The organism is Leptospira ryugenii, from assembly GCF_003114855.1.
In the GTDB taxonomy this organism is placed as follows: Bacteria; Spirochaetota; Leptospiria; order Leptospirales; family Leptospiraceae; genus Leptospira_A; species Leptospira_A ryugenii.
This window is the reverse complement of the sequence record NZ_BFBB01000005.1, coordinates 149,409-207,079: the sequence shown is the minus strand read 5'-3', so window position 1 is coordinate 207,079 and position 57,671 is coordinate 149,409. Positions and strand designations below refer to the sequence as shown.

General features: G+C 40.7%; 59 protein-coding genes and 1 pseudogene (1 of these 60 only partly in view). 42 read left to right on the top strand and 18 right to left on the bottom strand.

Annotated elements, in window-relative coordinates; genetic code table 11:
• The 3 genes from DI060_RS10850 to DI060_RS19180 all read left to right on the top strand — a co-directional run.
• Positions 1 to 131 carry the 3' end of a xylulokinase gene (locus DI060_RS10850; protein WP_108976574.1) on the top strand. Its footprint begins 1,477 nt before the window's first position, so only the last 131 of its 1,608 coding nucleotides appear in the window; the start codon falls outside the window, past its left edge; its stop codon occupies positions 129 to 131.
• A 91-nt stretch (positions 132 to 222) separates the two neighbouring features.
• Positions 223 to 1,119: an MBL fold metallo-hydrolase gene (locus DI060_RS10845; RefSeq protein WP_244594365.1), complete on the top strand. Its 897-nt coding sequence runs from the start codon at positions 223 to 225 to the stop codon at positions 1,117 to 1,119.
• A 10-nt stretch (positions 1,120 to 1,129) separates the two neighbouring features.
• Positions 1,130 to 1,579 (top strand): hypothetical protein, encoded by a 450-nt coding sequence (locus DI060_RS19180; protein ID WP_244594364.1) that lies wholly within the window; start codon positions 1,130 to 1,132, stop codon positions 1,577 to 1,579.
• On the opposite strand, the gene DI060_RS10835 is transcribed toward DI060_RS19180, so the two are convergent.
• The 5 genes from DI060_RS10835 to flgB form a co-directional block, all read right to left on the bottom strand.
• Positions 1,576 to 2,328, bottom strand: coding sequence for a hypothetical protein (locus DI060_RS10835; protein WP_167836983.1), 753 nt, complete (start codon positions 2,326 to 2,328; stop codon positions 1,576 to 1,578). The genes DI060_RS19180 and DI060_RS10835 overlap by 4 nt on opposite strands.
• Before the next feature lie 64 nt (positions 2,329 to 2,392).
• On the bottom strand, positions 2,393 to 2,737 hold the full coding sequence (fliE, locus tag DI060_RS10830) for a flagellar hook-basal body complex protein FliE (protein ID WP_108976517.1): 345 nt from the start codon (positions 2,735 to 2,737) through the stop codon (positions 2,393 to 2,395).
• A gap of 68 nt (positions 2,738 to 2,805) precedes the next feature.
• The gene (locus DI060_RS10825) at positions 2,806 to 4,395 is read right to left on the bottom strand and encodes a hypothetical protein (RefSeq protein ID WP_108976516.1); all 1,590 of its coding nucleotides are present in this window, start codon (positions 4,393 to 4,395) and stop codon (positions 2,806 to 2,808) included.
• A 66-nt stretch (positions 4,396 to 4,461) separates the two neighbouring features.
• Entirely contained in the window at positions 4,462 to 4,923 is a 462-nt protein-coding gene (gene flgC, locus DI060_RS10820; protein WP_108976515.1) for a flagellar basal body rod protein FlgC, read from the bottom strand.
• Between the two features lie 11 nt (positions 4,924 to 4,934).
• Entirely contained in the window at positions 4,935 to 5,366 is a 432-nt protein-coding gene (gene flgB, locus DI060_RS10815) for a flagellar basal body rod protein FlgB (RefSeq protein ID WP_108976572.1), read from the bottom strand.
• Positions 5,367 to 5,470: 104 nt separating this feature from the next.
• Here flgB and DI060_RS10810 point away from each other — a divergent pair, with 104 nt between their 5' ends.
• Positions 5,471 to 6,256, top strand: coding sequence for a hypothetical protein (locus tag DI060_RS10810; protein WP_108976514.1), 786 nt, complete (start codon positions 5,471 to 5,473; stop codon positions 6,254 to 6,256).
• Here the strand turns inward: DI060_RS10810 and DI060_RS10805 are convergent.
• The gene (locus tag DI060_RS10805) at positions 6,250 to 7,098 is read right to left on the bottom strand and encodes a sterol desaturase family protein (protein ID WP_108976513.1); all 849 of its coding nucleotides are present in this window, start codon (positions 7,096 to 7,098) and stop codon (positions 6,250 to 6,252) included. The genes DI060_RS10810 and DI060_RS10805 overlap by 7 nt on opposite strands.
• A gap of 102 nt (positions 7,099 to 7,200) precedes the next feature.
• The gene (locus tag DI060_RS10800) at positions 7,201 to 8,286 is read right to left on the bottom strand and encodes a helix-turn-helix domain-containing protein (protein WP_108976512.1); all 1,086 of its coding nucleotides are present in this window, start codon (positions 8,284 to 8,286) and stop codon (positions 7,201 to 7,203) included.
• Between the two features lie 86 nt (positions 8,287 to 8,372).
• On the opposite strand from DI060_RS10800, the gene DI060_RS10795 reads away from it, so the two are divergent.
• From DI060_RS10795 to DI060_RS10765, 7 genes are read left to right on the top strand one after another with little or no spacing between them, the layout of a single operon-like run.
• Entirely contained in the window at positions 8,373 to 9,494 is a 1,122-nt protein-coding gene (locus DI060_RS10795; RefSeq protein ID WP_108976511.1) for an MlaE family ABC transporter permease, read from the top strand.
• A gap of 1 nt (position 9,495) precedes the next feature.
• Positions 9,496 to 10,257, top strand: a complete 762-nt coding sequence (locus DI060_RS10790; protein WP_108976510.1) for an ABC transporter ATP-binding protein — start codon at positions 9,496 to 9,498, stop codon at positions 10,255 to 10,257.
• The gene (locus DI060_RS10785; protein ID WP_108976509.1) at positions 10,254 to 11,201 is read left to right on the top strand and encodes an MlaD family protein; all 948 of its coding nucleotides are present in this window, start codon (positions 10,254 to 10,256) and stop codon (positions 11,199 to 11,201) included. The genes DI060_RS10790 and DI060_RS10785 overlap by 4 nt, the downstream gene beginning before the upstream one ends.
• Before the next feature lie 4 nt (positions 11,202 to 11,205).
• Complete coding sequence (locus DI060_RS10780; protein ID WP_108976508.1) at positions 11,206 to 11,814, top strand: ABC-type transport auxiliary lipoprotein, LBF_0736 family; 609 nt, start codon at positions 11,206 to 11,208, stop codon at positions 11,812 to 11,814.
• Between the two features lie 26 nt (positions 11,815 to 11,840).
• Complete coding sequence (locus DI060_RS10775; RefSeq protein WP_209452029.1) at positions 11,841 to 13,376, top strand: cryptochrome/photolyase family protein; 1,536 nt, start codon at positions 11,841 to 11,843, stop codon at positions 13,374 to 13,376.
• A complete protein-coding gene (locus DI060_RS10770) occupies positions 13,373 to 13,795 on the top strand; it encodes a VOC family protein (protein ID WP_108976506.1) in 423 nt (140 codons plus the stop codon). The genes DI060_RS10775 and DI060_RS10770 overlap by 4 nt, the downstream gene beginning before the upstream one ends.
• Positions 13,795 to 15,030 (top strand): BaiN/RdsA family NAD(P)/FAD-dependent oxidoreductase, encoded by a 1,236-nt coding sequence (locus DI060_RS10765; RefSeq protein WP_108976505.1) that lies wholly within the window; start codon positions 13,795 to 13,797, stop codon positions 15,028 to 15,030. The genes DI060_RS10770 and DI060_RS10765 overlap by 1 nt, the downstream gene beginning before the upstream one ends.
• Here DI060_RS10765 and pyk read toward each other — a convergent pair.
• Positions 15,023 to 16,459 (bottom strand): pyruvate kinase, encoded by a 1,437-nt coding sequence (gene pyk / locus DI060_RS10760; RefSeq protein WP_108976504.1) that lies wholly within the window; start codon positions 16,457 to 16,459, stop codon positions 15,023 to 15,025. The genes DI060_RS10765 and pyk overlap by 8 nt on opposite strands.
• An 88-nt stretch (positions 16,460 to 16,547) precedes the next feature.
• Between pyk and DI060_RS10755 the strand changes: the two genes are divergently transcribed.
• The 3 genes from DI060_RS10755 to DI060_RS10745 are packed head-to-tail and all read left to right on the top strand — an operon-like array spanning position 16,548 to position 19,386.
• The gene (locus DI060_RS10755; protein WP_108976503.1) at positions 16,548 to 17,447 is read left to right on the top strand and encodes a histone deacetylase family protein; all 900 of its coding nucleotides are present in this window, start codon (positions 16,548 to 16,550) and stop codon (positions 17,445 to 17,447) included.
• The gene (locus DI060_RS10750; RefSeq protein ID WP_108976502.1) at positions 17,447 to 18,259 is read left to right on the top strand and encodes a hypothetical protein; all 813 of its coding nucleotides are present in this window, start codon (positions 17,447 to 17,449) and stop codon (positions 18,257 to 18,259) included. The genes DI060_RS10755 and DI060_RS10750 overlap by 1 nt, the downstream gene beginning before the upstream one ends.
• Before the next feature lie 14 nt (positions 18,260 to 18,273).
• On the top strand, positions 18,274 to 19,386 hold the full coding sequence (locus DI060_RS10745) for a response regulator (RefSeq protein WP_108976501.1): 1,113 nt from the start codon (positions 18,274 to 18,276) through the stop codon (positions 19,384 to 19,386).
• On the opposite strand, the gene DI060_RS10740 is transcribed toward DI060_RS10745, so the two are convergent.
• The 4 genes from DI060_RS10740 to DI060_RS10725 all read right to left on the bottom strand — a co-directional run bounded on the left by DI060_RS10740 (position 19,343) and on the right by DI060_RS10725 (position 25,238).
• On the bottom strand, positions 19,343 to 20,977 hold the full coding sequence (locus DI060_RS10740) for a dolichyl-phosphate-mannose--protein mannosyltransferase (protein ID WP_108976500.1): 1,635 nt from the start codon (positions 20,975 to 20,977) through the stop codon (positions 19,343 to 19,345). The genes DI060_RS10745 and DI060_RS10740 overlap by 44 nt on opposite strands.
• On the bottom strand, positions 20,974 to 22,707 hold the full coding sequence (locus DI060_RS10735; protein WP_108976499.1) for a hypothetical protein: 1,734 nt from the start codon (positions 22,705 to 22,707) through the stop codon (positions 20,974 to 20,976). The genes DI060_RS10740 and DI060_RS10735 overlap by 4 nt, the downstream gene beginning before the upstream one ends.
• Before the next feature lie 89 nt (positions 22,708 to 22,796).
• On the bottom strand, positions 22,797 to 23,276 hold the full coding sequence (locus DI060_RS10730; protein ID WP_108976498.1) for a putative lipoprotein: 480 nt from the start codon (positions 23,274 to 23,276) through the stop codon (positions 22,797 to 22,799).
• Between the two features lie 66 nt (positions 23,277 to 23,342).
• Positions 23,343 to 25,238, bottom strand: a complete 1,896-nt coding sequence (locus DI060_RS10725; protein ID WP_108976497.1) for a glycoside hydrolase family 36 protein — start codon at positions 25,236 to 25,238, stop codon at positions 23,343 to 23,345.
• A gap of 52 nt (positions 25,239 to 25,290) precedes the next feature.
• Between DI060_RS10725 and DI060_RS10720 the strand changes: the two genes are divergently transcribed.
• From DI060_RS10720 to DI060_RS10695, 6 genes are all read left to right on the top strand, one after another.
• On the top strand, positions 25,291 to 25,929 hold the full coding sequence (locus DI060_RS10720; RefSeq protein ID WP_108976496.1) for a ribonuclease D: 639 nt from the start codon (positions 25,291 to 25,293) through the stop codon (positions 25,927 to 25,929).
• Positions 25,930 to 25,937: 8 nt separating this feature from the next.
• Positions 25,938 to 27,317 (top strand): DNA repair protein RadA, encoded by a 1,380-nt coding sequence (radA, locus tag DI060_RS10715; RefSeq protein ID WP_108976495.1) that lies wholly within the window; start codon positions 25,938 to 25,940, stop codon positions 27,315 to 27,317.
• Positions 27,318 to 27,468: 151 nt separating this feature from the next.
• Positions 27,469 to 28,581 carry a lipase family alpha/beta hydrolase gene (locus DI060_RS10710; protein ID WP_108976494.1) on the top strand — a complete coding sequence of 371 codons (1,113 nt, stop codon included), beginning with the start codon at positions 27,469 to 27,471 and terminating at the stop codon, positions 28,579 to 28,581.
• Between the two features lie 56 nt (positions 28,582 to 28,637).
• Positions 28,638 to 29,675 carry a hypothetical protein gene (locus DI060_RS10705; RefSeq protein ID WP_108976493.1) on the top strand — a complete coding sequence of 346 codons (1,038 nt, stop codon included), beginning with the start codon at positions 28,638 to 28,640 and terminating at the stop codon, positions 29,673 to 29,675.
• A gap of 110 nt (positions 29,676 to 29,785) precedes the next feature.
• Complete coding sequence (locus tag DI060_RS10700; RefSeq protein ID WP_108976492.1) at positions 29,786 to 30,697, top strand: lipase family alpha/beta hydrolase; 912 nt, start codon at positions 29,786 to 29,788, stop codon at positions 30,695 to 30,697.
• A 71-nt stretch (positions 30,698 to 30,768) separates the two neighbouring features.
• Entirely contained in the window at positions 30,769 to 31,800 is a 1,032-nt protein-coding gene (locus tag DI060_RS10695; RefSeq protein WP_244594363.1) for a lipase chaperone, read from the top strand.
• Positions 31,801 to 31,804: 4 nt separating this feature from the next.
• On the opposite strand, the gene DI060_RS10690 is transcribed toward DI060_RS10695, so the two are convergent.
• Positions 31,805 to 32,872, bottom strand: coding sequence for a putative glycoside hydrolase (locus DI060_RS10690; RefSeq protein WP_244594362.1), 1,068 nt, complete (start codon positions 32,870 to 32,872; stop codon positions 31,805 to 31,807).
• Here DI060_RS10690 and DI060_RS10685 point away from each other — a divergent pair.
• From DI060_RS10685 to DI060_RS10675, 3 genes are read left to right on the top strand one after another with little or no spacing between them, the layout of a single operon-like run.
• Entirely contained in the window at positions 32,871 to 33,434 is a 564-nt protein-coding gene (locus DI060_RS10685; RefSeq protein ID WP_108976491.1) for a hypothetical protein, read from the top strand. The genes DI060_RS10690 and DI060_RS10685 overlap by 2 nt on opposite strands.
• A 1-nt stretch (position 33,435) precedes the next feature.
• Positions 33,436 to 34,377 carry a histone deacetylase family protein gene (locus DI060_RS10680; RefSeq protein ID WP_108976490.1) on the top strand — a complete coding sequence of 314 codons (942 nt, stop codon included), beginning with the start codon at positions 33,436 to 33,438 and terminating at the stop codon, positions 34,375 to 34,377.
• Positions 34,349 to 36,085, top strand: coding sequence for a DUF7840 domain-containing protein (locus DI060_RS10675; protein WP_108976489.1), 1,737 nt, complete (start codon positions 34,349 to 34,351; stop codon positions 36,083 to 36,085). The genes DI060_RS10680 and DI060_RS10675 overlap by 29 nt, the downstream gene beginning before the upstream one ends.
• Here DI060_RS10675 and DI060_RS10670 read toward each other — a convergent pair.
• From DI060_RS10670 to DI060_RS10660, 3 genes are all read right to left on the bottom strand, one after another.
• The gene (locus DI060_RS10670; RefSeq protein WP_108976488.1) at positions 36,066 to 37,346 is read right to left on the bottom strand and encodes an esterase/lipase family protein; all 1,281 of its coding nucleotides are present in this window, start codon (positions 37,344 to 37,346) and stop codon (positions 36,066 to 36,068) included. The two genes, DI060_RS10675 and DI060_RS10670, sit on opposite strands and share 20 nt — an antisense overlap.
• Positions 37,347 to 37,414: 68 nt before the next feature.
• A complete protein-coding gene (locus DI060_RS10665) occupies positions 37,415 to 38,632 on the bottom strand; it encodes a hypothetical protein (RefSeq protein ID WP_135355043.1) in 1,218 nt (405 codons plus the stop codon).
• A 102-nt stretch (positions 38,633 to 38,734) separates the two neighbouring features.
• Positions 38,735 to 40,339, bottom strand: coding sequence for an NADP-dependent glyceraldehyde-3-phosphate dehydrogenase (locus DI060_RS10660; protein WP_108976486.1), 1,605 nt, complete (start codon positions 40,337 to 40,339; stop codon positions 38,735 to 38,737).
• Positions 40,340 to 40,405: 66 nt separating this feature from the next.
• Here DI060_RS10660 and DI060_RS10655 point away from each other — a divergent pair, with 66 nt between their 5' ends.
• From DI060_RS10655 to DI060_RS10645, 3 genes are all read left to right on the top strand, one after another.
• Entirely contained in the window at positions 40,406 to 40,591 is a 186-nt protein-coding gene (locus tag DI060_RS10655) for a hypothetical protein (protein WP_108976569.1), read from the top strand.
• 150 nt (positions 40,592 to 40,741) lie between these two features.
• Entirely contained in the window at positions 40,742 to 41,920 is a 1,179-nt protein-coding gene (locus DI060_RS10650) for a MaoC family dehydratase (protein ID WP_108976485.1), read from the top strand.
• Positions 41,921 to 41,955: 35 nt separating this feature from the next.
• Entirely contained in the window at positions 41,956 to 42,978 is a 1,023-nt protein-coding gene (locus DI060_RS10645) for an MBL fold metallo-hydrolase (RefSeq protein ID WP_108976484.1), read from the top strand.
• On the opposite strand, the gene DI060_RS10640 is transcribed toward DI060_RS10645, so the two are convergent.
• On the bottom strand, positions 42,967 to 44,613 hold the full coding sequence (locus DI060_RS10640; RefSeq protein ID WP_108976483.1) for a DUF2079 domain-containing protein: 1,647 nt from the start codon (positions 44,611 to 44,613) through the stop codon (positions 42,967 to 42,969). The two genes, DI060_RS10645 and DI060_RS10640, sit on opposite strands and share 12 nt — an antisense overlap.
• Complete coding sequence (locus DI060_RS10635) at positions 44,614 to 45,405, bottom strand: aldolase (RefSeq protein WP_108976482.1); 792 nt, start codon at positions 45,403 to 45,405, stop codon at positions 44,614 to 44,616.
• Between the two features lie 107 nt (positions 45,406 to 45,512).
• Here DI060_RS10635 and lepB point away from each other — a divergent pair, with 107 nt between their 5' ends.
• The 16 genes and pseudogenes from lepB to DI060_RS18970 form a co-directional block, all read left to right on the top strand.
• A complete protein-coding gene (lepB, locus tag DI060_RS10630) occupies positions 45,513 to 46,535 on the top strand; it encodes a signal peptidase I (RefSeq protein WP_108976481.1) in 1,023 nt (340 codons plus the stop codon).
• A complete protein-coding gene (locus DI060_RS10625) occupies positions 46,536 to 46,745 on the top strand; it encodes an AtpZ/AtpI family protein (RefSeq protein ID WP_108976480.1) in 210 nt (69 codons plus the stop codon). It begins immediately after the preceding gene.
• Between the two features lie 90 nt (positions 46,746 to 46,835).
• Positions 46,836 to 47,321 carry a glutathione peroxidase gene (locus tag DI060_RS10620; RefSeq protein WP_108976479.1) on the top strand — a complete coding sequence of 162 codons (486 nt, stop codon included), beginning with the start codon at positions 46,836 to 46,838 and terminating at the stop codon, positions 47,319 to 47,321.
• A complete protein-coding gene (locus DI060_RS10615; protein WP_244594361.1) occupies positions 47,311 to 47,748 on the top strand; it encodes a MarR family winged helix-turn-helix transcriptional regulator in 438 nt (145 codons plus the stop codon). The genes DI060_RS10620 and DI060_RS10615 overlap by 11 nt, the downstream gene beginning before the upstream one ends.
• Positions 47,749 to 47,788: 40 nt before the next feature.
• On the top strand, positions 47,789 to 48,175 hold the full coding sequence (locus tag DI060_RS10610) for a hypothetical protein (protein WP_108976478.1): 387 nt from the start codon (positions 47,789 to 47,791) through the stop codon (positions 48,173 to 48,175).
• Positions 48,159 to 49,214 (top strand): F0F1 ATP synthase subunit A, encoded by a 1,056-nt coding sequence (gene atpB / locus DI060_RS10605; RefSeq protein WP_108976477.1) that lies wholly within the window; start codon positions 48,159 to 48,161, stop codon positions 49,212 to 49,214. The genes DI060_RS10610 and atpB overlap by 17 nt, the downstream gene beginning before the upstream one ends.
• A 51-nt stretch (positions 49,215 to 49,265) precedes the next feature.
• Entirely contained in the window at positions 49,266 to 49,556 is a 291-nt protein-coding gene (locus DI060_RS10600; RefSeq protein WP_108976476.1) for an ATP synthase F0 subunit C, read from the top strand.
• Between the two features lies 1 nt (position 49,557).
• A complete protein-coding gene (locus DI060_RS10595) occupies positions 49,558 to 50,082 on the top strand; it encodes a F0F1 ATP synthase subunit B (protein WP_108976475.1) in 525 nt (174 codons plus the stop codon).
• Positions 50,079 to 50,648, top strand: coding sequence for an ATP synthase F1 subunit delta (gene atpH, locus DI060_RS10590; RefSeq protein ID WP_108976474.1), 570 nt, complete (start codon positions 50,079 to 50,081; stop codon positions 50,646 to 50,648). Before DI060_RS10595 ends, atpH begins: the two co-directional genes overlap by 4 nt.
• Positions 50,638 to 52,152 carry a F0F1 ATP synthase subunit alpha gene (atpA, locus tag DI060_RS10585; protein ID WP_108976473.1) on the top strand — a complete coding sequence of 505 codons (1,515 nt, stop codon included), beginning with the start codon at positions 50,638 to 50,640 and terminating at the stop codon, positions 52,150 to 52,152. Before atpH ends, atpA begins: the two co-directional genes overlap by 11 nt.
• An 11-nt stretch (positions 52,153 to 52,163) precedes the next feature.
• Positions 52,164 to 53,033, top strand: a complete 870-nt coding sequence (gene atpG / locus DI060_RS10580; protein WP_108976472.1) for an ATP synthase F1 subunit gamma — start codon at positions 52,164 to 52,166, stop codon at positions 53,031 to 53,033.
• Between the two features lie 18 nt (positions 53,034 to 53,051).
• The gene (atpD, locus tag DI060_RS10575; RefSeq protein WP_108976471.1) at positions 53,052 to 54,458 is read left to right on the top strand and encodes a F0F1 ATP synthase subunit beta; all 1,407 of its coding nucleotides are present in this window, start codon (positions 53,052 to 53,054) and stop codon (positions 54,456 to 54,458) included.
• 14 nt (positions 54,459 to 54,472) lie between these two features.
• Positions 54,473 to 54,853 (top strand): ATP synthase F1 subunit epsilon, encoded by a 381-nt coding sequence (atpC, locus tag DI060_RS10570; protein WP_108976470.1) that lies wholly within the window; start codon positions 54,473 to 54,475, stop codon positions 54,851 to 54,853.
• A 46-nt stretch (positions 54,854 to 54,899) separates the two neighbouring features.
• A complete protein-coding gene (locus DI060_RS10565; protein ID WP_244594360.1) occupies positions 54,900 to 55,196 on the top strand; it encodes an SLBB domain-containing protein in 297 nt (98 codons plus the stop codon).
• Between the two features lie 9 nt (positions 55,197 to 55,205).
• Positions 55,206 to 57,365 carry a hypothetical protein gene (locus tag DI060_RS10560; protein WP_108976469.1) on the top strand — a complete coding sequence of 720 codons (2,160 nt, stop codon included), beginning with the start codon at positions 55,206 to 55,208 and terminating at the stop codon, positions 57,363 to 57,365.
• Position 57,366: 1 nt separating this feature from the next.
• A pseudogene (locus DI060_RS18970) lies at positions 57,367 to 57,671 on the top strand (GAF domain-containing protein); the annotation flags it as partial.

The following is a 57,671-nucleotide window of genomic DNA, read 5'->3' as shown; positions in this document are numbered from 1 at the left end:
TAGCCTTGAAAGATATTTTTTATCCTAACCTTTCTGCAAAGAAGATCTATGATAAAAATTTTCAGATTTTTAAATCAATCTATTGGAAAAATAAGGGACTCTTCGCACTTTCCAATGAAACAATCGAATGATTGATTTTGAATTTGCGCTAGACCGAGATTTTCAATCGTATAGCCTCGTCTTGTGAACGATCTGATTACGATTGATACAGAATACGCGGGAATGAAATCCATCGCAGCCTCCTTTTTATTAAAAGAAAAGGAACATGGAATTGTGATCGAAACCAATACTACGCATGCCATTCCCAGGATACTGGAAGCTATGGAGAGCCAAAACATACAACGCGAACATTTAGATTACGTCATTGTGACTCATGTCCACCTAGACCATGCAGGCGGAGCTTGGTCCCTTTTGAAAGCATGTCCAAATGCGATCCTTCTTTGTCATCCGAAAACAGCGAAACACTTAATCAACCCGAGCCACCTAATCAAAAGCGCAAAATCTGTGTATGGCGAAGAAACATTTTTTGGTCTCTACGGTGAAATTGAGCCCATACCCGAAGCTCGTGTTAGAGTGATGTCTGACGGCGAACAATTCCGATGGAAATCGCGAAACTTTCGCTTTCTCTATACAAAGGGACATGCCAACCACCATTTTTGCATTCTGGATGAAAGTGATAAGCGGATCTACACAGGAGATTCCTTTGGAATATCTTATCCTCACCTTTCGAATGGTGGTCGATTTATTTTCCCTACCACAACACCCACAGACTTTGATGGGGAAGAAGCACTCATCTCGCTTGCAAAGATAGTCGACTCGGGTGCAGAAGCCGCATGTTTGACTCACTTTGGAGAGATTCAAAATTTGAGGAAACATGCAGACGATTTAGAAATCGGTATCAAACATTGCCAAACCTCTTTAACTCTTTTAGATGACCTAGCGCCCGAGGAACGGTTTCCCTTTTTAGAAAAACGCATGAAGGAGATGATCCAAAATTTAGCCCAGAGAAGAAATGTTCTACTGTCAGAGAAAGATTGGGAAGTTTTAGATCTGGATGTAAACTTAAATGCACAAGGTCTATCCTATGTCTTTGCAAAATCAAAGAATACAAAAGACTGACAGACCATTTGTGAAATTCCAAACACTTCTACACTTAGTAAAAGTCATAGCCTATACAAAGGTCTTATTCGTATTTCTTTTTTGTACGGCCAGTCCTAGCCAAAGAAGGGTTGAAAGTGCCTCGGATATCCAAATTCAATTTCAATCCTCCGAATATGAAGAAACAAAACGCATCTCAGTACCACCCTGGGAATCTCGAGATTTACTGCTTTTGTTAGCCGAACTTTCTAAAAAAGAAGACCCCTCTTTGCGTTTTATTTCAACGAACCGAACAGAAGAGATTATGGAAGTCAATGGCCTCAGAAACTCTTGGAAAGAAGGATGGACGATTTACCTAAATGATCAAAAAATAATGGGCACCGACCTAAAAAAAGGAATTCGAGTTTCTCCCAAAGATAAAATCCTTATCCGCTACGAATCCGTCCAGAGAGTATTTGGAAAACCAATCGAAGAGGATTAATGGGGCTGCCGATCAAGAGGCAATTCTTCCACTGATTTTGTATTAAAATCATAACTGATAACTCTGTCTATCGCATAACAATAGATATGCCTGTCCTTGATCTCAATAGAGTGAAAATTTCTCGATGGATGTGAGTAAGATATGATCTCATCTTGGTAAAAATCGATAAACAATATTCGTTTACTCGTCAAAATAAGACCCAATTGTTTTCGACTGCTCATTGCTTTAACGGATTCTGATTCTATGCCGATCTGCTTCCATTGGTTTAGTATTCCATTATAAACGTAGATATTTCTTTCTGTTAATACATAACCTGCATCAGTTCCCAATTTTACTTTAAAGTTTGCTTCATTGAAGATTGGACTTTTTGAAAATTGAGTATCATAGTTGCTGATTGCCAAAAGATTTCGATCTGTAAGGATGATACAAATATTTCCATTGCATCGGGAATGACGTACGGACTCTCCTCTCGTTGAATAAACCAGTTTATTGCCATCAAATGTAAACCCTGTGAAGTAGAATGGGCTTAGATTGAGTGAGATCGTCGTTTCGATGAAAGGCAAAGAGGAGACATCTCGTACGTTCTGCTGGTAGAGAAAGTCTTCTTCCGGATTTCTTTGGAGAAGGATTCTCTGTGTCTCAGGATTCAAATTGGAAAAACGCTCTTGGGCCTCTAAAGACCCAAGAGCAAAAGAAACTACAAGCCAGGTAGAAAGGAAAAACCACCTGGTTGGAGAATTGGAACTCATGGAAAGAGTTTAGCGAAAAAAAAAGAAAGGGTCTATATAGGGTTTCCGCAATTGCGGCAATCACCTATCTAAGAGTTGTCAATTCGCGGTATGCTCTCACAAATCCATCTGTCATTGTTTTTGCGAAGGTTAAAGAGATCCTTGCTTTTTCAGCAGCAATCATCACTTCATGGAGTTCGACAGAATTGGGATCAAAGACTATTTTTTGTGTCATTTCATCAGCAGTCACTTGTTGGTCATTGATTTGTTCAAATGCCTTTTTCATTGCATCCGCAAAAGTACCGGCCACTTCGTCGGGAGACTTTGCTTCGTTCGTTTTTCCGTAGTGACGGTTGTCTGTTCTCTGGACAGAAACTCTATCCCCATTTGGTAAAAGAGAAAATGCTTTTTGTGAAGAAATGGAATCCATGGGTAGGCCTCGGTCTTCCTATCGGAGAAAAGTCTCAAGTGCTTGAGTGATTTTTTTATGTCACTTGTCTAAGGACCTGCCTGTGTCCCCCAAGGAACCGTGTAGTCATGGTGGACGGGGATGGGAGGGGGAAGCTTTCGAATGCGGTATTTGGCAAAGGAAGAATTGCTAAAATCCAAGTTGTCTCCTTCAAAATAACCTACCACGACCCCACCATCGCAGGTCTCAGCCATGGAAAGGGGAACCAAAAAGGTCGTATCATTGGAGACTTGGTATCCATGTTCAAGTAGCTGTCCCGACTCGTCCAATCGCAAAAGTGCCGTCCGAATATTGCCAGGAGGGAAAACGACATTCGGAGCTAATTTGGGATCTGTTAAATAGGCCACATAGGCGTAGTAAGCTCCCTTTCGTTTGTCTTGGAAGATACGGTAGACTGGACCGATCTCTTGGTTGGCCGATCCTAAATAAGCTAAGAAACTAGCCTGTAGGTTGGAGTTGAATCGTACTAAAAATTGATCCGCTGAACCTTGGTGGGATCTTCCTGGGACACCATCAAAGCCAATGAAACGATTGTTAGACAGCCCACCAAACAGCATTTCATTGCCTGAACCGTTCGCCTCTAATGGCATAGGAAGGATGGGGCTAGATTGGTTGACAGTCGAAGGCATAAATGTATGCCTTTGGTAGTTTCCATTTTCATCAAATTGGGTGATGACAAAATGTTTAAAGCCATCGCTAGGGTGGTTGACTCCCACACGGTTGGCAAGAGCATCAAACGGGACTGAGTCGTAGCCTTGGACCCAAATGTGGTTGGTGGAAGAGATGGTCACTCGTTCAGCGGATCTCGTGACAGTTCCTGCACCTCCAAAGTAGTGCACCCATTGGCCAAGGCCCTCTGAGCTCACTCGCAGTATGAAGGAGACGTTTGCGGGAACTGTCGTGTATGATTTTTTCAATGTCCCGGGAAAGTTAATAAATCCAGCCGTGAGCGAGTCCCCCCCTAAGACTAAGTCTCCATTCGGAAACGTTGCAACCGTATACACACGGTTATCTGTTCCGGTATTACCATAGTATGTATTCCACAGTAATTGACCTTCTGGTGAAAGAGAAAACACTCCCACATTTGCGTTGCTTCCGACAAAACTTTGGAGAGGGTTGCCAATCGATTCCGTAGCTGTGGAGACCACATAGACTCCTTTTGGAGAGAGAGAAATCCCAACTCCGTTCCCAGCTACACTGGCACGGCCTAAGGTGCGAGACCAAAGGATATCACCTTTGGGAGAAAATTTAATGACTGCCGCGTTAAAATTATTGCCTGTGCCTTCTTGGCCACTAAAGCTTGTTAGGTTTTTTTCTGGGTTGAAATTTGTGTAACCAAAAACATATAGGGATTGGTCTTGGGCCTGAACGATTTGGATGGGATTCAAGACAGGTTTCCCCTGTCCGACCGTATAGTTTGCCCGTACGTTTGGTGCGTATTCGAATGTACTCGTATCGCAGACAGAGATCGGTCTTGCAGCATTTCTCCATAGGGCTGCCAGTAGTCCAGCTTGCGACCGTGTATCGCCTGGATTATTGAGGTCGAGTGCCTGGCATTGGAAAGAAAGAAGGCAGATGAAAATATAGAGTGTTCGGAAAGAAATTGAGTGGAGATTCATTTCGCTAGGGACCTATCTGAATTAACAGAATCCCAAGCGAATTTTTGCAAGGAAAGGAAAAATTTCCTACGCTCGGCCGATCTCCAAAGCCTTGTTGAACATTGCCTTTGTTCCATTGATCATTTGCACATTGGCTTCATAAGAACGTGACGCCGAGATCATATCTGTCATCTCTGTGACAATATTGATATTTGGGAATTCAACATAGCCTTTTTTGGGACCAGTTTGGATAGCATCGGGATGCGTTGGGTCATAGGTCAATCGAAGAGGGCTCATATCCTTTTCAATTCTCATTACCTTGACACCTTTACCTTCTCCAGGCGCTACACCAAAAGGATAAACTGGGCTTTTCCACTTTGTCCGAAGATTAATCGGTGTTAGAATGACTCGGTCCCGACGGAACGGACCGTCTCCATTTGTATTTCGAGTAGTCGTAGAGTTGGCGATGTTATTAGAAATAACATCCATACGTAATCTTTGTGCAGATAGTCCAGTTGCTGAAATATTAATAGAATCAAACATGCCCATGGTTTAAATCCTTATGTCGTTCTCATGACAATGTTTAAGAGTCGGTTGTTCTGATTGAGTCTTTCAATCATCAAATTATAGGTCATCTGGTTTTGGTTGGCTTCTACGATTTCTTTTTCAATGTCTACATTGTTTCCATCGGGGCGCATTGTTGTCAGATAGTCTATATTCACTTTAGGTTTTACTTCTCTATAATCGAGAGGTTTGAAAAACTCAATGTGACGTTCATTTGTAATGCGAGTTGGTACTGCCTTTTCTTTTTCGATTTTTTCCGATTCAAAGGCACGTTTCAAAGCCGCTTCAAATACGACTTCGGATCGTTTGAAATGGGGAACATCCGCATTTGCAATATTATCCGTTAGAACCTTACGTTTCACTGTCCCGGCAGTCAAACCACGTTCCAAAAGATCTTGTGTTTTCATAAAATGGGTTTCTGCAAACATACCAATCTCCCTTTCTCTAAAATCGTCGGTGGAATAGGCTTCTCGGATAAGCATTTTATGTCCCCAATCTCGTTTTTTCAGATTTTTTTAGAAAAAAGGACTCGATGGAAAGAATTTTCTCTGTAGCCTCACTTCCTATGCTCCCCGTTTTCTATAGTCTGGCAGCTGCCGTCTTTTATGCTCTCGTCTGGCGTATTCCTATCAATGTGAGTGCTAAACCTTCTTATGTGCGTACACCTTTGGCAATCTTAAGTTTTGTTTTGATTTCCTTGTTTTTGACCTATCTCTTACCCATGCATTTCTTTTATTTAATGGAGATCAAATCACTTCCCGACAAACTCATATTTGTTGAAGAGAGTCCCTATGGGCTCTATTGTTTGGGTTTTTTCCTTTCCACCTTTTGTTTGTTTCCGATGGCAGGCTGGTTGGATACCGAAACGCGCTCCAATCCAGCCTTCCAAGACAAATCAAATTTGCTACTAGGGCTATTTTCCTTTCTCTTTGTTTTTCTTCCTTACCTAGTTTTGTTTTCCTACCGAGTTGAATTTTACGAAGACAGACTTTACGAGAGATCCCTATTGTTTTCGGAAGAAGAGACCATCCTTTCCTACAAAAGCTTTCGTTTGGAGTCGGAGTTTCGGGATACCAGGATGGGAAAAGCGGGAACTATTGTTGAAAAACTTTCTTTGGTTTTATTAAGAGAATCGGGGGAACGAAAGGTCGCCTTTACCTATCTCATCCATCCCAATTGGCACAAACAGCATCTAGCAAACATTCGCTGCCATTTAATACAAAAGGGGCTTACCGATGAAACCCCTTTTGTCATTTTACACTTTGAGCAGTGGAACCAGGATATCCTCACAATGATGAAACCAATTTGTCCTCAGTGAACTTCTGTCAAAATAGACTTGATCTCTTTTTGTTTTGCTTTGTCTCTTTCCTCAGTTACTTGGTCATAGTATGCTTCGTAATTTGGAAAGTTTGTTCCCATGATGCGATCCCAAACGTTGAAGTATAAACTATAATTTCCCTGAAACTTTTGGTGGTGTTGGTTATGATGCGTTGACGTATTGATCCATTTGAAAATAGGATGGCTTGCAAATCCTCTCGGAAAAAATTCATAGCCCAAATGCCACCATATATTCATGATCATCGCATAAAAGGTATGAAATAGTATCACATAGAAATGGATCGGAACCACTCTTATGAATAAAACCAGATAAATTGCTTCCAAAAATGCCTCTGTCGCTTGGAATCTATACGCGGCCAAGGGAGTAGGATTGACGGACATGTGGTGTTCCAAGTGGACATAGGGATAGACTCGTTTTAGATGTGCGAATCGGTGCATCCAGTAAAACCATGTTTCGTGCCAGGCAGTGAGAAGGAGAAAGCTAAGCAAGATGTAAGCATAGCCAAACAATCCATCCACTTTTCCAAAATAAACTTGGCTAGGAATTAACTTTGCTTTGGCGGCTAAAATATTTCCAACCGCAACCAAACTAAAAACGAAGAGTGTCACAGCCGATTGCCTAAATTCTTTCCAGACTTTATCCATCTGAGGATAAACTTTCTGGATACGAAATCGAGCAAAACTATCCTTCTTCCAGAGATAAAAAAACAAAAAGGCAAAACCCGCGATCGGGTAGTATCGAATTACATTCAGGGAAAACTGAAATGTCCCAACCTTTAAAAGACAATCCATTCCGAGTTCGCATTGCACTGGTCCAAACATGAGGAACCTCCAATACCTTAAAGTTTAGCAAAAGAATGGGTATCCATCGACCGAATGGAACCATTCGGAAGGAAATTGGAATCCGAATTGATCCATTCGGACTTATTTTTTTCTATATTCGGTGGGACTCATCCCTGTTTCCCGTTTAAAGGCATCGTAAAATGTAGATTTTGAAGGAAAGCCTACTTCATAGGCAATGGAGAGTATGGTCTTCTCCTTCTCGTTTTTGCAAAGTAGTTTGGCTTCTTCAATCCTGTAGGCATTGACAAACTGGAAAAAGTTCTTCTTCTGGTGTTGGTTTAAGTATTCCGAAAGTTGGTGCTGGGTGATTCCTAGAGCACTGGCAAGATCACCTAAACTTAACTCATCGTTTTTATACAATTTATCCTCTTTCATCCGTTTTTCTAACGTCTCACCTAATTTTTGTACGTCGATTGTCTTTAGTTGGGAACTCTGGTACTTTTTGTCAGCAACAACAATTTTGGAAACCTCACGCAGTAGTTCTGGGTTTCTGTGCCGCAGCAAATGGATGAGGATCAGGAGAACTCCTAAAATACTGGAAACAATTTCCAAACCATGGATCCATCGGAAATAGAGTAGGTACAAGCCAACAAAGGCGGAAGAAGATCCCATACAGAGGATGAGCAAAACCATTCGGATGTCGGGAGAGGTTTGTATCGATTGCCATCGCAATGGATGGACAACTTGGTATAGAGCCAGAAAGGCCGATAGACAGACGGGCAAAACGGCAACGGTGATGGCGAGTTTGATTCTACCAGGGATTAAAGATTGTCCATAGACTTGGATCAGCCTGAGCTTTTCATCTCCACTTTCAGAAAAGATGGGATACAAAAGAAAGAGAACGAAAACGGAAGGTAAGAATTCCCAAACATGGAACCGAGGGATATCTGTCGTTTCCTTCCAAAAAGCAGAAAAGAAACGGTATAAGAGAGAACCAAAGAAAGCAGTAAATGGTAAGTGGACGAGATAAAAATGGGGAAAATACGTATAGAGCTTTTGCGTTACATAATACGAATGGAATTGAAAGATTGCAACTAAGCTAAAGAGCGAGGCCTGCAAATACATCCTAGGATTTTTCTCTTTGGAAAGCCATTCCGAGATGGCAAGTAAAAAGGCTAGTCCCGAGGTAAATCCTATGAAAGTACGTGCAATATGAAAAGATTCCACTAGTCAGATTCTCCACCTCCTGATTGAGAAATCAAAATAAAATCACTTGCCAGATTTAAAACGAGAAGTTTATTTATAAGAAGCTTGTGGTAGAATCTTCGAAATCATTTTCCTTGCAATGGCAAGGTAGCGTCTTAGAAATTTCCTTACCTGAGCGCCTTACCTCTCGACAAACCCCTGATATTTGGAAACAAACCGATGCACTTTTGAAAACGCGTATTCCAGGGCATATCCTGATTCAGGCAAAAAATCTACAAGAGGCTGATAGTTCAGCCTTTGCCTACCTTCGGTTCCTAAAAACCTTCCAAAAGGAAAAGAATCTTAAGTTCGATATACAAGGGTTAGATGAAAAGTTTAAATTTGTATATGACAATGCGACTGGTGAAACCAAATCCCTGAATCGTGCCTCTCTGCTTTTGCGTAGACCAGAAAAGATAGGGAAGTATACGGTAGATTCCTTTCGAGAATTTTTAATTTTAGTCACCTTCACGGGTGAGCTTACACATAGTTTTTGGAAATCTATCTTAAGCCCTTCTCGTATCCGATGGAAGGATGTATTTAAGGTTTCCGAGGCTATGGGCGTGAATGCATTCCCTATCATCGCGATGATAGGATTTTTACTCGGACTCATCATGAGCTTTCAGTCTGCGATACCAATGAGAAGGTTTGGTGCTGAAATATTTGTAGCCAATCTCGTTGGTTTATCTTTATTTAGAGAGCTTGGTCCCTTGATGACTGCTTTCATTTTATCTGGTAGGTCTGGCTCTGCTTTTGCTGCCGAACTTGGCACGATGAAAGTATCTGAAGAAATAGATGCTCTCACTACAATGGGTCTACCTCCTGTTCAATTTTTAGTAGTGCCTCGTTTGATTGCTTCCCTCTTGATGACACCTTTCCTAACCATCATGTTCAATTTGTTCGGTTTGGTTGGAGGAGCAGTTGTTTTAGTTAGCTTTGGCTTTCCTCTTGTGACATTTATCAACCAAGTGAACATCGCGGTTGGATTCAATGATATTGCGGGTGGTATGCTGAAGTCTTATTTTTTTGGAATGATCATTGCTGCTCTTGGTTGTTACCGAGGTCTGCGAACAACGACAGGTGCGGGTGCTGTAGGAGAATCTACAACAGCGGCCGTTGTAGGATCCATCATCTTAGTTTCTGTGTTAGACGGTATTTTCTCCGTGGTTTATTTTTATCTAGGTATATAATATGGATCATTCAATCATAAAAGTAGAACATTTAAGAACTGGTTATGGCTCTACTGTCATTATGGATGATATATCCTTTGATGTAAAAAAGGGAGAAATCTTCGGAATTCTAGGTGGATCCGGTTGTGGTAAATCAACAGTTTTAAAAAATATGATCGGACTTACGGAACCCTTTAGCGGAAAGATCTGGATCGACGATGAAGATATTTTGAGAGCAAACGGGAAAGATCGATTACGCATTTGGAATAAAATTGGAGTCATGTACCAGCAAAGTGCTCTCTTTGGCTCGATGACAGTTTTGGAGAATGTACGCCTACCCCTTGAAGAATTTACGGAACTTCCACTGGAAGCGATGAATGCCATTTCGCTCATGAAATTGCGATTGGTGGGATTGGATGCCTATGCCAATTTAATGCCTGCAGAGCTATCGGGCGGGATGCGAAAACGTGCAGCGATCGCTCGGGCTATGGCACTAGATCCGGAGATTCTCTTTCTGGATGAACCTTCAGCAGGTTTAGACCCGATAACGAGCGTTGACTTAGACCATTTGATCATCCGTCTTTCTAGATCTCTGGGAGTTACATTTGTGATTGTCACACACGAACTTCCGTCTATCTTCACTATGGCCGACCGTGTGATCGTCCTGGATCGAGACACCAAAGGTATTATCGCTGAAGGTAAACCGAAGGATTTAAAAGCAAAAGGAAAAGGCTTTGTATATCATTTTTTCAATCGCATTCCACAAGAGGAGAGCTCGGTATGAATTCAAATAACACGACTTACTTAAAAGTAGGTATTTTTGTATTGGCGACGTTTTTTGTATTTGTCGGATTTCTTGTCTCTTTCACTGCAAGTTCTCTTTTCCAAAGATCCTTAAAACTGGAAACATACTTTGATGAATCTGTCCAAGGATTGGATATTGGTAGCCCTGTGAAACATAGAGGAGTAAAGGTTGGCTCTGTTGAAGCAATTACATTCGTGCAAAACGAGTACGCAAACAAACTCAAATCAGCAGATAGCGAAGTATATGGACGTTATGTACTCATAAAAATGTCGGTCCCGGAATTTATTAAAGGAGCTGAGGCTGATGGCATTCGATTAACGGTTGAGAGGATGATACAATCTGGTTTACGTGTAAGACTTGCCTCTCAAGGGCTTACAGGCACTGCCTATTTAGAAGTGGACTACTTAAATCCTGAAAAAAATCCACCGCTCCCCATCACTTGGGAACCCAATCGTATCTATATCCCCTCTGCACCGAGCACGATCTCTCGTTTTACTGCTTCTGTAGATAAATTTTTTGATAAATTAGAAAAAGCTGATGTGAGCCAAATCCTTAAAGGAATCGATGACTTGATCCAAAATTTAAACCAAACGGTCACCCAGGCAAAGTTAGCTGATCTTTCAAGGGAAGGCACTGGACTTTTGAGTGATTTGAGAAAAACAAACCAAGAGGTGAAAAATATCATCGCTCAACCAGAATTGCAAAATTCTCCCAAAAAATTGGACCAAACCATTACTCAATTGCAAACAACAATCAAAAGGTTAGATTCTCTTCTGGCTTCCAATCAAGGTGACATCAGTACAACCATTGAAAACTTAAGGATTGCTTCGGAAGATTTGAAAGAAGTGACTGCAAATGCAAAAAAATACCCTTCTCAATTCTTATTTGGTGAGGCACCAAATAAATCAAAACTTTGGAAATGACAGAATGAAATCTCTAATCTTTTCGCTCTTTTTTGGTCTTCTTGCTTTTGTTATCGCATGTGGTAGCGTTTCAAAAACCTACCCGGAAAAGAAATTTTATCTCATCGAGTTGGATAAGCTTAACTCAGATGAGATACCACCGAAAGGCACTGCCTTCAAGATTAGGCGATTAAGTCTCTCTCAAAAATTTGAAGGTAAAGAATTTGTTTACCGAAGGGATAATGTTAATTTTGAATCCGATTTTTATCATACTTTTTTTATTTCACCGAGTGCAAACTTGAGAGAAGAGATCGCAAAGGGATTACTAGACCAAAAGATTTTTGAGTTTGATGCCAATCAAAATGCGAGATGGGAGCCTACTCATTTCATAGAGGTCTCTGTATCGGATCTTTATGGAGATTTCAGAAACGAGCCAAAGGCAATCCTAAACCTAGAAGCCTTTGTCTATACGGAGACAGGCTTAAATGTTACCTTACTCTTGAAAAAAAATTACCAAAAATCTATCTCTATCAATAAAAAAGAGGCAAGTGACTTGGTGGTGGGCTGGAATCGAGCTTTATCTGAAATATTAAAAGAGATGCAACAAGATTTGAAAGGAAAAATCCAAAAATAAACTCCCTTTCGGATACTCTAATGAGTATGAAAGAGTGTCGTCTCATTTTAGGGGATCAATTGAATGAAAATCATTCTTGGTTCCATACTGTTTCTCCCAATACTTTTTATCTATTCGTCGAGGCCGATTCAGAAGTACGGTATGTACGCCACCATATCCAAAAAGTGAAAGCAATCTTTATGGGTATGAAAGCATTCGCAAAGAGCCTTGTTGAAAAAGGCCATATTGTAGAGTACATCGAACTAAATCAGAAAGATAATCAAAAAAGCATTTCTGCCAATGTCATCCAGTTTTGCCAAAAGAGAAAGATAGACAAATTTTCTTACCAGCTCCCCGACGAATATCGTCTGGATCTTGAACTTCAAAATCTATGTAAGATATTGAATGAAAAGGGTGTGCAAACAGAAGCCTATGATACAGAGCATTTCTTGTCTCCACGTGATAGTTTTAAAACTATTTTCCCCAAAAAAAGTTATCGGATGGAGAACTTTTATCGATACATGCGCAAACAATACAATTTTATGTTGGATAGTTCTGGTGAACCTTGGGGTGGTCAATGGAATTTTGATGCTATGAATCGAAAGAAGTATGATGGGAAAATAAAGATTCCTTCGCGTAAATGGAAACCCTCTTACTCCGATGAGGTACTGCAAAGGATCCCTAGAAAATGGACAATGGGCGAAATGCCAACCGAAGGAATCATATGGCCAATCACAAGGAAAGAAGCATTAAACAGATTAGATGAGTTTTTAGAAATTTTTTTGGATGGATTTGGTGATTACCAAGATGCAATGCTCGAGGAGAGTCCATATCTCTTCCATTCCTGCCTCTCCTTCGCATTGAATGTAAAATTGATTTCGCCTAAAGAAGTAATAGAAAGAGCTATTCGTACTTATGAAAAAAAACGGAATCAAATCAGTTTATCAAATTTAGAGGGATTTGTCAGACAAATCCTGGGTTGGAGAGAGTTTACGCGAGGATTGTATTGGGCGGAGATGCCGAGCTACCAGACACTGAATCATTTGGAACATCAGAGAGAGTTGCCTTCCTGGTATTGGACAGGAGAAACAAAGATGAACTGTATGTCTTATTCCATCAGGCAGAGTTTACATCTTGCTTATGCCCACCACATCCAGAGATTGATGGTCATAGGAAATTTTTCTCTGTTATATGGTGTAAATCCAGATGAGTTGGACAAATGGTACCTTGGTATTTATATAGATGCTTTTGAGTGGGTTGAGATTACCAACACTCGAGGGATGAGCCAATTTGCGGATGGAGGAAAGATTGCATCCAAGCCTTACGTTTCTTCTGCCAATTATATAGATAAGATGTCCAATTATTGTAAAAACTGTGCTTACGATAAAAAGACAAAATCAGAAGTAAATTCATGTCCGTATAACAGTCTTTATTGGCATTTCTTCGATAGACATAAAAAAATCCTGGAAAAAAATCCTAGGATTGGAATGGTTTATCATACCTGGGGAAAGATGAATTCAGCAGAGAAAAAAAGAATATTAGCAAGGGCCAATTGGATTTTGGAGAATGGTGAGTCTTTATGAAGTTTTTACATACGATGATCCGAGTATTGGACCTGGAGAAAACAATCTCATTTTTTGAGCAGACTTTAGGTTTAGTTGTCAATCGAAGAGCAGAACACCCTGAAGGAAAGTTTACACTCGTGTTTTTGTCCACGGGAGAACCTGATGCCCCTGAAATCGAACTCACTTATAATTGGGACCAAAAGGAACCCTATACCGTTGGTAGAAATTTTGGACACCTTGCCTTCCAAACAGAAAATATCTATGAGACATGCGATCGAATCATGAAGTTTGGATACCAAATACATAGACCACCAAGAGACGGCCGTATGGCTTTTATTCGAACTCCCGACTTGATCTCTATAGAGCTCTTACAAAAGGGAAAGGCTTTGGAGCCAAAAGAACCTTGGCTCTCTATGAAAAACTATGGCGAGTGGTAGTGGTTCCTAAAAAAATCGCTATTATTGGTGGAGGAGCTAGCGGTTGTTTTGCGTCGATTCAAATTGCAGAGTTTCTCAATCGTCCCACCGCCATCCATATCTTTGAAAAGTCTAAGGAGCCGCTTGCAAAGTTAAGAGTTTCTGGAGGTGGCAGGTGCAATGTTACTCATCATCTCTTTGATCCTGAAGCCTTTTCTAAAAAGTATCCTAGAGGTGAAAGAGAATTGAAGTGGGCATTTCGTCACTTCCAATCCAAGGATACAGTCAATTGGTTCAAAGAACACGGTGTACTTTTAAAAACAGAGGATGATGGTAGGATGTTCCCTGTAACGGACCAAAGCTCTACAATCATTGATTGTTTCTTAACAGAAATCCAAAAGAAAAAGATCCATTTACATCTTGAATCTCCAGTTTCGGCAATATTTCCTAAACAAGATCAATCTTCTGGCTTCATTTTGAAATTGGAATCTTCTGATATGGAGTTTGATATTGTCTTAGTTTGCTCCGGTTCCAATCGAAAGGTGTGGAATTGGATGGAAGCATTGGGCCATAAAATCATACTGCCAACACCATCTCTCTTTACTTTAGGAATAGATCCTTTTCCCTTATCCGAGTTGGCTGGCCTTTCTGTTCCGAATGCGAGCATTCGCATCTATCCCAAAGGCAAAGCACAAACTGGAGCACTTCTCATCACTCACTGGGGATTGAGTGGACCGTGTGCATTGCGTTTATCGGCCTGGGAAGCAAAGACTTTTTTCGAATGTGATTACAAAACTGAACTCGAAGTAAATTGGTTAGGTGATAAATCAATTCTTGAAATTGAAACGACACTGCAAAACTGGAAATCAGAATTTGCAAGGTCTAAAATCCAAAACCAAAAATTTTCCGAAATTCCAACTCGTCTCTGGTCTTATTTATTGGAAACAAGTGGTATCTCATCAGAACAAAAATATGCAGATCTTAGCCAAACACAGACCAAACAACTCACTTTCCAAATCTGTAAGTCACATTTTAAGATGACAACAAAAGGAGTCTTCAAAGAAGAATTTGTGACTGCGGGTGGAATCTCAAGAAAAGAAATCAATTTTGAAACTATGGAAAGCCGTGTTGTCCCAAATTTATTTTTTGCTGGTGAGGTCATTGATGTAGATGGCATCACAGGTGGATTCAATTTTCAAAACGCTTGGACTACGGCAAACATTGCAGCAAAGGAAATCGCGAAGCGGATTACTTGATCTTGTGGATCTGGATAAAATCTACAGTTTGCGCGACAGATCCTGGTGCTCCCGAAAGTATGACCACTTGGTCTCCTGCTTTCAGCCTTCCTTCTGATTTCAATACTTTGCTCATAAATGCTATCATATCAGGAAATTTATCCATCATAGGCATGACATAAGGAGTGACTCCCCAATATAACTTCATCTTACGAGCAGTTCCAAGAAATGGTGTAAAAGAATAGATGGGTTTGATTGGTCGAAATTCAGAGGATAAAAGGGAAGAGTATCCTGACCTTGTAAAATTAATGATAGCTTGTGCGTTGATTGATCTTGCTATGCTTTCTGCCGCATAACCAAGTGCAGTACGCTCAACTTCTAAAACGGAACGATCCATTTGCCTAAGGTGAATCAAGTGGATATGAGAGTCTTCCGCCGCTTGTATGATCTTTGTCATTGTGTCGACAGTCTCTACAGGAAATTTACCAGATGCAGTTTCTCCAGACAGCATAACAGCATCCGTTCCATCCATAACCGCATTGGCAACATCACTTGCTTCGGCTCGAGTCGGCCTTGGGTTATCAATCATTGTTTCTAACATTTGTGTAGCAGTGATAACCGGTTTTCCTCTTTGGTTTAATTTGGTAATCATCTCTTTTTGGATAATGGGAACAAATTGAGTATCCAACTCGACTCCAAGATCCCCACGAGCTATCATTATGCCATCACATGCATCAATGATTTCATCTATGTTTTGCAAAGCCTCGGGTCTCTCAATCTTTGCAATCAGACCTGCATAGGTATCTCTCATAAACTGCCTTGCATATTCTAAATCACTGGCACGCCTTACAAAGGATAATGCGATGTAATCAACGCCGAGTCCCAAAGCAAATCGCATATCCTCTATATCTTTTTCAGATAAGGCGGGTGCAGAAATTGGAGTTCCAGGTAAATTGATACCTTTGTTGTCTTTTAAGGTTCCGCCAATTATGGTTTCTAGAACCGCTTTTTCCTTTGTTTTGGATTTCACGACAAAGGACAGCTTTCCATCATCCACTAGGAGTTTATGTCCCACTTCTATATCATTTAGTATATGTGTATAGGTGCATCCAATCTCATTCGCGGTTCCAGGAAAATCCGCTTGGTTGTTTATGGAGATCGTGTCTCCCGCCTTCAATTCAATCGGTCCAGAGCTAAGTTTCCCTGTCCGTATCTTGGGTCCCTGTAAATCTGCTAGGATGCCAATGTTTGTCCCCGCCTCTTGTTCGCATTCTCGGATGAGCTCATATACCTTTTCATGGTAATCGTGCGTAGAATGGGAAAAATTCATACGCGCCATATCCATCCCAGCATAGATCAACTTCAATAGAGTCTCTTTATTGGCTGAGGCAGGGCCTATAGTACAAATGATTTTTGTGCGCTTTTGTGGGAGATTGGGGACTTCAGGCATAGAAACAGTCTAACGCTTTTTTTCTATTCTCGCAAGCAATTTGCTTTGATTGGTTTGACGAGTTTAAAATTTCAATCAAGCTAATGGTATGAGTTCCCAAGACCTCGCCCTCATTTATCATTCGCTTTACAATCTCGATCTACCAGGCCATATTTTCCCAGCACACAAATACTCCCATCTATACAATCGTTTGAAAAGAGATCCTATCTTTTCCAAATGGGACGTTCTTTTGCCAGAGAGAGCAGAGGAACACGACCTAGAACTTGTTCATACCAAGGAATATCTTAATGATTTATTTAGCTACGAACATACCCCGAGGACTATGTATTCCGAATTACCACTCTCCAGGAGCATTGTAGATAGCTTCTGTTATGGGGTAGGAGGAACCGTACTTGCAAGCAAACTCACCAATAAACATAAGTTTGCATTTAATATGGGGGGAGGATACCACCATAGTTTCCCAGACCGTGCTGAAGGATTTTGCTATTTAAATGACATAGCCATTGCAATCAGAAAAACAAAAGAGACATCACCAAATCATAAAGCACTTATTGTAGACTTAGATTTGCACCAAGGAAATGGAAATTCATATATTTTCCAATACGATGACAAAGTTTTTACATTTTCTATGCACCAAGGGAATATCTATCCGAAGAAGGAAAATTCGAATTTGGATGTCCACTTAGAGGCTGGAACAAAAGATGATCAATATCTCACTTTATTGTATGATTCGTTGCAGCAGATTCAAAAACAATTTCAGCCTGAAATTGTATATTATTTAGCTGGAGCTGATCCTTATGAAGATGATTCCTTGGGAGAATTGAAAGTTAGTATGAAAGGGCTCAAAGAGAGAGATAGGATGATCAAAAAGTATTGCAGCGAACAATCTGTACCTTGTGTCATCACTCTTGCTGGCGGTTATGCACGAGATTCAAAAGATACCGTTGAAATACATTTTAACACATTAGCAGCCTTTGGAGAAATCTGATGGGAATCTTTTCCTCTACAGATAAGAAAAAGGGAAATACAGAATGGCTCAATCTCGATGAGCTTTCTTTGGTAGATGTCTCTAAGGAGTTGAATACTTCTTTAAACATGGAGCCCCGATTATTCAATCGCTTCAGAAAAGAAGAAGTTGAAGAAATGTTAAATGAAGCGAGTCTTTTGAAAGCGATTGAAAAACGAGGTTATCCACATTCTAAACTATCCATTGAAGTTTTAAATGACTACGACAACCGCATATACGTAAAAACTTTTGATGACCAAATTCTAATTCATATGAGATTAAAAGTTTCTGAATTTCACCTTCGAGGTGATGACGAAAAATTTCCAATGGTTTATATTGACTGGCTCCTTACCCAGAATTTACATCACTCTCCCGAAAGGCTAAAGAAAGAATTGTATTTTGGCCAAGAATACCCTGGTCTAAACGTGTTTACTGAGATCACCAACTTCATACGAATTTTGGCAAAAAAACTTGGTTCTTCTGGAGCCTTTAACGTTCCTGAATACTTCCACGATGCAGTGCTATTTGCACGAAAGTTTCGATTTATTGATCCTGAAAAAGAAGGTATCTTTAGAGCATTGATAAAATCGTTTCGAGGATTGAATTTACGTTTACTATCATCACATATTCATAAGGATCGAGTTTCATTTTCTAATGGTGAGCCTTATCGCTGGACTTATGGCGAAATGATTTCTTGCACTGATCCTTATTTGGAGAAGAAAGTTTTTCATGAAACATACTTTAAAAGAGTGGATGAAATTAAGGAAAAGTTTAGTTTTAAGCTCAATTCATAATTAAGTATATAAAAATGAGCGAATACACCTTCAAACCTGAAATTCTGATCATAGATGACGATTCTGAAATTTGTGAAACGTTGGAAGTGATCTTGAATGGGTTAGGGTATTTTGTTCGATATTTTACAAATCCTAGCCAGGGTCTTGAATACTTTGAAAGAGAGAGAAATCCCATCATTTTTCTAGATATTCATATGCCAAGTTTCTCAGGACTAGATTTATTACCCAAAATTAAATCTATAGATGAAAAAACCCAGGTATTGATGATAACAGGTGAGCGAGACATTCAATCTTTCGTTTCCTCACTCTATCATCGAGCTACAGATTTTATTTTAAAGCCCTTTGATTTAGTCGGTGTGGAATCTGCCTTAAAACGAGCGATCCATTTTTATACTCTCTACAAAGATAAAGCCATTCAAGAAGAGGCAATCTTTAGAGATATGAAACTTGCAAGTCGTATCCAACAGAAATCCATGACTGTTCCTGCATCAATTGAGAAGTTATCCGCTGAGATCATTCCTCTCAGTTATGTTTCAGGCGATTTTTTTCAAATCCTATCACTTGAGAATAATTGTAGTTTGGTGTTAATGGCAGATATTGAAGGCCATGGAGTAACTTCCGCCTTGATTGCTATTCTCATGACGACTATACACAAAGAAATTTCGAAATCTGCATTTGTCAGTACGGCGCATATCTTGCAGCGTCTAAATTTAGAATTATGCAAAGAAATTGGCACTCATAGTATGACTGCTATTAGTTTGCTTGTGGACCATAAAAACTTCAAGATCAAGTATTCAAGAGGAGGACATCCTTTCCCTTTGGTATTTAAAAGAGAATCAATAGAAGTTCTTCCTTTGCATCAGAATGTAGGGCAAATTCTGGGCATTCTGGAAACAGCAAATTTTATTGAATCGGAATTAGAAGTTGAAGCAGGTGATGTATTGCTCATGTATACCGATGGACTCTTAGGTTCCAGTGCCCATCCTTTGATCCAAACCTTGTCTAGATTGCCCTCTGGTCCAAACAGATACTTTCTCATGAAAAAAGAAATCAATGATTATATCTCTTACTTAAAATCATCAACTAAACTCCAAGATGACATAGCTTATGTTCTTTTAGAGATTTAATGTATTTGGTATTGCCGTCTGTGGCTCTGTAGAGAAATCCTTTGATCCAAGTTTTATCCTTAAGCTTCCCTTCCTGGCTTGAGGATTGAAACTCTTTTCGTAAAGTTTGGAGTTCTTTCTTTAGATTTTCCTTCTCGTTAAAATCACACATTAAACTTGTAATGCGGTCTGCTTTATAAAGAAAGAAGTCAGTCTTTGCATAAAACTTCTTTTGTGAAGATGGTAAAGAATTTACTTTTTCTTGGTTTTCAGCCACATACAGTGTCACTAAATTTTCTGTAATCCGAACCATTGCTTCCGATTCCGGATTGGTTTCGGAGAGTTTTTTCGCATGAAAAATCTGCATTATAAGACAGAAAACCAAAAGCGGAAATACTTGGTAGGTTACATTTGGATATTCTAATAAAGCAAGGTAGCCTAAGAATGCCAATGGTATCCAATAAAATCCTGTCATATCCCAATCTCCAGGAAAACCTAACATAGGATTGATAAAAAATCCATTGAGTAAAAAAGAGAGAAAGGCTACAAAAAGAAAGGCATTTTCGCGACGCGATATCCAAGTCTTGAATATTTTTTTATCATAAAGAAAGAAATACAATAGTACAAAAATTGCTGGTTTGGAATTCCACCAAAGTACGGAGAGTACTTCTTTGAAATGATTGATAGAAATCAATCGTTTCAAAGGGTAGAGTGGTGGATGTAATAAATGACTACTTTGTCTATCTACATTTGGATCATGAATAAAAAGTAGATAGACAAATCCGATTGCAATAATCCCGAAACCAAGTGCTGAGAATTGGAACAAATCTTTAACTTTTCTCTCTCTTGGAGATTCCTTGTACCAAAGGTAACCTAAGAGGACTGCAAGAAATCCAGTGACCAAATGGAAAAAAATTCCAATCGTTACGAGAATAGTTGCAGATAACAATAATTTTTTGGAGGAAATCTCTCCTTCAATCATTTTGCGAAGGTAGATGAGTAGAAAAAAGATATATAAACTCAAATAACTATAGTTTTCTGCATAACCAAAAAAAACGAGATAACCACCAGAGCCAAAAAATATTAGCTTAGGAAAGAAATCATCTTGGTTGGATTTATATTTTGGTAAGTACCAACCGACCAGGGCTAAAAAGAATATCCCCGCGGTGTAAGAAATGAGTTGGTAACTCAATCTGATATCAAATAGGATACCTGAATAATTTAGAAGATGGTAAGCTAGGCTATGGAGACTTGTTTCAATGATTTCATCTAATGCAATTTGTAGGCCAAATAACTTTGTTTCTAATAGATTTGTTTCGAATAAAATTAATCCATCACCCCATGAAAGATTTCGAAATGGATAGAGCAATGTGATCGTAAATAATAAGAATAAAATAAAAACCATCAGTCGACTGGCAGTCTTATTCCATGATAGTAGCGTATTCCAAATCGACCTTTGGAAATAAAAGACAAAGGTTTGGATCGTGATAAATACAAGTGCGGTTGCAACAACTTGTTCTGTCGGTAGGATAGAAAACCAAGAATCCTTTGCGAAAAATGCCAATGCAATCGAAATGAGATAAGGACTCAGCAAACAGAAAAAAAGTTTCATATATTAGGCTCCGAAGTATACTGGATAGGTAGATCTTTTTTGGTTACATAGGGGAAATATCCCTTTCGTATATTCAAAAAAAACAATTCTGGAAAGCTAAAAAGGACACTTTGTACGCCTCTTTCCAGGCGTTTGCCCTTATCAAAAGGCGCATACCCTATCCCTATCGTGCTAGTCATAAGGGAGTAAGCCAGATTGGCAGATCCAAAAATGGGTCTAAACAAAATTGTATTGTCGGTAAAAAAAAGAAAGTCTTGGTCATATGGATTGCTTTTATATATTTCTGAGAAAAATCTCATCTCTTCTGTCCACTCAGTTTGCCAAGGTTTGTCCATCTGCTCTAATTTTAACTTTCTAAAGGAAGGATAGAATGCAATGTTCTTTAATTTATATGTTCTCTTAATGGTATCTGCCGCAACAAAAGGGATAAAAGAAAGGCTGTAGAGATTGTTTTTGATTTGAGCACCAAGTATTTTGTTTTCTTCCTCCGTAGACTGGAACATTTTATTTTGCAATGTAAAGATCTCACCTGTACAATTTCTTGTGACCAGATGGTAAGAGTACACTTTCGGAAGGATGTTTTTTAGAAGTAAATAATTCTGATTGTATTTGCTTTTTAAAGTGTCCCACTCTTTTTTTTCATGATTTGGTAGGAAGCGTTTATTGGAAAGTAGAGGAAGTGGGTCGAGTTTGATCAAATCATAAGACTTTCGCATTACAGAGTCAATCTTTGCTATTTCTCGTTCAAATTCGGAGGCAATGAATTCGGAATGATTATTTAAGTAAATGGACTTGGCTCGTAAATAGAGTTCATTTGCTTCTAGTTTTTTCTCCTCTTTGGTATCTTCAGGGATATCAAATATGTCTTCTGGTGAGAAAGTATAATAATACCCAAGTTTTGGTACAAATAGTACGCCTTCAGATAGAGATTTCTGTAGACCTAACATTCGTGTCAATAGAACCGTTTCCTGAAGAGCAGAACAACTGCTTACATTTTGGAGGCAAATATCCAATTCTTTTTCTATGAGAGAGAGCTTTTCTGCCAGTTTGCTTCTCTCCACTGAGGAAAATGATTCCAAAGGGTCAAATTGTATCTTTAGATAAGCTGATTCTATGAGTTCACTTTCATAGACAAAGTACTCTCGTACACTGATCCTCTGTTGGAGAGATTCCCATTCCTCAGCTAATGAGGGTGGACGTGGGAGGGCACTTTTGGTAAGTATAGAGGATTCGGAAATGTTTTCACTCAAGAGGTAAGATTCTAATTTAGAAATTGTGAAAAGATCCTTTTCTTTCTCTTTTAAAACTTCCAAGCCCAGAAGAGCCTTCTCTTTTCTAGGATTGTCATTTTGCAATTGCAGACCGCTTTTCCAATAACCGATTCCAGGAACTTCCCAAGTTTCAGGGGAACCTATTTGGATCTTGTTAAGTTTTTCAAAAAAAAGTACATTTCGTCCGAGATCGTCGCGAATCTCAATCAATCGTTCTTGCTTTACATACGCCTTATCCCAAAACAATTTATACCTTTCACTTTCTTCTGAGGAGAGATCATAGGTAAAGGCAAATACATTGCGATTCTCCCAAACGTTGTATTGAAATTTGAACTGTGACCAGGGGTCTCTATGGATATGAAGGATTTGGTCAGAAAAATTGTATTGGAAGTGATAGACGGTCTCACCGATTCGTACCGCCGTGTGCCCTCCGCTCGCTTGACCGGAGTTTGCGTCCACATAAAGAAAGGATACATTTGTTTGGTTTTTACTTTGGGCGAGGATAAGATCTTCTGCCCAAAGTAAACATAGGCAAAAAGTAAAAAATCTTAATTGGATTTGTATCCTTCCTCAAGATGTTTTGCAATGGATTGATTTTGCAATGCGAGTGTGTCCTTTAATGCTAAGAATTCGGATTCTTTAGCTCCCGCTAGGCGTAGACCTTTTCCGATCCCCACATAGGTTACAGACTGTCCTTGCCAGTTGCTAATTCCATGTTTCATCGCAATGTTTTGTAGCTCTCTCTCCAATTCGGATGCACTTTTAGGCTCCTCATGCAAAAGGACTATGGCGGCTTCGATGTCTTTTTGGTACATCGCTGCTTTTTCTTCTTCTGTTGCTTTGGAGATAGAATCAGAAACAGAAGAAACACTAGTACTCAAAGATTTGAGGAGCGCTGATGTAGAATCCGAGATGGAAAAACCCAATCGGGATAGAGATCCTGAGGCTGTGTCCAGAGAAGCACAGACCATTACAAATCCTGTTAGGAGAAAAGGAAGGGAGAGTCTAAGAAAACGAAACAACTTCATAACTACCTCAAAAGAGAAACTTCCCTTCAATCTAGCTGTACGAAAACGAAGGTCAAGGTTTTTTCTTTAACCAGTCGCAAACACCATCGTAGAATGAGCGGGTACTTGGATTTCGATCTGGTCTTTTTTCTGGGAAAGTTCACAGGAAACTGTTTCACCAGTCCAAAAATCGAAGAAGGGACCTGACGATTTTAGTGCTTTCGGTAAATCCAATCGAATCTTTTTGCTTTGGTCTGTTTCATTCCAAACCCCGAGATAACCTGCAGGATTGTATAGGGCCTCGGGCAAGTCATTTTTGAATATACCCAATGGGATTGGAGTATGCGCTTCACAATCTGCATTGAGCTGAAAGGCTTTTTTCATCAGGGAAAGCCTGTCCTCTTCGAGCTTTGTCAAATCATCGGAAACCAAGAGCATACCACCTGACAGTGCCATAACGGTTGCCATAATTTTTGTTTGGTATTCTTTCATTTTGTTTTGTTTCTTTCGAACTAACAAACAATCAGGATCATTTAACCAAAAGTTTCTATGCATAGATGCTCGCGTTAGGTCGTTGATGAGAGCCGTTCGTGTACACAATGCATTGCGGTCTTTCAATAATCTTCTGCTCAGTTCTGGCTTCCAAAAAGGAGCAACGTCGCAGGATATGCGCATTCCATCAAAGTAACCAACGGAAGGTAACATAGGAGCACCGCATCCAAGAAGAAATGTGTTTTTTCCCACAAATTTCCGTATGAGTGCCAACATTTCCATATAACGGGCTTGAGGTGAAAGTTTTGGATTATAGATTTCTCCGGGTAAGAGTCCAGCGTACAGAAAGTCCAATTTGAGATAAGGATAACCCCATTCCTTGACTATGGTGGTAAATACATTTTCTAAGTATGCTTGGGAGGTGGGGTGAGTGATGTCCAAAGCATAGGTATATCCAGAGCCCCAAAGAGGTTGGTAGAGGGCAGGCACGGGTTTACCTTCATGGTCTTTTAAAACGGCTTCGGGAAACTTTTGGAAAAACTCTGATTTTTTTCTCACCAAAAAAGGTGCTAACCAAATCCCTGGTTTTAGGCCCACCCGTTTGATTTCATCTGCGAGGATGCGCATCCCTCCAGGAAACTTTTCATTTGGATACAACCAATCCCCAATTTCTCTTTGGTAGCCATCATCAATCTGAAAAAATTCAAAAGGGAGATTGAGCTCTCTAACCTTTGCTAAATTGTCTAAGATGATCTTCTGGTCTATTTTGGTGTAATAGTAATACCAAGAACACCATCCTTTCGGGACTTTTTTCGGGAATGGTGAAACACCTAACTGTTTGCCTAAGTCGGCAAAGTAGTTTGCAAGTGTAACTTCTGGGAGCCCAGTGAATGGTTTGATCAATATCTTTGAAATGGAAATTTTATGGTTGGGTCGTAAATCTGGGAGTGAATAGAAATCATAAATTGCATCCACAAATGCAATCTCGCCACTTGGGCTCAATTTCGATTCAAATTTTAAGCCAAACTCGCCTCTGTCCAGTGAGCCAATCAAAGTACCTTTTTGAGAATCACTTTGGTAGAATTGTACAAAATACTCAGACAAGACAAGTCCCTCAACACCTTGGTGATTGCTATAGATATTTTCTTGGGAGTATTGGAGGAATTTGAGGACAGGAGAGCGGTCCAATTCTTTTGGGTTCATCCTTTGAGAAAGTGACCAAGATTGGTAACCATGTCGGAAGATTTGGTAGGCACTTCCTTGTGGAATCTCTGTTAAGCGAAGGTTTAAAAAATCGATTTGAAAGCCAACCTCTGGTCGTGTTGTTTCTTTCCAGATCAATTTTGGTGAAATGACAATTTCTTTTTTTGAGCTACTCGTCTGGGAGAGTGTGAGCTCAAATTTATGGCAGGCGCTTTGGTACACACCTGGTTTCACTTCATAGAAAGGAGAAATGGTGACTTTATCTAAAACTCTGTATTGGATTTTCATGGGAAAATTCTATTTGATGAAATGTTAGGAACCTTTTCCATAGTAGACCAATATGACCCAAAAACGTTCAAGTATAAAACCCATTGTCCACCAAGGCGATCTTTCAGATGAATTTTTCGAAGCATATAAAAAAGATGATCGACTCGCCGTTGACTGCGAGATGATGGGTTTGAATCCTCGCAGGGATCGACTCTGCGTCGTTCAAATATGCGATTCAAAAAATCGCATTGCACTCGTCCAGATATTGCCTGGCCAAAAAGATGCACCAAAACTTCAGAAATTATTTGAATCACCCGAAATCCTAAAAATATTCCACTTTGCAAGAATGGATATGACCTTTCTCAAAGCTCGTCTTGGCATTCAATTGAAACACGTATTCTGTACAAAGATTGCCAGCAAACTGGCGAGGACATATACCGACAAACATGGATTAAAGGAGTTAATCCGAGAGTTTTTTGATGAGACCATAGACAAAAAAAATCAGTCTTCTGATTGGGGTAAAAAAATTCTCTCCAAAGACCAAATCGATTATGCAGGTGCAGATGTGCGGTATCTCATTTCTCTGGAGCAAATCCTTACTGAAATGATGATCCGTGAAAATCGATTCACTCTTGCCGAAAAGTGTTTTGCTTTCTTAGAAACCCAAGTGGATTTAGATCTCCTCGAAGTTCACAACCTCTTCGAACATTAAGCGGTTCCATGAGCAAAAAGGCACCTTCGAAAGTTTTCCGTTGTAAATCCTGTGGAGCAGAGAGCCAAAGATGGGCTGGTAAATGTTCTGTCTGTGGTGAATGGAATAGCATCGAAGAGGTCGTCATCGGTAGCAGTCGGTTTGAAGAAAGGCATTCACCAAAGGAAGATGCCAAATACAGTACACCCATTCCCTTAACCAAAATCGAAGAAAGCCAGATGCAAAGACTGCCTTCTGGTTTCTCGGAATTGGATTTGGTCTTAGGTGGAGGTATTGTTCCTGGAAGCTTAGTTCTCATAGGAGGGGAGCCAGGTGTCGGCAAATCCACTTTGGTCTTGGAGATCGCTCGCTCTTTGAGCCAAACAGGAAAAGTTCTCTATGTCTCGGGCGAAGAATCTGCAAACCAAATCGGAATGCGAGCCAAAAGGATGGGATTGTCCATCCCAGATATCCTCCTCTCCTCTGAAATCTATGCGGAGAACATTGCTAGGATGATTGCTGACATTCGCCCCGCCATTGTCTTTATTGATTCCATCCAAACGATTATGAAAGAGAGTTTGGTCAACCAAGCAGGCTCAGTAACCCAACTGAGAGAGTGTAGCCAAGTCTTCTTGGAAGCAGCAAAACGTACAAATATTCCTATTTTTTTGATTGGGCATATCACAAAGGAAGGAAGCATTGCGGGTCCAAAAGTGTTGGAACATTTAGTAGATACAGTTCTCTACTTTGAAGGGGACAGATTGAACTATTACCGTATGCTTCGTGCTGTGAAGAATCGCTTCGGTGCCGTAGGGGATTCTGCAGTCTTCGAAATGGTTAGGGAGGGTCTTTCCCAAGTGGAGGACAGGCATCGCCTCTTTATCTCTCCCGAATCTGAAGATAGATCAGGTAGTGTTCTCTCTTCGGTTATGGAGGGCTCTCGGCCTATCTCTGTCGAGGTTCAGGCGCTTGTCACCAAATCGGCGTTTGGCCAAGCAAGGCGTATGGCAGAAGGTTTGGACAACCGAAGGGTGATTCTACTCTCTGCTGTGATCGAAAAATACCTCCAAATACCGCTTCTTGAATGTGATATCTTTACCAATCTCGCAGGTGGTTTGAGTATCGATGAACCCAGTTTGGATTTAGCGATTGTCTCCGCCATTGTTTCTTCCTACCAGGATACAAGCATTCCTAGGAGCCAGGGGTTTTTGGGCGAAGTAGGGCTCTCGGGTGAAGTAAGGAGCATAGGGCAAATCAACCTCCGCATCAAGGAGCTTTCTGGCATAGGCATTACCAAATTGTATCTACCGGAAGGGAACCGAAAGGAAGCAGAGGGGTCCTTCCCTGGCCTCGAGCTTTGTGGCTTGCGGCACCTAAGAGAGCTAGATTTACCGAAGAGAAAGAACTAAGGGAGAAAATCCGGCAAGTTTTCCCGCCATTTCTACGTACATGTCCGAAAAGCCTTTTGTGTGGTAAATATAAGTCAAAAAAGCCTCATATTGAACAAAATTAAATTGATTTGTGGCGATATTTGTGTCAAAATTTCCCTTGAGGTGAGTTATGAAACAAATACAAAGGCTCGCGCTACTCTTGTTAGGGACTCTACTATTCGCAAGTTCTTTGCAAGCTGGTGCAAGAAAGACCGTCTACCCTGTGGTATTCGCACACGGATTGTCTGGTTTTGACAATTTGTTAGGTTATTTTTATTTTGGAGACGACAGCGGTGTGTTTGTCGGTGACCCATGCGACGAATTTTTGGAAGTCTCTTGTAATGGAAGCATACATTCAGGTCAAAAAGCCTTGGCGGCCTCTGTGCAACCTTTTCAGTCGTCAGAAGTTCGTGGCACTCAGTTAGCTGATCGCATCCAAAACTATATAACTACCACTGGTGCAACTAAAGTAAACATCATTGGTCACTCCCAAGGCGGACTTGATGCAAGAAAAGCAGCGGCTGTTCTTCGCGCTCGTTACGGTAGACAAGTTGTACATGCATTGATTTCCGTTTCCAGCCCTCATAGGGGATCCCCTGTTGCCAAGTACATTCTCGACTTAAACCCAGGTGTAGTATCTGTGATCAATGCGCTTGCGACTATTTTCGGAAATACAATTTATGGATCAGGAAATGATGGTTATGCGGCAGCAAAACAATTAGTCTACAATGACTATTCATCTACAGATGGTGTAACGACTGGTATGAAAGCCTTCAATACTAATTACAATGTTAATTCATCAAATGCCGCTTATTATGGATCATTGATTACTGCGCAAGAGGGCATCAATGTAAACCCTGCACTCTATTTAGTGAAACAGGCTTTTTATAATATCGATGGTGATGGATATTGTATAGATGACTGTGATAATGATGGCGCTGCAGGGAAAGGTGATGGAAATAAAACTAATAATGACGATGATGGATTGGTCGGAATCAACTCTCAACAGATGGGAGATCGTCTTCAATACAATGAGAACCTTTTTTCATTGGATTCCATCTCAGTAAACTCAAGTTTGGGATATGTAAGCAATCTCAATGCACCAAGTTCTGCGCAGATGACTTCAAAGGCATCGGTGATTAGCCAAGACCATTTAGATGTGGTGGGGATACCTCCAGATACCTTCGATGAGAACGAGTTTTATGCAGCAATTCTTGACTTTATTGTCAGTAAAGGCGGTTAAAATTTTTAATTTGAGACGGATGTAAGTCCGTCTCTTTTGTCCTATAATTTATTCCAATGTTCCAATCAAAAAAAAGAATCTATATCATTTTAGTTTTAGCAGCCTGCATTTTTTTAGGACTGTATTATTCTCTGCGTAATAAAGATAAAACGGAAGAGAGATTTCGAGAGCTCTCTAAAAAACAAAGAATTTATGAAAAACGAGACTTGGGAGACTTGCCAGAAAACTATGATCAATTTTCATTTAGCGAATTTTCTGACGAACAAATAGCTAAGATTTTACAAGAAAAATATGGTAAGAACATAGACAATCCAAGGGTGCAATTTGCACTGTTGGAGGAATTGATGAAAGAATTACCAAAACTCTACCCTGACCGTTGGGTAGAAAAATTGAATGAGATTTTACAATTAGCATTCCCAGAAAAAGCAATGGAATTGTTCCGTCTTTCTGAAAAAATGTATTCGTATAATGTCTTTCGAGAAAAGAATATGATCCGCCTTGGTATGATGTCGGAAGCCGATCGTAGAAAAGAAGTTTGGAAAGAAAGATATCGACTCTTCGGGGAAAAGGCTGATGAAATCTGGGCTATCGAGAAAAAAATGCAGAATGTCTCTGATGCTCTCCAAAGAATCCAAGAGAGTCCTCCAGGTAATATTGATGCCAAACTATCTTCATTCAAATCAACCCTGAAAGAAAACTTTGGAAAGGAGCTTCCACAAGTCTTAGCAAAAAGGCAACAAACTCTTACCGAAGGATTTGTACAATCTGTCCAAAAAGATCTTAAGATAATGTCCTTTGCTGAGAGAAAATCTACCTTACGTGATATCCGAGAGGCAATGGGGATGGACCAGGCTGCATTGAATCGATGGGATGCCTTGGAAGATGAGCGAGAACAAAAATGGAAGAATTTAGAAACCTACCGCAATCTTAGGAGCAAACTCCTTGGCGGAAAGACAACACTCAGCCCAGAGAAAGAGAAAGAGCTGGAAGGTCTTCGAACCAAGCTATTCGGCGAGGAGGCTGAGATCATCCGCAACGAAGAGGCCTCCGGCTACTACCGAACTTTAGAAGAGCGCACTTTTGGCATAAATTGAACACAATTCAGTAAAAAAACTTCCATTTGGATTAATTTTTGGGGAAATGCCTTGACGATCGCTCAAATACTGACATAAATATGGCATTCGAAAGAAATTAGGATGCCTATATGAAAAAGAAACTATTGAGCGGAATCGTGAGTTTATTCCTGTTAGCCCCCGCAACAGGCTTGTTTGCTGGTCCTCTAGACGGACAGTGCATTGCACTTGTGCATGGGATTTTGGGCTTTGATGACACCAAAGGCCTTGCTGGTGGATTGGTAAAGTATTGGGGAGGGCTCGATAGCTACCTCCGTTCCCAAGGTGCGAAGGTGACAACTCCTGGAAGTTCTGCGACCAACAGCATCCCTGTGCGTGCACAACAAATCCAATCGGCAGTCAATTCATGGATGGCTTCCAATGGTTGTACGAAAGTCCAATTGGTTGGCCACTCGCAAGGTGGACTTGTCATTCGGTATATGGTTTCTAACCTCGGCTTTGCCTCTAAAACCGCCACCATTACAACTGTAAATTCACTCCATAGAGGAGCACCTATGGCAGATATCGTGTTAGCTGTGATACCAGGTTGGTTACAGCCATTCGCAAACTCTGCACTTAGTTTATTGGCAAAATTGGTCTACCGCGATGGGCGTCCCCAAGATGTGATCGCTATGGGAAGATCTCTCACTGTTAGTTATGTAAATACTTTCAACTCTTCTTCACCCAATGTCTCTGGCAAAAAGTACTATTCCTACGGCAGCGCCATGGCATGGGCGGACCTCATCCAACACCCTCTCATGGCATTGACTCACCCTATCACTTGGGCTGGAGGTTTATTCTATGGACTGGGCGGAACCAATGATGGTGTGGTACCTCTTACTTCTCAAAGATGGGGAACTTATAAGGGCGAAGCAAATGGATATTGGTATGCGACTGGGATAGACCATTTGCAAGCGACAAACTTCGAATGGAGTGGCCAAGGCTTCTTCGATGTAACAGGTTGGTATTTAAATATAGCAAGAAACGCGCAAGCGGGATTGTAAACTTTTCTCTTTTCTAAATTACAAGAAAGGGTTGTGCGATTTGAACGCATGACCCTTTTTTATTCTATACCATGTCAAAACAAAAGATTTTATTCTATTCGGTACTTGGAATTTGTTTCTTACTAACAGCCTTTTTTCTTTTTACACAGCTTTCCAAAAATGATCCTTCGGACACGGCAAGGTCTATGCACCCCGAAAATGAAGATTTACAACAAAATGCGAACTTACAGCCTTTAGGTGATCAATCGCAATTTTGGGATGCTGCACTTTCTCCATTTCGTGAGGATTCACCAAAATCCTATCTTGAAATCATTGAAGATCTCAAAACTGGTAAAATCAATTTTGTCTGGGAACTTTGGGCTCTGCGAAGAAAGTGTGATGCTGGTTATACGGCAGAACAATGTAATCAAACTATACTTACATACATAGACCAAACCTATGAATCTCCTGGACGTGAAAAGTTGAGAGATTTATTTGAGAGTTATTTCCGCTATGAAGAAGGCATCCGAAAATTAGATCTCTCAGGGGAGTCGAAGTTTGAAGATAGATATGAAATTTTAAAAAACAAACGTAGGGAGATCATGGGAGATGAGAAATCTGATCTCGTCTTTGGTATGGAAGAATCCCAGGTACAATTTTTAGAAGGTTCAGCAAATTTTATCCAAAGCAGTAAAAACATGAATCCCGAAGAAAGGGTCAAAAAATTCGATACTTTAAAACGTAAGACATATGGTTCCTATTATGATTCTATCGTGAGTAGAGAGGACAAATTTGACCACTACCAAACCGAAATTGGTTTGAGAGAGAGGGAATTTGCGGGACTAAATGCAGAGGAAAAAGAGAAAAAATTAACAGCTTTAGATATTAAATACTTTGGAAAGGAACGTGCCTCAGAACTGGCAAAAATACGCAAAGAAGAATCCGAACAAGCTGAACGTATCTCCAATTATGAAAAACAAGAGAAAGAATTTCTGCGTTTAAATCCAAACCTTTCTGATAAAGATAAGGAAAAAAAATTAAAAGAATTGCGAGTGAAAGCCTTTGGGGAGGAAGAAGCCGAGGCTTATGAAAGAAGAAAGATGTTGGAAGAAGCCTCTGAATGAGGCTTTACTTTTTCTTTTTTTCGTTTTGGTAAGCAGTATATGCAGTAAGGGTATCATAATAATCATTTCCTGCATTCCAAACGATAAATCCGTGGCCTTTCGATTCCCAGGCGCCTAACATTTGCACTTTGATATAATCCTGATAGCTGAGTCGACTAGGCCCTATCATCATCTTGAATCCCTGTACCCATGCGAGTGCTCGTGTGCCTTTTTTTGCTCTTTCAACGGTAAAGTCCAAGCCATCTTTTATCGTTCCATATGGATCTGAGACTCTTTTGGTTAGGCCATAAAAATGGGATGGATACAACATCGGATAAAGTGCATTCAGTTCCTCACTAAATGGCTCTACCTTTTGACCAATGATATCATTTTCTATAAAAGGCACTCGACCAAAAATATCTGCGGACCAGATGACAGATGGTCCACATACATCTTTTGTTTTCTCTTTGTGGTCTCGTATTATATTTAAAATACTCTCGTATCGTTTTTCATAAGGCATCGTGAAGTTTGTTCCACCATCCGCATAACGAATGTAATCTAATTGTATTTCAGGAAACCCAAGTTCGCATGCCGTACGGATTGCTTTTTGGATAGAACGCATTCTGTCGGGGCTCGGAGCTTTGTCTACCAGTCCACCCTCAAAATTGACCACTCTTGCAATTGGATAAATGCCACGTTTGCGAATGTCCGCAATCTGTTCCGCTGAGGGAGGAAATGGTTGGATGTCAATGACTGCTGCATTCATCCCAACATCCTGCATCGATTGGAAGAGAGTGTTCCAAAATTTTGGGTTGCGGATCGTCTTTGTATTGATGTAGAGCCCTTCTATAAATTCAGGCATCGAACCAGCTTGTGAGATTGTGGATCGGCCCGATTCACTCCTTTGTGATGAACTCGTTTGGCATTCTGAGAAACCGACGAGAAAGATCATTCCCAATGACAAAGACTTTAAAAATGAAAGCATGAAAATCCCTCTTTTTGGATAGACTTCAAAAATCATCTGATAAATCCAATCGATTCGATTGACGATTCTAAAAAATCCTGATTCATTGGAAGGGAAAGGAACGTTCATGATCGATATTTCTCCAGATTTTGCCTTAAAGTCCATTGGTCGGTTTGATGATAGCTTAGTACGGCTGAGCCAATTTAGAGAGCGAGTTCTTTCGCTGACCAATCTTTATAAAGAATTGGCAACTAGTTATTTGAATTCTTTGGGGGACGACGCAAAGATCACAGGGCAGGAGAAAACAAAACTCATCGATTTACTCGAGAAAATCTTAACCCTTGTGTCCATGATGAGAAAACTTGATTTCTTGCCGGAACAATCCCTTGTCAGTCTTGAAAAAGAAAAAGGACTCTTTCGAGTCCAGATCAGATACATGGAAGGCAATGGTTGGGAGTTGAGTGGGAGTTTAGACCCGGAGTATAAGATTCGGATTTCTGATTTTAAAACGTGGTTTAACACTATTTTGGCGGATAAAATGCGGAGTTTTTTAACCGAAGTAGGAAATGCCTCTCTTGATAAAGAGATCAGTCCTGCCGAAAAAATTGAAATTGGCAAATCACTGGATCAAATTGCGATTGAGATCATTGAGATGATCATCTATGTAGAGAGGATTATGAAATTCCAGTAATATGGCAAAGACACTGATTGCGTACAGACCAGAGTTTCTTCTGCATGATACTGGTTCTGGTCATCCAGAAACGAGTAAGCGTTTGGATTCAATTGTCAATCAATTGCAGAAGTTATCAAATGATCATATTATTTGGGAAACAAAATTTAAATCTGCCTCCCAAGAGCAGATATCACTTATTCATGATGTACGGTATGTGCGCTCTGTCCAAGAGATCTGTGAGACAAACAAAAATGGTTATTTTGATGGGGATACTCCCTTTTCCTCCCAATCGTATTTTGCCGCAAGTTTAGCAGTTGGTGCAGGTATCCACATAGCCGATTCTATTCTTAGCAACCAAGCCAAAAATGGGATCGCGCTGGTAAGGCCACCGGGTCATCATGCAGAGTCCAGCCATGCGATGGGTTTTTGTCTTTTTAATAACATCGCAATCACAGCTAAGTACTTACAAACCCAAGGAATCAAAAAAATCCTGATCCTAGATTGGGATGTTCACCACGGGAACGGCACACAACATCAGTTTTACGATGATCCATCTGTCTATTTCATTTCCTTACACCAATATCCTTTTTATCCAGGAACTGGATCCTCTGAGGAAAGAGGCAGTGGCGATGGTTTTGGATTTACTTTGAATTTGCCATTGCCTAGAAATTCAAACGAATTAGATTATTGGAAAGTTTGGCCTTTGGTGCAAAAAGAGATGGAGATCTTCCAACCAGAATTCATTCTAGTGTCTGCTGGTTTTGATGCACATAAAGCAGATCCTTTGGGTGGAATGAATTTAGAAACTCGAGCATTTTCACAGTTAACACAATTGATTTTAAAAGAAGCAAATTTATATGCAAAAGGGAGGCTCATTTCATTTTTGGAAGGAGGGTATCATTTTGAGGCATTAGCCGACTCTGTTACAACTCATGTGGAAACGCTTTCCGACTTTCTCTAAGAATAGTAAAATTATTCTTCTATTTCTTTTTTCTTACTCCTCTCCCTACTTATCCCAATCCATCATCCAACTTCCAACAGACGATGCATATGAGGATGAGAGAACCAATATCAGCCCTCTCCCGAAAAAGAATATAGAAAAAAAAATTCAATTTTATGATCTCTATGAACCCAAAGAGAAAACGGAAAGAGAAGTTTTAAAACAAGCCATAGAGTATTCCGAATCCCATCTGCTTTATAGAGAAGCACATTGGGAGAATTTACTTTTTTGGAAAAAATCTTGGATATGGTCTTCTTACTCTCTAATTGAAAATGAAGGATATTTTCTTTCAAAAGATGGTTTTTCAAAACCACGGTTGGAAATGATGGCTAGCCTTAGAGCTGGCTTTTTACCAGCGTCTTTACAAGATGAGCATCCAATCTGTCGATTTCCAGAGCGGTATACCTGGTTCAAAAACCATATTCCGAATCTTTCTTTTCCTAAAGTACAATGTGTTCGATTTTTAAATTGGAAAGAACGAGCAAATTTTTTGCAATTTCAGTATATCTATTTAGAACCTAATTTCGCAGAGTTCGATCATATCGTCGGTGATTTTTTTCTATCTGTAACGAGCGAAAAGGAGAAAGGGGAAATTCCAAAAGAAAACCCTGGGGAGCCGAAAGAGAGCTTATACCTTAGGCATGTATTTACAAGTCCGCAAAGGGAAAAGGATATTCCGAAGCAATCGTTTGCCACTTCTATGTTTATCTATCCCCTTACACTCCAAGAAGGTGAAAAAGATCGCCTAATTCGCATACTATGGGATTTAAATGGAGTAGAAAGATTGTCAGTATGGCATTCCCAATCGAATGCCCTGTTCCATCTCTATCTTATGGAATTGGTTCGAAAGGGGACACAGTTTGGACCCATTCAGCTTCCGATTGATTCACTAAAGCAGATAAATAAAAAAGAACTGCTTTTGACAGGTCGGGAAGAAAGAACCACAAATACCAAGCAAAGAACTGATGAGAACCAACCAAGTATTCTCTCTGAAAATCCAATCGATATGCACGGCAAGTACAGAGCAAAACTTTCTTATGGATCTTCAAACTTAGGTAGTTTTTCCGAAATCTCATTTCGTTTTGGACTTCATGATTTGCTAAATAGCAAGAAAGCTTATCCCAAAGACTCGGAATTACAAATTTTAAATCTTGATCTCCGAAGATACGCAGATGGTAGGGCTGAGTTGAGTGCATTCCAAGTACTTCGTTATGTAAATGTTAGGCCCTTTAGTCTAAAAGACAGAAATTTTTCAGAGGCTTTTCAACTGGGAACAGAATCCATATACTTTAGAGATTCCTCTCGCAGGATTTCCGTAGGAAATGCGGACTACCTTTTGGGTTTGAGTTTTGGAAAAGAAGTGCCTGATTCTTTTTACTTAGGAAAGATATCCATGTTAGCTGGAGGAAAGGTTCAGTCCCACCCAGAGTTTCGACATGGCCTGAGATATGGTCCCCAGGCAGGTATCCTATATATTTGGGAGTTGGGTTCTTTTAAACTCCTAGTCCAGTCATTTTATACCTATGCTAGGGTATCCAAGAATGAGGATCATTTTGAAAATTCCTTACAATTTAGGTATGCTATTTCCGAAGCACTGGAAATCAGAGCGGAAGCCAAATCAAACATTGCTTATCAGGAAAATCTTTTTTCTATCCATTATCTGTTTTAGCTTCATAAATCGTATGCAACCAGGAAAAAAGTTTCTTGGAGTTTAGAATAGAGAAATGATTTGCCTTTTCAATTTCAAGTGTACGGATAGATGGGTTTATTTTTTTTGCGTAAACTTTTTCTGTTAGATAACGTAAACTCGACCTTTCCACAATGCCATCGCCTAGAAAATTTTGGATAGGATTTTTAATATCGTCCATTAATGCATAGGCTTCATAGACGTCATGGTCATCCAATTCGCCATGGTAGGTATCTTCAAAGTAGCGGGTAATAGGAGTTAAGATACCACCTGGTTCTTCTTTGATTAGACCAAAAGAAAGGTCCTTGATGGCATCACTGCGCAGGTTGCCAACGATACCGATCAGTTTTAAGGCCAGGACAGGAGATCTTTCCAAAATCAATCCCAACCAAAAGCCTATCTTTTCTAAATAAGATCCTCGATTCGGAGTTGCAATGGAAGTGATTTTCTGAAAATTTTTACGCCACTCTTTGTTTTCCAGTTTTGCATAAAAAAGGCAACTTCGAAAAACGAGTCCTCCTAAACTATAACAGATAACATGTGGACGTAGGTCGGGCATCTCTTGGAAGAGAATATCCAGTAGGTGCATGAGTCTTTTCCCATTTTCATGAATCGGTAGACCATGGTTAAATCTCAAAAAAATGGACTGGTAGCCTTTCGCCTCTAGCTCAGTCGCGATCCCTCTTGATCGAATCTTTTTCTTTTTATACGGAATCCATTTTTCTAACCAGACTGTCTCATCGGTGAATAGACCAGGAACATAGAGGACGACTTCCTTTTGAGTGGATGATTTGATTTGAGAAACTAACTCATGTATGCTGATGTCTTCACCAAGTTTGCGAAAACTCATGTCAATCTTTGTGAGTTTAAATCTTTGGTTGTGTGAACTACCCAATATGCTTGAAATCACCCTATTGTCAAAGATCAATTGTTCGCCTTTTTTTCCGAGTGCATTGACTGCATGCATGGCTTGTTCGAATTGAGCATTTGTATCCGAGATCACGGAACCCAGGGTTTCCTTTGTCTTTTCGCCCGTCTCTCGTATCGAGATGCCAGCTTTTTTTAAGGCCTCTCTCCACTCTGGTTTGTACAAGAATGCATTCGAAAGAAGCTGAAGGCCTTCACTAGTTCCCTGTAAGCTGCCTGAAACAAGTATTTGAACCCCTCTTAAAACAGAATCCGTGGACTTTTGGGAAAATTGAAGAGCTTTGCCTAGAAAAGAATGAACAATGATTTGGATCACAGGGAAAGTTTACCTGAAATTTCTCAATAAAACAGTGTTTATTTTGGAGGTGAGGGAATTTTTCGATTCTAAAATTCGATTAAAAAGTAGGAACCAGAGATGCTGTGGTTGGTCGGTCCCTCTCCTAAAGCGGCTCTCGTTGCGGAGAGATGAGTGTTGCCGGCTCCTCCACAACCTGCGGTGCCAAATCCATAGCGTATACTTCCCGAATCCACATTGGAAGCCACAGGATTTTCTATCCCAATCCGATTGCTAGCAAGTAACATGGTTCTTTGGTAATTGGTAAGTCCACCGGAAGGGATGCTATCACAAATGTTTAATTGTGCATCTGTCATAGAATAGCTATTTGATTTTACAGTAGCACCAGAACTTAAACTGACAACAAAATATTGGATGTCTAATACACCGGTTGTATTCCCTCTTTGGAAGTTGATCTGGGAGTTTGAGAGAAATCTCCCTTCTAACATATATTCATCTTCAAATCCGGGTGTTGCACCTGGCGTATAACTATAATTAAAGATAAGAAAGGATTTAGTTGTGTCAACAGAAGAAGCTAAGGTTACCGATTGGTTTGCATTTCCATTAGCGATTGTTGTTTGGCCTGATTGTACGCTGGACGCATTCCATTGGATGACTTGCCACTCTACTATGGTGCTTGCTGTGCATTGGTAACAGGAAAAATTCAAAGTATTTGCATTTGTGATCTCACCTTTGGCCAACTTCCTTGCGTCTAGGACATTGCCAGTTTCAGAGGTGCGAGTGCTCAAGACTAAAAAAGAACGTTGGGGGTTGATGGCTGTTGGCAAGGTAACAGATGCTAAACCAGAAGTAAATGTGCTCGCTCCCCTTTGCACGCTCATCCCAGAAGAAAAACTAAGCACGGAATAGTTCACAGTGATTGAGGCACCTCCTGACTTAGCGATCAGCACTTGGCTTCCGTCATTGGACAATTGGCAGGATGGTGTATTTTCCACATTGGAAGATGAGGTTTGGTAGCTGCATGTGACAAAGGAAGAGCCAGAAGAGACACTAGAGCTTAAGGTATAGTTGGTGCTTGCAGTTAAGGATACTGAGTTGGACTGGATGTTCCCTGAAAGTACAGGTGGTACGGTGGAAGAGTCAATCGTGCTGGTTGCGGTCGTATCAATCGTCGTTTGCCCTGTGTTTAGGGAAGTCTCGATACTACCAGTCACAAGCGGAAGAAGGAAAATATCCCCTTTCACTTGTTTACAGGCAAAAGTGTATATCGAGAACAGACAAATGAAAAGATAAGTGACTGGTTTCATACGTATAGAGCTACTTAGAGTAGCCTATACTATTAGTAACGTTCCAGAAGGCTCAAATTGCAAAAGATTTCTGATTTTTTTATCATTTTATCCAGATTTTCCCTACAGTATGAAGTTTGTACTAATGAATTGGGAGGATTTTGTCTCTAAAATGGAACGGAAGAGTTCTTTACTTTCTTCATCCTCTTTGGCAGCCACAACACTTCTCATGGAGAATGCCCGCAAGGCATCACTCACAGATAGAGTTCCATCAGCAGAATCCTTTCTCCCCGTAAACGGAAAGGTGTCGGGCCCTCTTTGGCATTGTGCGTTGATATTCACCCTTGCCACTTGGTTTACCAATTGGTCGGTGATCCTTCCGATCACCTTCGGATCCTTTCCAAAGATGCTCACTTGTTGCCCAAAGTTGGATTCTTTTACATAGTTGAGGGGTTCAGAAATCTCTTTGTAGGGAACGATGGGAACGATGGGTCCAAATTGTTCTTCGTGGTAGAGTTTGGAATTTGGTGAGACTGGGTAGAGGACTGCAGGGTACATGAACGTTTCGTACACTTCGCCGCCCATAGGGTTTTGGATCTTTGCTCCTTTTTGGATCGCATCTGAGATCAAATCAGACAACCAGGCTGTTTTGCCAGATTCTGGTAGAGGAGTCAGCATCACTTGCTCTTGCCATGGCAAACCAAACTTCCACTGGGATAGAGCATGGATATATTTTTCTAAGAAGGAGGAAGCGAGAGCTTCAGGTACGAAGATGATTTTTAAAGCAGTACACCTTTGCCCATTGTAACTTAAACTTCCAGATAAAACTTCTGGAATGGATTGGTCTAAGTCACAATCGGGAAGTAAGATAGCAGGGTTCTTGGCGTTTAAGCCAAGTATGGCGCGGAGACGATTGATCCTTGGGTGCTTTTTGGCGATGATGTTTGCCGTCGTGCTCGCTCCGATAAATGCAAGGACATCTACCTTTCCTGATTCCATCACTGGAGAGATGACAGTAGATCCTTCTCCATAAAGTGTATTGATAACTCCTTTGGGGAAGGCCTTTTGAAAACACTCTAGTAGAGGTTCTAGAAGTAGCACTCCAAATTTTGCAGGTTTAAAAATCACAGTATTTCCCATAGCGATTGCCGGGATTAAAGTACAAAATGTCTCATTTAAAGGATAGTTAAACGGTCCCATACAGAGAACAATTCCATAGGGAGCCCTTTTGATTTGTGCAAAGATTCCCTTTTCGAAAACAAATCGGGAGGAGGACCGATCTCCTTCCTTCAAAGCATTGATGGTATCATTGATATATTCTATTGTACGATCAAATTCCTTGGCGCTATCTTTTAAGGTTTTCCCAATCTCCCACATGAGTAGTTTGATGATTTGGTCGCGTTTGCCAACCATGAGTTGTGTGAAGTACTGTATGGCTTTGATCCTTTCCTCAATCTTCATTTGAGGCCAGATGCCAGTCCCTTTGTCATAAGCCCTCTCACAGGCAGCCAAAGCATCCAGTGCCTCGTTTGCCCCGAGAGAAGGATAGGAACCGAGTTCCCAGGCTTTCTCCTCTCCTTGGTCTTGAATGATGAGAGGCGATGTGACAGAAATCCTATCTCCCTTCCATTCTCGAAGTTCACCATCGATGAGATATTTGGTTTGGTGGATGATTTCTGGTTGGAAGGCGACTGGGATTTCATGGAAAGCAGGGATGGGAAACTTCATAGAATCAGGCTTTTTTACAGACCTAAAATTGCAAGGAATTCGGTCTGGGTAACCGATAGGAATATTGTGGATCCGTTTTCCTTCGAAGAAACAGAACGTTGGCAAGAGCTAACGGAAAGGCTTTTCCAAAAGGTACAAGAGCTTGAGGATCTTATGGTCCAAGTTCGCAATGATTTGGATGCCTATCGTGTTGTGCGGGAAGAATGGCAAAAATACCATGAAGAATGGAAAGCCGCTCGCCAAGTCAGCTAAGCTTATACATCAGCAATATCTTCACGCAAACAGTTGTTACTTTTTTTGAAATCAGAACATTCCCTAAAAAAGCTTGTCATCCTCCATTTCTGAAATTTGACCTATCGGAAAAATTCTTTTCCTCTGATTTAATTTTCAAAACTTGGAGATATGGTAGAAAAAGAAATGTCTCCGTTCGGAGAATTAGCACCCAAAACACCAGCTTCCCTGGATAAAATTAAAAAGAACATTTATGGCCGATACTTGGAAGAATTCAACGTAGGCGATATTTATGTACACCCTCGGCAATTCACTGTTGACCGTAGTTTTGCCCAAGAGTTTGCAACGGTATTTATGGATGCAAATCCTCTCTACCTGTCTGCAGAGTATGCAAAGGCTCACGGTTTTCAAGATTTGTTGGTTCCACCACTGATGGTTTTCAACCTCGCGCTTTCTATAGGCGTACAAAATAACAGTGAAAAGGCCCTTGCAAATTTAGGCTATTACAACGCTCAGTTTTTAAGACCGGTCTATCCTGGTGACACATTGTCCTCTCGGACAAAAATCCTTGCAGTGGATGATAAAGGTGCTGACAAGCCAGGTATAGTACACGTCCGAACACTTTGTTTGAATCAAAAAAACGAAGTAGTGTTACAATATGAACGTAAGATTATGATCTATCAATCCAATGGAAAACCAAAAGGAAATTCCAAACCTGGTGATAAAGCAGCTTTTTTCCCAGAGGCGACAGCGCCAAAACTTAGCCTTCCGAAGCTCAGTTTTCCATCCCAACTAAAGGATGTTACCTGGGGACATACTTATTTTGAGAACTTTGAAGCAGGCCAAATCTATGTCCATCAAAATGGACGAACCATTACAGATGAGCACTATCAGTGGACATTTCGTGTAGGAAATACCCATCCATTGCACTATGATAAACTGTATTCTGCAGGTATTTCAGGGCCAATGGGTGGAGAGCCTGTTGTTTACGGTGGTCTCGTATTTGGATGGTTAGTGGGAATGGCCTCTCGAGATATTTCCGAAAATGCGATTTGGGAAATTGGATTCACAGAAGGTTATCACACACAACCAGCTTTTTCTGGTGATACTGTCACTTGTATCACACGCATTCTTTCCACAGAAGATAAAGGTTCCGAATATGGTATCCCTGCTGGTGAAGTTCAAATGCAATTGATAGGCCTTAAGAATATCAAAGCAAACGATGCACTAGACAAATTTGGGGCTGATTTGTTTCTGAAGGAAAATGATAAGAAAAAACTCGGCAAAGAAAAAATCCCAGAAAAAATCTTTGAGATTGAGAGAAGACTCTTAATCAAAAAACAAGGATAAATGACTTTTCTTTTTCTGAGAGGTGAGGAGGGGCGATGAAAGTCACCACTCCTGACCGAATCCCTCTTGTCATCGATATTGGTGACAACATTTCTAAAATTGTCTTACCCCAACCTTTTTACGCACCTAATAATATTTATTTCTATAAATCGCAAGATGGTTTGACTCTGATTGATTCGGGTTACATCGAATCCATCCCATTGTTACAAGCTGCACTTAAAACAATAGGCTATTCTTTAAAAGATATTCGACATGTTATTTACACTCATAATCATTTGGATCATATCTCCTCTTCTCTAGTTTTGAAATCCTATGCACCCAAGGTGATCTTCTATGGATACCGAGCGATGCAATCGGGTGTTGGCAACTATTTGGAATCGATGTATCTATTCCAAGAAGCAACAGAAGATTTGTTTCGAAAGGCATTTGCTGAACCCGCAGACTTAGAACGTATTTTGCGGGAGTCGCGAAAGGGCTGGAACCAGTTTTATAGTAAGTTTAAAGAAACTAAAAAAGGCGATCCGATGTTAAAAATCGATGTAGCCATCGATCACAATGATACTCTTGAACTCTCTGGGGAAACTTTTCGTTTTTTACATACTCCAGGTCACAATTTATATCACATTACGCCTATTCATACACAGTCAGGTGTTTATTTTTCTGGTGATTTGATCATTGCAAACCTAACTGCCATCTATTCACAATTAGACGGTAGTTTGGGTGACTATTATTTTACACTTTCAAAACTTTTGGAAGAGCCAATTCGTAGACTTTTGCCGGCACATGGAAATGAAATTGATGATCCACAAAAAACGATCACTTTGGTGAAGAAGACTCTCTCTATTTTAGAAAAAGGTGTGATTCGTCGTCTGAAAGAATCATCCTCAGATCTATTACATCTGATGGAAGCTGCCATTGGGAAAAAAGTGCATAATGGTGGTCACCTGCCCACAGCTTTAGGTTTGGTATATTCAATAATACAAAAATTGGTTTTGGAAGGTCTCATCAAAATCGAAACAAGAGATGATGGCTACGAAACTTTCCATTTACTTGGATAGGCCCACGATAATCCAATTTCCATTCTGTATAGTTTTTGCTAACGTACCATTTGTAATCGATTCTATTCTCTCTTTTGGAAAGAGACTATTATGTGTTAGCTTGGGAGCATAAATGATAAAACTCTCTCTATCTTTGCATAATGAAGTCCGATTGTGGTATTTCTCTAAGGGGTAGAGTTGGTTGTCTCCACTCAATAGAAAGCCGAGATTGTATTGGGTAAACACACAGGACTTAGGCTTTGTCTTTAAAAACTCGGAGGCAGAATACCATTCCCAAAGAATCTCTTCACGTTTCGGCTCCTCGCCATACAAATGAAACAATTGATGGTTTAGGCTATTTATCGGCAAAGGGTAGTTTGTATCTTTTTGTTGGACCCAAAAAACAGCAACGACCAACAAATAGCCAATCCAAGTTGGGATGACTTTAACTTTTCTCTGCCACAGGATGGAAGAGGACAATAACAAGGGCAATATGGTATACGAATAGTAGGAATATATTTCTTGGTGCCAAGGTCGTTTTGAGAGTGCATGCGTTAGAAAAACTATGAATACGCTAAGTAAGGACGTTACATTCTGAACAAATCCTAGACCGACGCTTATGGAGAGCTCAAAGAACAATCGACTGGCTCTAGTGAAGGAAATCTCTTTTATGAGATAGTTTGGATATTCCTTTGAAAGGCTTCCAAACCAATCCACTCTGTCTTCTATGGGAAAACAAAATGGAACAAGTAAGATCACAAACAAGGAATAAGAAATCGATATCAAAAAAAAGAGGAATGGGGGGGATTTGAATTGGATAGAGAGATAGGGCTTTTTCTCTAGCTGTATCGAAGCAAAAAAGGGCAATAAGAACATAGACAGGTAAAAACCCACATCCTCCTTTACCAACAAACAAAGAGTTAATGCAATGAAGGTATAGACAAAATTTAATCGATTCCAAGTTTGCTGTAAGCGATTTAGGCTATAAAATAAACAGGCGGATAGAGGAAGGATGATGACCTCAAAATGAAAAGAGGTAGCAAGCCTATATAAATAAATTGAATTGAGAAGGCAAACAAAAAGTACAGATTGCACTAAAACATTTTTTTCTGGTCTTTGCTCTTGGATTTGTTCACTTCCCTCCCTTTGGATGAGAATCAGGATCCAAAGTAAAATGCCTAACAAATAATAAAAACCACAAGCAATAGCATAACCGTAACGACCCAAATCCAATAGTTCAAATGGCAAAAACAAAACGAGGATAGGCGCAAAATGGTGGCTGAGATAACTTGACTGACCTGAAACCGAATAATGGATTGATGTGAGAAATTCCCCTCGGAACAGGCTGCGTATAGTTTCTTGGATACCAATATAATCTGCATCATGAAAGCCTAAGTTCATAGCAAAGGTTCTTGTCAGTTGTGTGTAATGATAGATGAAGGCAATGGCATATAGAAGAAATGCACATAAATATACGGTTCGATCTTTTTTAAAATTTAGATTCGACCCACTAACAGATAGTCGGTTTCGGAAGGAAACAATAGAAGAAATGATTGCTACCAAAAGCAAACACGAGAGGAATAGGGCTCGGCTTTCTTCTGGTAGGAAAAATAAGATACTTTGGCTTAGTGAAAAAAAAAGAAAAAGGATTTTCACCTAACGAATGAAATAGAGAACCTTTCTTTCCCCTATCCTTTCTCGATTGATTTCTAAGCGATTACGGTAGTAATACCCTTTTTCTGGAAAAGCCTTAGAATATAGATCATACAAATCCATTTCAAACACTAACATACACTCAGCGACATCACTCGGGCTGATTTGCATGGCTACCTTTGTATCTACCATGACATGGCGAGAGTTAATAAAGTCTGGTTGGATTTCGTCTGCTATGTAACCAAAATTAATTTTTGTGATGGTTCCGCCGACGGAAGTGATCTTCCCACGGCTCTTAGCTTCTTGGATGATTTTTTTAGCGATACGTGTAACTTCCGCGTCATCTGGTTTTTTGTCCATACTTGCTGACAAATCTGATCTAGCAGCTGTCACTTGGTTCAGATCCGTAAAAGCTTTTGAATCAAAAATATCAAGTAAGTTTCTGTATCCTGTAATCGTTTCTAGGTTTATAGCCTTTTTTAATCGTTCGTATTCTGTTGTTGATAGTAGATTTTTAAGAGTAGAGATAAAATTTTGTAAGGCATACTCGGACTCTATCATGGGAGCCGAAATCCCAGACACTCCAATCTTTTGGCAAATTCGTATGTCATTTCTAGCTTCTGGTCCACCGATCTTGACTGATAGGGGAAGGATACCACTTGCAATCGTTTGCAAAAGGTAAATTTCGGATTCACCCATATCTTCTGTTTCGGTACCAGTTTTTAAGCATACAAATGCATATTTCTCTTTCATTTCCAAAAGTGTTTTCCGTAGACTGAGAAGACTTTTTTCCATAGGGTGCCTCAGGTATGGTATCGGTGAAATGGCAAATTAGTACAAGCCTTTCTCCAATTTTTTCCTCGGGTTGACAGAATTTTCCTCAAATCTAAGGTCACCACAGTATGGGAATTTTTTCCTCCAAACAGAAATCAGAAACAAACCAAGAGCAAAGCAAAGATGAATTCGTAGGATCGACGATATCCTTTGCCTTGATCGTAGTCCTAGTCTTTGCTTTTAAATCCTCTATTCTTGACGCCAATAACATTCCGTCTGGTTCCATGATCCCAACTCTGAAGATAGGAGACTTCCTTTTCGTAAACAAGATGCGTTATTCCTTCCGCATGCCTTTTACCGAAAAAGAACTAATACGGTACGATGATCCCAAGCGAGGTGACATCATCACTTTTATCCCACCAGATTACGCTCTCTTTTCGGAAGGTTCAAACTCGGGGCTCTTTCCTAAACGATTTGTCAAACGAGTGATTGGTCTTCCAGGCGATACAATTCGCATCAATAGGTCAGATTTGGAAATCCCTGGGCGTGGGATCGTAAACTATGCAAAGATAGAATTTAAAGAAGCTGGCAAATCTGAATTTGAAAATTACAATCCTCGTTCCGTACCCATTGGAGATGAGTTAAGTGACTTAGACAATATCGGCGCATCTGCTCGGTCGCTCTTCGTTGAGAAGAAGAGAGATTTCGAACACTTTGTTCTGGAAGGCTCCGAAGATGATCGTAGGGGATCGATGGGAGGATACAACTGTAACTTTGACGAAGGTTGCCTGATCCCAGAAGGGCATTATATGGTCATGGGAGACAACCGAGATGACTCCTCCGATTCGAGAGTCTGGGGATTTGTCCCCAGGGAAGATATACTCGGGAAGGCCTTAATACTCTACTTTTCTATCGACTGGAAGGACTCTACTTGTGAGTATGTAGATGGAAGCGAGCTCGCAGAAGTCGGAAAAGAGCTCGCGAAAAGATATGATGGCGATGCCTTATTCAATAGGTGTCATCCAAGTGAGATTTATTCTTCCAGGGGTAGTGAACATGAATCTCGATTTGGTTGGATAGAACGTACGCTACGCTACCGTTTATGGAGAATGGAAGTCCGTTGGAAACGCATTGGACGTTTACTCCAATAAATGAGTTCCGATAAAGAGAAAAATAAAGGCTTACAAATGGCGGGGGCTGGCTTTGAGTTTGTTAGCTCCATTGCCTTGTTTGTTTGGATCGGCTATTGGTTGGATGGGTATTTTTCTACTGAGCCTTTGTGTCTACTTGTCGGATTCTTTTTAGGATTTATTTCCGCCTTCTACTTACTGATCAAAAAAGCAAAAGAAAACGAAGATTGAAAAAAAATCTGGAGAAAAACATTTGGATTTTGTCTAAATATTGCTTGTGCACAATTTAATTGTGTACAAATTATATTTTAGGAGCGTTATATGCCAGACAATGTTTTTGATTTCCAAGTAAAAAGAGGTTCAGAAACCGTTCCTCTTTCCCAATATAAAGATAAGGTTTTGTTGATTGTCAACACCGCTAGCCAGTGTGGATTCACACCTCAGTACAAAGGCCTACAAGAAATTTACGAAAAGTTCAATACAAAGGGTTTGGAAGTTTTGGCTTTCCCTTGCAACCAGTTTGGTGAGCAAGAGCCTGGTTCGGATGCAGAAATCAAAACATTTTGTGAAAGAACCTTCCAAACTACATTCCCTATTTTTTCAAAGATCGAAGTGAACGGAGACAATGCAGACCCACTCTATACCCATTTGAAAAAACAAGCCCCAGGCATTCTCTTCACGAAGGACATCAAATGGAATTTCACCAAATTTTTGGTCGATAAAAAGGGAAATGTTATCAAAAGATATGCCCCGACAACAAAACCAGAAGCAATAGCGAAGGATATAGAGGCGCTCATTGAAACATAAATCGGATGACCGAACTGTTCTAAAACTTGAGAATCAGATCTGTTTCTCTCTCTATTCAGCAACAAATCGAATGCTGCGTTTGTACAGCGAGGTGTTGAAGGATCTTTCGCTTACATACCCACAATATTTGGTTATGCTTGTTATGTGGGAGAGACAAAATCTTACATTGAAACAAATCGGTGATTTGTTAGACCTGGATTCGGGGACTTTGACACCCATTGTTAAACGTCTTGAGAAAATAGGTTACCTACAAAAAATACGGAGCGAATCAGACCTTCGTTCCGTGCACATCAAACTCACACAAAAAGGCAAATCCTTAGAAAAGAAGGCTTTAGGCATCCCATACCAAATCTACTGTATGTCTGGATTGGATGAAGTGTCCTTGCAAACTCTTAAAAAATCACTCTCTTTAATCTCTCCCAATTAAACCTTGACATTGGCTATTTTTTTGTCGGGCTATTCTTGTTATGGACCTACTTGAGATAGATAAAGGCAAATTTAAAAAATACTACTCGTTATTTACATTGTTAGGTGGTATTCTCGTTTCAAGTATTGTGAAAGGGTGCTTCCAAGATGCCAATCTCAGTATCTTTCTATTGGGCTATTCGATTTCACTGCTCGTACAGATTTCTGCAATTTATTTGCGTCTTTTGCCTATCGAAAGGCCGGCACTGCGTGAAGGAGGATTTGCTTTTTTTACTGTTTTTTTCTCCTTCTTTTTGAATCTCGCCTTCCTCTCAGCACTAATTTACTTGGACTATCCTTTTGAAGCCATTGGTGGATTTTTAATTGCCTATTTCCTCAGCCTTCTTTTCTTTGTAATTGCGAGCTATATCAGTGGAAAAAAACAATAAATATCGTCATTTTTTTACATTTTCTCTTATTTTTTTCCTTACCTTCACACAAGTAAACGCTTCAGGCCATGAGCCCTCCGATTCGGAAGCATTTGACTTCAGTGAGGTTATGTCTCATCACTTAGGAGACGCACCGATTTTCCCGCTCAATTTCGGTGGCAAAAAGGTATTTGAAGGCCAAGAGGGCTTCAATGCGGAAGAGCATGATGTATTCCGATCGGAGGAGGGCAAGGCATACCACTTCGTAGGTGGTTTCGATATGCACATCACCAAGCGAGTGACGATGATGTGGATTGCCTCTTTCTTTCTCTTTTTGGTGTTTATTCCCGCAGCCCAGATGATTTCGCGAGACCCTAGAAAAGTTGCCAACAAATTCACGTCCGGTGTGGAGGCCTTTGTTTCCTACCTCAAAGAAAACGTTGTCGATGCTTCTTTAGACCACCATGGTCATTCCTACTACCACTACATCTTTAGTTTGTTCTTCTTCATCCTATTCTGCAACCTATTTGGTCTCATCCCTTCTGTTGGTGAGCTATCGGTTGCTTTCTCTGATGCACTTGTGAGCATTGGGGTGCTTGGGCACACTCCTCATTTCTTACATACATTTGGCGAGGTTTGGTCTGGCATTACGCCCACTGGGGATATTGGTGTCACTCTCGCTTTGGCTTCTTTGACACTTCTCATCATCTATGTCACTGCCTTTGCCTACCAAGGCATTTCCTTTGTTGGTCATGCAGTTCCGAAGGGAGTTCCTCTACTTCTCTGGCCTCTCATGTGGATCTTAGAGTTCATTGTGACACACATTGCACGGTCCTTTGCTTTGACGATGAGGCTTCTTGCCAATATGACGGCAGGACACGTTATGATCTTGGCTCTCTTGGGGTTTATCTTTATGAGCCAAAATCTTTTCATCGCACCCATCTCAGTTTTGAGTTCGGTGATGATTTACTTTTTGGAGTTGTTGGTTGCATTCTTGCAAGCATTCATCTTCTCTTTGCTCACAACCGTATTCATCGGAACTGTGATGCATAGACACTAAACATTTAGGTTTTATTATTAATTATAAAACAAATAGGAGTAAACGAACAAAATGGAATTCGGTCTAGGATACATTGGATTAGGTTTAGCAGCTGGTCTTGCACTTCTTGGTGCAGGTCTTGGTATTGGAAGAATTGGAGAAGCAGTTGCTTCCGGAATCAGCCGTCAACCAGAAGCAGCTGGTAAAATTCAGCTCGTTCTTTACGTAGCAGCTGGTATGATTGAAGGTGCCGCTCTTTTCGCGGTGGTGATCGCACTCTTGATCGCTCTTAAACTCAACGGCTCGATTGATAAAACAATTCCTGCTGCTGCAGCGCCAACGAACGTAGAGCAAGGAAAATAAATTGGTACTCCTTCCGGCTTCAGGCTTCAATCTGCTGAAAGTCAACCCGGGTCTAGTTGTCTGGACCCTGATTACTTTCTTGATTGTAGTTCTTGTACTTAAGAAATTTGCCTGGGATAAAATTCTTCATGCCCTCGAAGAGAGATCTTCTGGGATACAAGGGGATATCGACAAAGCAGAGGCCCTGAGAAAAGAAGCAGAAAAGTCCCTCAAAGATTACCAAGAGAAATTGCGTTCAGCCACAGACGAAGCACACAAGATCGTCGAAGAGGCAAAGAAAGATGCAACAAACCTCCGTCAGAAGATGATGGAAGAAACCAACAACGAAATCAAACACTCAAAAGACCAGGCAGTTCGAGAAATCGATTTAGCTAAGGCAAAGGCCTTATCTGAAATGCAACAACAGATCGTTGAGATGTCGGTGCTCATTGCTGGTGAAATTTTAGAGAAGCAACTCAAGAAAGAGGACTATAGTTCTTTTGTTGAGAGCGAGATTTCAAAGCTGGAAAAATTAAAGGTAAAATGAGCCTAAGTAAAATACCCAAGGTTTATGCTAGTGCGCTCTTAGAGTTAGCGACGGAAGCTAACTCGCTAGAGTCCGTCGAGCAAGAGTTAAATGAGGTCATTTCGGCCTTTACTTCAGATGAGGCAATCAAACATTATTTCCTCTCTCCTGTAGTGGACCCGATTGCCAAAGAAAAAACCGCTCATAAGGCTATTTCTGGCAAGGCATCAGATCTGGTAGCGAACTTCATCACCTTAGTGGTAAAGAAAAATCGCTATATCTATCTTGCGGACATATTGGAAGCATTCAGAGAAGGTGTTGATAAACTTAAGAATCGAAGTTCATTGAAGATCGTCTCTAAAGAGGAGCTCAGTGCCTCTCAAAAAGAAAGAATCATAAGCTACCTCTCTAAACAGTTTAATCGTGAATTGCGTGTAAGTGAAGTATTAGATCCAGCCATTATGGGTGGATTCAAATTGTATGTGGATGATTATTTAATTGATGCCTCGATCCGCTACAAACTGGCAAATATAGAAGAGGCTCTCCTCCAAAAGAAAATTCCTGTCGGAGCAATGTATGAAAATTAAAACTGATGAAGTAACATCGGTATTGAAACAAGAAATAAAGAACTTCAACAAAGACCTTCAAGTTGAAGAAGTTGGCACTGTTCTCGAAGTAGGGGACGGAATTGCTCGTATTTACGGTTTAAACAACGTAATGGCAGGTGAACTCGTGGAATTCCAAAATGGAGTCCGAGGCCAAGCATTCAACCTAGAAGAAAACTCGGTTGGGGTAGTAATTTTCGGTGATTATACAAAAATAGAAGAAGGCTTCACAGTTAAACGTGTTGGAAAGATCTTCGAAGTTCCTGTCGGTCCAGAGCTCTTAGGTCGTGTGGTAAACCCACTCGGTGAGCCGATCGATGGAAAGGGTCCCATCAACGCAAAGAAATCCAGACCAGTTGAGTCTCCAGCTCCTGGCATTGCGATGAGAAAGTCAGTCCACGAACCAATGCAAACTGGTATCAAAGCGATCGATGCGATGATTCCAATTGGACGTGGCCAAAGGGAGTTGATCATTGGTGACCGAGGAACAGGAAAATCTTCCATCGCAATTGACACCATCATCAACCAAAAAGGAAAAGATGTCATTTGTGTTTATGTTGCTATCGGACAAAAGGCTTCTACGGTAGCTTCCACGATAGAAATGCTCCGAGAAAAGGGAGCCCTTTCCTATACCATCGTTGTCAGTGCGAACGCTTCCGAACCAGCTCCGCTTCTTTTCATTGCACCTTATTCTGGTGCCTCAATGGCAGAGTACTTTATGTATGAAGAAGGCAAAGCAACTCTCATCGTATACGATGACCTTTCTAAACAAGCTGTTGCCTATCGCCAGATGTGTTTACTCCTCCGTAGACCACCAGGCCGTGAGGCATACCCTGGTGACGTATTTTATCTCCACTCACGCTTGTTAGAGAGAGCAGCGAAACTAGACGATAAGTTTGGTGGTGGTTCTATGACAGCTCTTCCCATCATTGAAACCCAAGAAGGGGAAGTCTCCGCTTATATCCCAACAAACGTAATCTCCATTACAGATGGGCAGATCTACCTCCAGTCCAACCTATTTGCTTCCGGTCTTAGACCAGCAGTAGATGTGGGAATCTCCGTATCGCGCGTGGGCTCGGCTGCTCAGATCAAAGCGATGAAAAAAGTAGCAGGAACCTTAAAATCGGATCTTGCGCAGTTCCGAGACTTGGAAGCTTTTGCTCAGTTGGGAACAGAACTTGATCCAGTGACCCAAGCTCAGTTGGACCGCGGTTACCGAATCCTTGAAATCCTCAAACAGCCGAACAACTCGCCAACACCGGTTGAAGAGCAGGTGATCTCCATCTTTGCCGTTACGAAAGGCTTTGTTGATGCCATCCCTGTTGCGAAGGTGCGAGAGTTTGAGAAGTTTCTATTGCAAACGATCCGGGACCAACACCCAGAAATTTTGGAAGAAATTAGAACTGCAAAAGAAGTTAAGGGAGAAGCTGCGCTCCAAAAAACAATCAAATCGATTGTAGAATTGTTTCTTAGTAAGAATCAGTAAGGGGAAAGATCTTGGCGACACCGCGTGAGATAAAAAAGAGAATCAACTCCGTTAAGAATACGAGAAAAATCACTCGTACGATGGAGATGGTCTCAACTGCCAAAGCAAAGAAGGCAACCAACAAAGTCAATGCGGCAAAACCTTATGCCGAATTGACGAGAGAGTTGGTTTCTTCCCTATCTGGCTTGGCAAGTGTAATCCAAAGTCCTTATTTGCGCACTCCAAATAAGATCAAAAAAGTAGCGATCTTGGCCATCACCGCAAACCGAGGTTTATGTGGTGGTTTTAACTCAAACATCCTAAAGACGGTTCGTAACCGTATGGAAGAGTATAAGAGAGAGGGTGTACAGGTTGAGATCCATGCAGCAGGGAAGAAGGCGATTTCCTTCTTTAAGTTTGCAAAGATCCCAGTCCAGACATCTTACACCAACATAGATGACAAGGCAGGTGCTCACGAAGCGATCCAATTGGCAAATTACTTTATGGAAAGATTTGCCCACGAAGAGGTCGATAGGGTTGAGATTATCTCTACGCATTATATTTCTGCAGCTACACAGAGACCGGATGTGATGACAGTGCTTCCTCTGGAAGTGAAAGAGCAGGACACAAAAGCATCTTCAGGACCAGAGATCATTTATGAGCCGGATCCAAAAACTATTTTGGAAAATCTTTTGCCTCTAGTGATCAAAACATCATTTGTGAATGTAATCCTTGAGTCAGTTGCTTCCGAACACATTGCACGAAGAGTAGCGATGAAGGCTGCGACAGATGCTGCAGGTGAAATGATCAAGTTGCTGACTCGCGGCTATAACCGAGTGCGCCAAGCAAAGATTACACAAGAAATTTCAGAAATTGTCGGGGGAGCGGAAGCGATCTCTTAATTATCCACGGAGTAATATATGAATAAAGGTAAAATCAAACAAATCATTGGATCGGTCTTAGACATTAGTTTTGAAAACGGTAAACTCCCTGAAATCTACAACGCTTTGGAAATTCAGTCCAAAGTGAACGGAGTTGATTTAAAAATCACCGCAGAAGTACAACAGCATATTGGAGACAATACAGTAAGAGCGATCTCCTTACAATCTACAGATGGTCTTAAACGAGGCTTAGATGTAGTTGATACTGGCGGACCGATTACAGTGCCAGTTGGTCAAAAGACCTTAGGCAGAATCTTCAATGTATTAGGCGAAACCGTGGATGAAATGGGCGACCTTCCAAAAGATATCGAAAGGAAGCCTATCCATAGAAATGCTCCTTCCTATGAAGAAATCAAACCCAAGACTGAAATTTTTGAAACAGGTATCAAGGTCATTGACTTACTTGCTCCTTATATCAAAGGGGGAAAGACTGGCCTCTTCGGTGGTGCTGGGGTTGGAAAGACCGTTCTCATCCAAGAGCTCATCAATAACATTGCAAAGCAGCATGGTGGATTCTCTGTGTTTGCGGGTGTAGGTGAGAGAACTAGGGAAGGAAATGACCTTTGGCATGAAATGCGCGATTCTGGCGTTATCGATAAAACCGTACTTTGTTACGGCCAGATGAATGAACCGCCAGGTGCAAGGTTACGTGTGGCATTGTCTGCATTGACTATGGCGGAACACTTCCGCGACCAAACAGGATCCGATATCCTTCTCTTCGTAGATAACATCTTCCGTTTCTCTCAAGCTGGTTCAGAGGTTTCGGCACTTCTAGGTAGGATGCCTTCAGCTGTGGGTTACCAGCCGACTCTCTCAACTGAAATGGGTGGACTCCAAGAAAGGATTACTTCTACAACCAGAGGATCGATCACTTCCGTGCAAGCCATCTACGTTCCTGCCGACGACTTAACGGACCCAGCTCCAGCTACTGCTTTTACACACTTGGATGCGACGACGGTTCTTTCTCGAGCAATCTCTGAGAAAGGGATCTACCCAGCGGTCGACCCACTCGATTCTACCTCTCGGATCATGAACCCTGCCATCGTTGGTGATGAACATTACTCTGTTGCCCGAGAAGTCCAAAGGATTCTCCAAAGATACAAAGACCTCCAAGATATCATTGCTATCTTAGGTATGGATGAGCTATCGGAAGATGACAAGATCCTCGTTAGCCGTGCAAGAAGACTTGAGAAATTTCTTTCTCAACCATTCTCCGTTGCGGAAGTCTTCACTGGAAGACCTGGAAAGTATGTTAAATTAGCGGATACGATTCGATCATTCAAAGGAATCATCGAAGGTAAATACGATGACCTTCCAGAGCAAGCTTTCTATATGGTTGGTTCCATAGACGAAGTGATTGAGGCTGCAAAACAGCTCAAAGGTTAACCAGGTCTAACGACATGGAAAAAAGCATTACCTTAACCATCATTTCACCTGACAAGATCTTATACCAGGGAAAGGCTCAATCCGTCATTCTCCCTGGAGCGGTGGGCTATTTTGGAATCCTTCCTGGCCATGCCCCTTTGGTCTCGCAACTTGAAATGGGTCTGATCAAACTCCATAATGGCAACCAAGAGTTTCGCATTGCCATTGATGGAGGTTTTTGTGAGGTCCAGGAAAACAAAATCCGGGTTCTCACCGAGGGTGGTGATTCTGAAGAGGATATCACCCACGACCACGCACTCGAGCTTCTCAAAGAGGCAGAGGCACTTCCTTCCTCAAAAGAAAAAGAAAATTTGCTAAAGAAAGCAAAACTGCGCATTTTACTTCACGAACGTTAATTTTTTTACCCCCCAGCTGCCGAAATTATAGGGGAGGGGGGTTCCTTTGTTTCTAAAAATTACAAAATACTTAGTGGCAGGTCTTATTGTAAGCTGCTTTGCATTTTACTTGAAGGAACACCCAGAAATTAGAAATCATATATATACCCCAGAAATGATTGAGGTAAGCATCAAAGGTCCTGTCAAACATCCAGGGGTTTATAACTTGGAATCAGGCTCTACGGGTAGGGATTTGATAGAAAAAGCTGGGGGCTTACTCCCTGGTGCATCTGTTAAAATTGAGGAAAATGGCCTCAATCAGCTGTTAGTTGATGGACAGGCTTTAGATTTGGGGAAACGGTAATCGGGACGAATGGCGGATCAAGATAATAAAAAGAATGAAGACTTGGATGATCTAGAACCTATTCTAGATGAAGATGCATTTTCACTTGATCTTGATGATTTTGATTTAGGTGATGATGATCTTGAAGAATCCCCAGGTATTGAGCCGCCTAGCCTAGATGATGTTGCCTCTTTCGATGATGATGAAGAGGGCATAAGTGATTTGGTATTGTCATCAGCTGATTCCGATGACGATCTTTTGGACATAGATTTAGATTCTGACTTAAACTTGTTAGGTGAAGAAGATCCGGTTTTGCCAGATGATCACGATGTTCATCCTGAATTTCTGGAAACAGAAAACACTTTAGAAACTGTTCCTTCATCAGATGATGACCTTGAACTAGAGTTTGATGATGATCTTATTGATATAGACCAAGAAATTGAAGCAATTCTAAATGGTGAGGATGGTATTCTTTCGAATAAACAAGCAAAGCCATCCGAGTTCTCTCCTTCCGATGAAGACGAAGGACCAATTGCACTTTCTATGGAAGAACTGGAGAACATCACTGGTGGACTTATCGAAGAAGATGAAGCACCGGTAGATAGCGATTTAGAAACCATGGAACCCATGCACTTGGATGAGGAAGGCGAAGAAGAGGTTGTATTTCTTCCGGACAATTCCATAGAAGATGAACACGACCTATCTGATCACCATGCAGACCTAGATTTAGATTTCGATGATAGCGAAGTTGATACAGAATTAAGCTTCCGGGAAAACGGAGCTCCTGACCTAATCTTAGATGACGATGAAAACGAAGTAGAGTCTGATTTTAAACCACTTCGCGACCCGGAGGAAGAAGAACTTTTTGGTCAGGCAAAAGAAGATGAAAACCTAACATTATCCGATGAAGAGTTAGGTGACATTCTCGGTGCCAATAGCGAGAGCTTAGAAGAGTCCTTAGGAAGCGAAGAAGAGTTCTTAGAAACAGAGGAATTGCCTAGTTTTGATGATGAACCATCGGAACATTCCTTTGAATCAGCAGAAAACCCTTCTGAAGAAGAAGAGGAAGGACCTATTACATTATCCTTTGATGAACTTGAAAATATAGCTGGTGAATCAGAAGAAGAATCTTCACTCAATATCTTAGATGAAGAACCTGAAGATGAAACAATTACTTTAAGCCCAGACGAGCTTGGAAATATCATTGGTTCTGAAGAAATTGAGGAAGAAGACATTGATTCTGTTTCTGATGATGCAATTCTTGAAGTAGATGAAATTCCTGATTTGAGTCTTGGCGATGAGGAGTCAAAAGAAGAAGAGTCCTCATTTGATCTTTTCGGTGAGGATGAAGACCAGGAACCAGATGATGAAGTAGATAGTGTTCCAGGTGCGGGATTAGAGGGAGATCTAGAAGAAGATGAAGGCCCACTCGCTCTCTCTATGGAAGAGCTTGAATCAATTGCAGGCGATGCAGAGGAAGCTGCTGATGAAGAGTTGGTCGATAGTTTGGACAGAGCACCTCTTCCTTATGAAGAAGAGATAACAAAACCAGAATTCTCAGATGAAGATGTGGAAGATGAATCCATAGCTCTCTCTATGGAAGAGTTAGAGAATATCACAGCTGGTGAAGAAGAAGTTCATGAAAACGAAGAACCGACTGAAACGGTTTCCGTTGAAAAAATTGATGATCTGTTAGGTGAGGAAATTCCGGGAGAAGATTTAGCCGATATTGCAGAACTCCCTATGGAAGATACCAGTTTCGATCTGCCTGCAGAGATGGAAGATACGAGCGCAGGTACATCCTTCGGCGATAAACCAGATCTCGTTGAGCACGATGACTTAATCGAATTTTCCGATGGGGAAGAGGGAGGTATTGCATCAGAGCCTACTCTATCCTCAGATCTATCAGAACCTGTTTTTATTGATCTCGATGAATATGCATTAGATGGAAAATTATCTCCTTTGGAGGAATTGCGTGCCTCTGAAGAACCTGCTAAAAAAACCGAAAGCCTTGCAGACACAGACTTGGATTCTGAGTTTGGCCAAGAATTGTCAGTTGCCGACAGAAAGAAAGTACTAGGATATTTAGATAATTTACTTGGTAATCTACCGGACGATGTGATAAAAGAATTCTCCAAATCACAATACTTTGATCTTTACAAGAAATTAATGAAAGAACTAGGGTTGTGACATGGGACTTCTCGATAAGGCCGAGAAAATTGTCAAATCAGTAGGAGCCTCTTCCAGGAAAGAGGAGGAGGTTCCGAAAGCAAATTCCCTATTGCAAAAAGCAACTAGATTCCGTGAAGAAGCCATCTCTTCACCTAACACAAAGCAAGAATCAGATTGGATCGAAGACGACCAGCAGAATGCTTTCGTCGATGAAATTTCAGACGACCTTCCCAGTCCCGATGGTGAAGAAGAATTTGACCTTACGCACTTAGATGGACTTGGAGAGTTTGAAGACCATTCGAACACCGAAGAACCAGAATCTCT

Excerpts from the sequence above, each read along its gene's own strand:
- DI060_RS10620 (WP_108976479.1), top strand. The coding sequence starts at position 46,836 with ATGCCAGACAATGTTTTTGATTTCCAAGTAAAAAGAGGTTCAGAAACC.
- DI060_RS10805 (WP_108976513.1), bottom strand. The coding sequence starts at position 7,098 with ATGTTTGGACCAGTGCAATGCGAACTCGGAATGGATTGTCTTTTAAAG.
- DI060_RS10725 (WP_108976497.1), bottom strand. The coding sequence starts at position 25,238 with ATGAAAATCCAATACAGAGTTTTAGATAAAGTCACCATTTCTCCTTTC.
- DI060_RS10770 (WP_108976506.1), top strand. The coding sequence starts at position 13,373 with ATGAAGTTTTTACATACGATGATCCGAGTATTGGACCTGGAGAAAACA.
- DI060_RS10790 (WP_108976510.1), top strand. The coding sequence starts at position 9,496 with ATGGATCATTCAATCATAAAAGTAGAACATTTAAGAACTGGTTATGGC.
- DI060_RS10720 (WP_108976496.1), top strand. The coding sequence starts at position 25,291 with ATGACCCAAAAACGTTCAAGTATAAAACCCATTGTCCACCAAGGCGAT.
- fliE (WP_108976517.1), bottom strand. The coding sequence starts at position 2,737 with ATGGATTCCATTTCTTCACAAAAAGCATTTTCTCTTTTACCAAATGGG.
- DI060_RS10690 (WP_244594362.1), bottom strand. The coding sequence starts at position 32,872 with ATGAACGTTCCTTTCCCTTCCAATGAATCAGGATTTTTTAGAATCGTC.
- DI060_RS10675 (WP_108976489.1), top strand. The coding sequence starts at position 34,349 with ATGTGGAAACGCTTTCCGACTTTCTCTAAGAATAGTAAAATTATTCTT.
- DI060_RS10810 (WP_108976514.1), top strand. The coding sequence starts at position 5,471 with ATGGAAAGAATTTTCTCTGTAGCCTCACTTCCTATGCTCCCCGTTTTC.
- DI060_RS10680 (WP_108976490.1), top strand. The coding sequence starts at position 33,436 with ATGGCAAAGACACTGATTGCGTACAGACCAGAGTTTCTTCTGCATGAT.
- DI060_RS10745 (WP_108976501.1), top strand. The coding sequence starts at position 18,274 with ATGAGCGAATACACCTTCAAACCTGAAATTCTGATCATAGATGACGAT.
- DI060_RS10650 (WP_108976485.1), top strand. The coding sequence starts at position 40,742 with ATGGTAGAAAAAGAAATGTCTCCGTTCGGAGAATTAGCACCCAAAACA.
- DI060_RS10780 (WP_108976508.1), top strand. The coding sequence starts at position 11,206 with ATGAAATCTCTAATCTTTTCGCTCTTTTTTGGTCTTCTTGCTTTTGTT.
- lepB (WP_108976481.1), top strand. The coding sequence starts at position 45,513 with ATGGGAATTTTTTCCTCCAAACAGAAATCAGAAACAAACCAAGAGCAA.
- DI060_RS10600 (WP_108976476.1), top strand. The coding sequence starts at position 49,266 with ATGGAATTCGGTCTAGGATACATTGGATTAGGTTTAGCAGCTGGTCTT.
- atpH (WP_108976474.1), top strand. The coding sequence starts at position 50,079 with ATGAGCCTAAGTAAAATACCCAAGGTTTATGCTAGTGCGCTCTTAGAG.
- DI060_RS10785 (WP_108976509.1), top strand. The coding sequence starts at position 10,254 with ATGAATTCAAATAACACGACTTACTTAAAAGTAGGTATTTTTGTATTG.
- DI060_RS10695 (WP_244594363.1), top strand. The coding sequence starts at position 30,769 with ATGTCAAAACAAAAGATTTTATTCTATTCGGTACTTGGAATTTGTTTC.
- DI060_RS10610 (WP_108976478.1), top strand. The coding sequence starts at position 47,789 with ATGGACCTACTTGAGATAGATAAAGGCAAATTTAAAAAATACTACTCG.
- DI060_RS10775 (WP_209452029.1), top strand. The coding sequence starts at position 11,841 with ATGAAAGAGTGTCGTCTCATTTTAGGGGATCAATTGAATGAAAATCAT.
- DI060_RS10750 (WP_108976502.1), top strand. The coding sequence starts at position 17,447 with ATGGGAATCTTTTCCTCTACAGATAAGAAAAAGGGAAATACAGAATGG.
- DI060_RS10835 (WP_167836983.1), bottom strand. The coding sequence starts at position 2,328 with ATGAGTTCCAATTCTCCAACCAGGTGGTTTTTCCTTTCTACCTGGCTT.
- radA (WP_108976495.1), top strand. The coding sequence starts at position 25,938 with ATGAGCAAAAAGGCACCTTCGAAAGTTTTCCGTTGTAAATCCTGTGGA.
- DI060_RS10645 (WP_108976484.1), top strand. The coding sequence starts at position 41,956 with ATGAAAGTCACCACTCCTGACCGAATCCCTCTTGTCATCGATATTGGT.
- DI060_RS10700 (WP_108976492.1), top strand. The coding sequence starts at position 29,786 with ATGAAAAAGAAACTATTGAGCGGAATCGTGAGTTTATTCCTGTTAGCC.
- DI060_RS10705 (WP_108976493.1), top strand. The coding sequence starts at position 28,638 with ATGTTCCAATCAAAAAAAAGAATCTATATCATTTTAGTTTTAGCAGCC.
- pyk (WP_108976504.1), bottom strand. The coding sequence starts at position 16,459 with ATGCCTGAAGTCCCCAATCTCCCACAAAAGCGCACAAAAATCATTTGT.
- DI060_RS10685 (WP_108976491.1), top strand. The coding sequence starts at position 32,871 with ATGATCGATATTTCTCCAGATTTTGCCTTAAAGTCCATTGGTCGGTTT.
- atpC (WP_108976470.1), top strand. The coding sequence starts at position 54,473 with ATGGAAAAAAGCATTACCTTAACCATCATTTCACCTGACAAGATCTTA.
- DI060_RS10660 (WP_108976486.1), bottom strand. The coding sequence starts at position 40,339 with ATGAAGTTTCCCATCCCTGCTTTCCATGAAATCCCAGTCGCCTTCCAA.
- DI060_RS10845 (WP_244594365.1), top strand. The coding sequence starts at position 223 with ATGAAATCCATCGCAGCCTCCTTTTTATTAAAAGAAAAGGAACATGGA.
- DI060_RS10625 (WP_108976480.1), top strand. The coding sequence starts at position 46,536 with ATGAGTTCCGATAAAGAGAAAAATAAAGGCTTACAAATGGCGGGGGCT.
- DI060_RS10730 (WP_108976498.1), bottom strand. The coding sequence starts at position 23,276 with ATGAAGTTGTTTCGTTTTCTTAGACTCTCCCTTCCTTTTCTCCTAACA.
- DI060_RS10635 (WP_108976482.1), bottom strand. The coding sequence starts at position 45,405 with ATGGAAAAAAGTCTTCTCAGTCTACGGAAAACACTTTTGGAAATGAAA.
- DI060_RS10710 (WP_108976494.1), top strand. The coding sequence starts at position 27,469 with ATGAAACAAATACAAAGGCTCGCGCTACTCTTGTTAGGGACTCTACTA.
- DI060_RS10665 (WP_135355043.1), bottom strand. The coding sequence starts at position 38,632 with ATGAAACCAGTCACTTATCTTTTCATTTGTCTGTTCTCGATATACACT.
- DI060_RS10560 (WP_108976469.1), top strand. The coding sequence starts at position 55,206 with ATGGCGGATCAAGATAATAAAAAGAATGAAGACTTGGATGATCTAGAA.
- atpA (WP_108976473.1), top strand. The coding sequence starts at position 50,638 with ATGAAAATTAAAACTGATGAAGTAACATCGGTATTGAAACAAGAAATA.
- atpD (WP_108976471.1), top strand. The coding sequence starts at position 53,052 with ATGAATAAAGGTAAAATCAAACAAATCATTGGATCGGTCTTAGACATT.
- DI060_RS10755 (WP_108976503.1), top strand. The coding sequence starts at position 16,548 with ATGAGTTCCCAAGACCTCGCCCTCATTTATCATTCGCTTTACAATCTC.
- DI060_RS10740 (WP_108976500.1), bottom strand. The coding sequence starts at position 20,977 with ATGAAACTTTTTTTCTGTTTGCTGAGTCCTTATCTCATTTCGATTGCA.
- DI060_RS10825 (WP_108976516.1), bottom strand. The coding sequence starts at position 4,395 with ATGAATCTCCACTCAATTTCTTTCCGAACACTCTATATTTTCATCTGC.
- flgC (WP_108976515.1), bottom strand. The coding sequence starts at position 4,923 with ATGGGCATGTTTGATTCTATTAATATTTCAGCAACTGGACTATCTGCA.
- flgB (WP_108976572.1), bottom strand. The coding sequence starts at position 5,366 with ATGTTTGCAGAAACCCATTTTATGAAAACACAAGATCTTTTGGAACGT.